Annotated in this window: 55 protein-coding genes (1 of these 55 running past the window's edge); 26 read left to right on the forward strand and 29 right to left on the reverse strand. The window is 45.3% G+C overall.

Going from position 1 to position 57,671, the window contains the following annotated elements; all coding sequences use genetic code 11:
- Positions 1-138: 138 nt before the first annotated feature.
- Positions 139-609: a zinc ribbon-containing protein gene (locus R7Q38_RS17930; RefSeq protein ID WP_005384120.1), complete on the reverse strand. Its 471-nt coding sequence runs from the start codon at positions 607-609 to the stop codon at positions 139-141.
- A gap of 153 nt (positions 610-762) precedes the next feature.
- Here R7Q38_RS17930 and leuS point away from each other — a divergent pair, with 153 nt between their 5' ends.
- The 12 genes from leuS (at position 763) to lipA (ending at position 13,296) form a co-directional block, all read left to right on the forward strand.
- On the forward strand, positions 763-3,336 hold the full coding sequence (gene leuS / locus R7Q38_RS17935; RefSeq protein WP_005384121.1) for a leucine--tRNA ligase: 2,574 nt from the start codon (positions 763-765) through the stop codon (positions 3,334-3,336).
- Between the two features lie 152 nt (positions 3,337-3,488).
- Entirely contained in the window at positions 3,489-4,028 is a 540-nt protein-coding gene (gene lptE / locus R7Q38_RS17940) for an LPS assembly lipoprotein LptE (protein WP_005384122.1), read from the forward strand.
- A gap of 5 nt (positions 4,029-4,033) precedes the next feature.
- On the forward strand, positions 4,034-5,053 hold the full coding sequence (gene holA / locus R7Q38_RS17945) for a DNA polymerase III subunit delta (protein ID WP_239939176.1): 1,020 nt from the start codon (positions 4,034-4,036) through the stop codon (positions 5,051-5,053).
- Positions 5,054-5,141: 88 nt separating this feature from the next.
- Positions 5,142-5,459, forward strand: coding sequence for a ribosome silencing factor (rsfS, locus tag R7Q38_RS17950; protein WP_005373015.1), 318 nt, complete (start codon positions 5,142-5,144; stop codon positions 5,457-5,459).
- A 4-nt stretch (positions 5,460-5,463) separates the two neighbouring features.
- Positions 5,464-5,934, forward strand: a complete 471-nt coding sequence (rlmH, locus tag R7Q38_RS17955) for a 23S rRNA (pseudouridine(1915)-N(3))-methyltransferase RlmH (protein WP_318114308.1) — start codon at positions 5,464-5,466, stop codon at positions 5,932-5,934.
- A gap of 29 nt (positions 5,935-5,963) precedes the next feature.
- Positions 5,964-7,880: a penicillin-binding protein 2 gene (gene mrdA, locus R7Q38_RS17960; protein WP_005384126.1), complete on the forward strand. Its 1,917-nt coding sequence runs from the start codon at positions 5,964-5,966 to the stop codon at positions 7,878-7,880.
- Positions 7,880-9,001 carry a rod shape-determining protein RodA gene (rodA, locus tag R7Q38_RS17965; RefSeq protein WP_005384128.1) on the forward strand — a complete coding sequence of 374 codons (1,122 nt, stop codon included), beginning with the start codon at positions 7,880-7,882 and terminating at the stop codon, positions 8,999-9,001. The genes mrdA and rodA overlap by 1 nt, the downstream gene beginning before the upstream one ends.
- A 2-nt stretch (positions 9,002-9,003) precedes the next feature.
- Complete coding sequence (locus tag R7Q38_RS17970; RefSeq protein WP_005384131.1) at positions 9,004-9,807, forward strand: septal ring lytic transglycosylase RlpA family protein; 804 nt, start codon at positions 9,004-9,006, stop codon at positions 9,805-9,807.
- A gap of 91 nt (positions 9,808-9,898) precedes the next feature.
- Complete coding sequence (locus tag R7Q38_RS17975) at positions 9,899-11,077, forward strand: serine hydrolase (RefSeq protein WP_005384132.1); 1,179 nt, start codon at positions 9,899-9,901, stop codon at positions 11,075-11,077.
- Positions 11,078-11,216: 139 nt separating this feature from the next.
- Entirely contained in the window at positions 11,217-11,495 is a 279-nt protein-coding gene (gene ybeD / locus R7Q38_RS17980) for a DUF493 family protein YbeD (protein ID WP_005384135.1), read from the forward strand.
- Between the two features lie 176 nt (positions 11,496-11,671).
- On the forward strand, positions 11,672-12,334 hold the full coding sequence (lipB, locus tag R7Q38_RS17985; RefSeq protein WP_005384137.1) for a lipoyl(octanoyl) transferase LipB: 663 nt from the start codon (positions 11,672-11,674) through the stop codon (positions 12,332-12,334).
- Entirely contained in the window at positions 12,331-13,296 is a 966-nt protein-coding gene (gene lipA / locus R7Q38_RS17990; RefSeq protein WP_005384139.1) for a lipoyl synthase, read from the forward strand. Before lipB ends, lipA begins: the two co-directional genes overlap by 4 nt.
- 461 nt (positions 13,297-13,757) lie before the next feature.
- On the opposite strand, the gene glyA is transcribed toward lipA, so the two are convergent.
- On the reverse strand, positions 13,758-15,008 hold the full coding sequence (gene glyA, locus R7Q38_RS17995; RefSeq protein WP_005381985.1) for a serine hydroxymethyltransferase: 1,251 nt from the start codon (positions 15,006-15,008) through the stop codon (positions 13,758-13,760).
- 347 nt (positions 15,009-15,355) lie between these two features.
- Here glyA and R7Q38_RS18000 point away from each other — a divergent pair, with 347 nt between their 5' ends.
- The 3 genes from R7Q38_RS18000 (at position 15,356) to R7Q38_RS18010 (ending at position 18,600) form a co-directional block, all read left to right on the forward strand.
- On the forward strand, positions 15,356-15,958 hold the full coding sequence (locus R7Q38_RS18000) for a YitT family protein (protein WP_017635671.1): 603 nt from the start codon (positions 15,356-15,358) through the stop codon (positions 15,956-15,958).
- Positions 15,959-16,048: 90 nt separating this feature from the next.
- A complete protein-coding gene (locus R7Q38_RS18005; protein WP_239938731.1) occupies positions 16,049-17,569 on the forward strand; it encodes a transcriptional regulator in 1,521 nt (506 codons plus the stop codon).
- A 131-nt stretch (positions 17,570-17,700) separates the two neighbouring features.
- Entirely contained in the window at positions 17,701-18,600 is a 900-nt protein-coding gene (locus R7Q38_RS18010) for a hypothetical protein (RefSeq protein ID WP_239938733.1), read from the forward strand.
- 99 nt (positions 18,601-18,699) lie between these two features.
- On the opposite strand, the gene treC is transcribed toward R7Q38_RS18010, so the two are convergent.
- From treC to gmhB, 4 genes are all read right to left on the reverse strand, one after another.
- Positions 18,700-20,385 carry an alpha,alpha-phosphotrehalase gene (gene treC / locus R7Q38_RS18015; protein WP_318114310.1) on the reverse strand — a complete coding sequence of 562 codons (1,686 nt, stop codon included), beginning with the start codon at positions 20,383-20,385 and terminating at the stop codon, positions 18,700-18,702.
- Between the two features lie 87 nt (positions 20,386-20,472).
- Positions 20,473-21,897, reverse strand: coding sequence for a PTS trehalose transporter subunit IIBC (gene treB / locus R7Q38_RS18020; protein ID WP_005383602.1), 1,425 nt, complete (start codon positions 21,895-21,897; stop codon positions 20,473-20,475).
- Positions 21,898-22,073: 176 nt separating this feature from the next.
- Complete coding sequence (treR, locus tag R7Q38_RS18025) at positions 22,074-23,021, reverse strand: trehalose operon repressor TreR (RefSeq protein WP_005381960.1); 948 nt, start codon at positions 23,019-23,021, stop codon at positions 22,074-22,076.
- 74 nt (positions 23,022-23,095) lie between these two features.
- Positions 23,096-23,647, reverse strand: coding sequence for a D-glycero-beta-D-manno-heptose 1,7-bisphosphate 7-phosphatase (gene gmhB, locus R7Q38_RS18030; RefSeq protein ID WP_005383603.1), 552 nt, complete (start codon positions 23,645-23,647; stop codon positions 23,096-23,098).
- A gap of 341 nt (positions 23,648-23,988) precedes the next feature.
- Here gmhB and metN point away from each other — a divergent pair, with 341 nt between their 5' ends.
- The 3 genes from metN to R7Q38_RS18045 are packed head-to-tail and all read left to right on the forward strand — an operon-like array spanning position 23,989 to position 26,532.
- Complete coding sequence (metN, locus tag R7Q38_RS18035; RefSeq protein WP_005381962.1) at positions 23,989-25,023, forward strand: methionine ABC transporter ATP-binding protein MetN; 1,035 nt, start codon at positions 23,989-23,991, stop codon at positions 25,021-25,023.
- Complete coding sequence (locus R7Q38_RS18040; protein WP_005383604.1) at positions 25,013-25,690, forward strand: methionine ABC transporter permease; 678 nt, start codon at positions 25,013-25,015, stop codon at positions 25,688-25,690. The genes metN and R7Q38_RS18040 overlap by 11 nt, the downstream gene beginning before the upstream one ends.
- Positions 25,691-25,722: 32 nt before the next feature.
- A complete protein-coding gene (locus R7Q38_RS18045) occupies positions 25,723-26,532 on the forward strand; it encodes a MetQ/NlpA family lipoprotein (protein WP_005381966.1) in 810 nt (269 codons plus the stop codon).
- Positions 26,533-26,658: 126 nt separating this feature from the next.
- On the opposite strand, the gene R7Q38_RS18050 is transcribed toward R7Q38_RS18045, so the two are convergent.
- Together R7Q38_RS18050 and syd are read right to left on the reverse strand one after the other, a co-directional pair.
- Complete coding sequence (locus R7Q38_RS18050) at positions 26,659-27,435, reverse strand: Zn-ribbon-containing protein (protein ID WP_005383605.1); 777 nt, start codon at positions 27,433-27,435, stop codon at positions 26,659-26,661.
- A 2-nt stretch (positions 27,436-27,437) separates the two neighbouring features.
- On the reverse strand, positions 27,438-27,983 hold the full coding sequence (gene syd, locus R7Q38_RS18055) for a SecY-interacting protein (RefSeq protein ID WP_239932062.1): 546 nt from the start codon (positions 27,981-27,983) through the stop codon (positions 27,438-27,440).
- A 108-nt stretch (positions 27,984-28,091) separates the two neighbouring features.
- Between syd and queF the strand changes: the two genes are divergently transcribed.
- The 5 genes from queF (at position 28,092) to xni (ending at position 35,557) form a co-directional block, all read left to right on the forward strand.
- Entirely contained in the window at positions 28,092-28,937 is an 846-nt protein-coding gene (gene queF, locus R7Q38_RS18060; protein WP_239932061.1) for an NADPH-dependent 7-cyano-7-deazaguanine reductase QueF, read from the forward strand.
- A 164-nt stretch (positions 28,938-29,101) separates the two neighbouring features.
- Positions 29,102-31,384: a tetratricopeptide repeat protein gene (locus tag R7Q38_RS18065; protein ID WP_017635678.1), complete on the forward strand. Its 2,283-nt coding sequence runs from the start codon at positions 29,102-29,104 to the stop codon at positions 31,382-31,384.
- Between the two features lie 98 nt (positions 31,385-31,482).
- Positions 31,483-33,048: a sensor domain-containing diguanylate cyclase gene (locus R7Q38_RS18070; protein ID WP_213901726.1), complete on the forward strand. Its 1,566-nt coding sequence runs from the start codon at positions 31,483-31,485 to the stop codon at positions 33,046-33,048.
- A 291-nt stretch (positions 33,049-33,339) separates the two neighbouring features.
- Positions 33,340-34,716, forward strand: a complete 1,377-nt coding sequence (ppnN, locus tag R7Q38_RS18075; RefSeq protein WP_005383611.1) for a nucleotide 5'-monophosphate nucleosidase PpnN — start codon at positions 33,340-33,342, stop codon at positions 34,714-34,716.
- A 58-nt stretch (positions 34,717-34,774) separates the two neighbouring features.
- Positions 34,775-35,557, forward strand: a complete 783-nt coding sequence (xni, locus tag R7Q38_RS18080) for a flap endonuclease Xni (RefSeq protein ID WP_239938737.1) — start codon at positions 34,775-34,777, stop codon at positions 35,555-35,557.
- 109 nt (positions 35,558-35,666) lie between these two features.
- Here xni and rlmM read toward each other — a convergent pair whose 3' ends face one another.
- The 7 genes from rlmM to pomA all read right to left on the reverse strand — a co-directional run bounded on the left by rlmM (position 35,667) and on the right by pomA (position 42,561).
- Positions 35,667-36,758, reverse strand: coding sequence for a 23S rRNA (cytidine(2498)-2'-O)-methyltransferase RlmM (gene rlmM, locus R7Q38_RS18085; protein ID WP_017820611.1), 1,092 nt, complete (start codon positions 36,756-36,758; stop codon positions 35,667-35,669).
- Positions 36,755-37,153, reverse strand: coding sequence for a DUF423 domain-containing protein (locus R7Q38_RS18090; RefSeq protein WP_154204796.1), 399 nt, complete (start codon positions 37,151-37,153; stop codon positions 36,755-36,757). The genes rlmM and R7Q38_RS18090 overlap by 4 nt, the downstream gene beginning before the upstream one ends.
- Positions 37,143-37,766 (reverse strand): alpha/beta fold hydrolase, encoded by a 624-nt coding sequence (locus tag R7Q38_RS18095; protein WP_239932060.1) that lies wholly within the window; start codon positions 37,764-37,766, stop codon positions 37,143-37,145. Before R7Q38_RS18095 ends, R7Q38_RS18090 begins: the two co-directional genes overlap by 11 nt.
- The gene (locus R7Q38_RS18100; protein ID WP_005383616.1) at positions 37,747-38,667 is read right to left on the reverse strand and encodes a transcriptional regulator GcvA; all 921 of its coding nucleotides are present in this window, start codon (positions 38,665-38,667) and stop codon (positions 37,747-37,749) included. The genes R7Q38_RS18095 and R7Q38_RS18100 overlap by 20 nt, the downstream gene beginning before the upstream one ends.
- A gap of 510 nt (positions 38,668-39,177) precedes the next feature.
- Positions 39,178-40,626, reverse strand: a complete 1,449-nt coding sequence (gene thiI, locus R7Q38_RS18105) for a tRNA uracil 4-sulfurtransferase ThiI (protein WP_005383617.1) — start codon at positions 40,624-40,626, stop codon at positions 39,178-39,180.
- 211 nt (positions 40,627-40,837) lie between these two features.
- Positions 40,838-41,785, reverse strand: a complete 948-nt coding sequence (locus R7Q38_RS18110; protein ID WP_017820608.1) for a flagellar motor protein MotB — start codon at positions 41,783-41,785, stop codon at positions 40,838-40,840.
- A gap of 14 nt (positions 41,786-41,799) precedes the next feature.
- Complete coding sequence (gene pomA, locus R7Q38_RS18115) at positions 41,800-42,561, reverse strand: flagellar motor protein PomA (protein ID WP_005381564.1); 762 nt, start codon at positions 42,559-42,561, stop codon at positions 41,800-41,802.
- Positions 42,562-42,824: 263 nt separating this feature from the next.
- Between pomA and xseB the strand changes: the two genes are divergently transcribed.
- From xseB to dxs, 3 genes are read left to right on the forward strand one after another with little or no spacing between them, the layout of a single operon-like run.
- The gene (gene xseB / locus R7Q38_RS18120; RefSeq protein ID WP_017635682.1) at positions 42,825-43,067 is read left to right on the forward strand and encodes an exodeoxyribonuclease VII small subunit; all 243 of its coding nucleotides are present in this window, start codon (positions 42,825-42,827) and stop codon (positions 43,065-43,067) included.
- Between the two features lie 21 nt (positions 43,068-43,088).
- Complete coding sequence (gene ispA, locus R7Q38_RS18125) at positions 43,089-43,973, forward strand: (2E,6E)-farnesyl diphosphate synthase (RefSeq protein ID WP_005383621.1); 885 nt, start codon at positions 43,089-43,091, stop codon at positions 43,971-43,973.
- Between the two features lie 20 nt (positions 43,974-43,993).
- Entirely contained in the window at positions 43,994-45,859 is a 1,866-nt protein-coding gene (gene dxs / locus R7Q38_RS18130) for a 1-deoxy-D-xylulose-5-phosphate synthase (protein WP_239938739.1), read from the forward strand.
- Positions 45,860-45,906: 47 nt separating this feature from the next.
- Here dxs and pgpA read toward each other — a convergent pair whose 3' ends face one another.
- The 14 genes from pgpA to R7Q38_RS18200 form a co-directional block, all read right to left on the reverse strand.
- Complete coding sequence (gene pgpA / locus R7Q38_RS18135; protein ID WP_053350269.1) at positions 45,907-46,413, reverse strand: phosphatidylglycerophosphatase A; 507 nt, start codon at positions 46,411-46,413, stop codon at positions 45,907-45,909.
- 91 nt (positions 46,414-46,504) lie between these two features.
- On the reverse strand, positions 46,505-47,470 hold the full coding sequence (gene thiL, locus R7Q38_RS18140; protein ID WP_239938741.1) for a thiamine-phosphate kinase: 966 nt from the start codon (positions 47,468-47,470) through the stop codon (positions 46,505-46,507).
- Between the two features lie 78 nt (positions 47,471-47,548).
- The gene (nusB, locus tag R7Q38_RS18145) at positions 47,549-48,016 is read right to left on the reverse strand and encodes a transcription antitermination factor NusB (protein WP_005381571.1); all 468 of its coding nucleotides are present in this window, start codon (positions 48,014-48,016) and stop codon (positions 47,549-47,551) included.
- Positions 48,016-48,486, reverse strand: coding sequence for a 6,7-dimethyl-8-ribityllumazine synthase (ribE, locus tag R7Q38_RS18150; protein ID WP_005381572.1), 471 nt, complete (start codon positions 48,484-48,486; stop codon positions 48,016-48,018). Before ribE ends, nusB begins: the two co-directional genes overlap by 1 nt.
- A gap of 169 nt (positions 48,487-48,655) precedes the next feature.
- The gene (ribBA, locus tag R7Q38_RS18155) at positions 48,656-49,765 is read right to left on the reverse strand and encodes a bifunctional 3,4-dihydroxy-2-butanone-4-phosphate synthase/GTP cyclohydrolase II (RefSeq protein WP_005381573.1); all 1,110 of its coding nucleotides are present in this window, start codon (positions 49,763-49,765) and stop codon (positions 48,656-48,658) included.
- 173 nt (positions 49,766-49,938) lie between these two features.
- Positions 49,939-50,592: a riboflavin synthase gene (locus R7Q38_RS18160; RefSeq protein WP_005381574.1), complete on the reverse strand. Its 654-nt coding sequence runs from the start codon at positions 50,590-50,592 to the stop codon at positions 49,939-49,941.
- A gap of 8 nt (positions 50,593-50,600) precedes the next feature.
- Positions 50,601-51,728 carry a bifunctional diaminohydroxyphosphoribosylaminopyrimidine deaminase/5-amino-6-(5-phosphoribosylamino)uracil reductase RibD gene (gene ribD, locus R7Q38_RS18165; protein ID WP_138940415.1) on the reverse strand — a complete coding sequence of 376 codons (1,128 nt, stop codon included), beginning with the start codon at positions 51,726-51,728 and terminating at the stop codon, positions 50,601-50,603.
- Between the two features lie 7 nt (positions 51,729-51,735).
- Positions 51,736-52,185, reverse strand: a complete 450-nt coding sequence (gene nrdR / locus R7Q38_RS18170; protein WP_005381578.1) for a transcriptional regulator NrdR — start codon at positions 52,183-52,185, stop codon at positions 51,736-51,738.
- A gap of 206 nt (positions 52,186-52,391) precedes the next feature.
- Positions 52,392-53,642 carry a glutamate-5-semialdehyde dehydrogenase gene (locus R7Q38_RS18175; protein ID WP_239938743.1) on the reverse strand — a complete coding sequence of 417 codons (1,251 nt, stop codon included), beginning with the start codon at positions 53,640-53,642 and terminating at the stop codon, positions 52,392-52,394.
- A 17-nt stretch (positions 53,643-53,659) separates the two neighbouring features.
- Positions 53,660-54,799 carry a glutamate 5-kinase gene (proB, locus tag R7Q38_RS18180; protein ID WP_017820604.1) on the reverse strand — a complete coding sequence of 380 codons (1,140 nt, stop codon included), beginning with the start codon at positions 54,797-54,799 and terminating at the stop codon, positions 53,660-53,662.
- A gap of 121 nt (positions 54,800-54,920) precedes the next feature.
- On the reverse strand, positions 54,921-55,310 hold the full coding sequence (gene crl, locus R7Q38_RS18185) for a sigma factor-binding protein Crl (RefSeq protein ID WP_005381584.1): 390 nt from the start codon (positions 55,308-55,310) through the stop codon (positions 54,921-54,923).
- Between the two features lie 115 nt (positions 55,311-55,425).
- On the reverse strand, positions 55,426-56,673 hold the full coding sequence (gene frsA, locus R7Q38_RS18190; protein ID WP_005381586.1) for an esterase FrsA: 1,248 nt from the start codon (positions 56,671-56,673) through the stop codon (positions 55,426-55,428).
- A gap of 91 nt (positions 56,674-56,764) precedes the next feature.
- Positions 56,765-57,229 (reverse strand): oxytetracycline resistance phosphoribosyltransferase domain-containing protein Tet(34), encoded by a 465-nt coding sequence (gene tet(34) / locus R7Q38_RS18195; protein ID WP_005381590.1) that lies wholly within the window; start codon positions 57,227-57,229, stop codon positions 56,765-56,767.
- Between the two features lie 264 nt (positions 57,230-57,493).
- Positions 57,494-57,671, reverse strand: partial view of an NCS2 family permease gene (locus R7Q38_RS18200; protein WP_005381592.1) — the final stretch only. The gene runs 1,112 nt beyond the window's last position; 178 of the gene's 1,290 nt are visible here — the last part of the coding sequence; the start codon falls outside the window, past its right edge — the gene reads right to left on this strand; its stop codon occupies positions 57,494-57,496.

Below are 57,671 nucleotides of genomic sequence, written 5' to 3' on the forward strand. Positions count from 1 at the left end.
TTAGCATGAGTAGTTTTACAGGCAAAGCCGAAACGGATGATAACCACCTACTGAAGTAGGTGGTTTAGGGCTGAAAACAAAAAAGAGGCGACTAAGCCTCTTTTTTATTCATTGCATTATACAGTCGTTACTCGCCATTTATGGCTTTAATGACTGACGAGTAAAGCCTTTGTGACTACACTTAATACACGGAATGATTACTGTTGGGTGGTTATACGTTGTCTTGTGACCACACTCATCACAGACTAAAGTGCCTAAGCCTATCACCTCTCCTGCTTCATATAGCCCTTGATGCTCTAAGTCATCGAACAACTCAACCCACTCAACTTTAGTTCGGTCTGTAATCTCTAACAGCCCTTGCCATATCGAATCCGCAATCGTTAAGTAAAACGGACCGCTTTTGCTATCCTCGTAACTCTCTGAAAACTCTTTTAAGTCTGCTTTAAGGTACGCTTTGATTAAAGCCAATTCATCTTTGGTCAAGTCATTAGCAGCATCCACCACTTTGCCCGACGTCTCAATCGCTTTGTTAACTTCTTCCGGACTGTGCTTCAAGGTTTCAATCACATCCTCGAGCATTTCCTCATAACCTGTTTTACGTTTAGGCATAACTGACCTCCATCTTTCTCCTACCTGCGTCACTTAAGGGCGCATGGGTACAGATTGGCTATTGTTGTGATCCCTAGCTTTAGGTATTCTATGACGATCTATTTAAGTCTGTTCTAACCGAACTCACAAATTCCAAGATAACGGATACCATCGATGCAAGAACAATACAACCCACAAGATATTGAACAAAAAGTTCAAAAGCACTGGGATGACAACAAAACCTTTGTTGTAAGTGAAGACCCAAATAAAGAAAAATTCTACTGTCTGTCCATGTTCCCATACCCAAGTGGTCGACTGCACATGGGTCACGTGCGCAACTACACTATCGGTGATGTAGTATCTCGTTTCCAACGCCTACAAGGTAAAAACGTGATGCAACCAATCGGTTGGGACGCATTCGGTCTACCTGCAGAAAACGCAGCAGTAAAAAACAAAACTGCGCCAGCACCTTGGACTTACGAAAACATCGAATACATGAAGAACCAACTTAAGCTTCTAGGCTTTGGTTACGATTGGAACCGTGAATTCGCAACATGTACACCGGAGTACTACCGCTGGGAACAAGAGTTCTTCACTAAACTTTACGAGAAAGGTTTAGTTTACAAAAAGACTTCTTCTGTTAACTGGTGTCCTAACGACCAAACTGTTCTTGCAAACGAGCAGGTTGAAGACGGTTGTTGCTGGCGTTGTGATACGCCTGTAGAGCAAAAAGAAATCCCTCAATGGTTCATCAAAATCACTGAGTACGCTCAAGAGCTACTAGACGACTTAGACAAGCTTGAAGGTTGGCCTGAAATGGTGAAAACCATGCAGCGCAACTGGATTGGTCGTTCTGAAGGTGTTGAACTGAAGTTTGAAGTTAAGGGTCAACAAGACCTAGAAGTTTACACAACACGTCCAGATACGCTAATGGGTGTGACTTACGTGGGTATCGCAGCCGGCCACCCTCTTGCAGCTCTTGCAGCAGAGAACAATCCAGAGCTTGCAGCGTTTATCGACGAATGTAAGAACAACAAGGTTGCAGAAGCTGAGCTAGCGACAATGGAGAAGAAAGGTATGGCAACTGGCCTTACTGCTATTCATCCATTGAACGGCCGCGAAGTACCAGTATACGTAGCAAACTTCGTTCTGATGGACTACGGTACAGGCGCGGTAATGGCTGTACCTGCGCACGACCAACGTGACTACGAGTTCGCAACGAAGTACGGTCTAGACATCGTGCCAGTTATCAAGCCTGCTGATGGCAGCGAGCTAGACATCTCTGAAGCAGCATACACTGAGAAAGGTGTACTGTTCGATTCAGGTGAATTCGATGGCCTAGAATTCCAAGCGGCATTCGACGCAATCGCAGCGAAGCTAGAAGCAGAGGGCAAAGGCACTAAGACTGTAAACTTCCGTCTACGCGACTGGGGTGTATCTCGTCAACGTTACTGGGGCGCACCAATCCCAATGGTAACGACTGAAGACGGTGAAGTTCACCCAGTACCTGCTGACCAACTACCAGTGATTCTTCCAGAAGACGTGGTAATGGACGGCGTCACTAGCCCAATCAAAGCAGACAAAGAGTGGGCGAAGACAACCTTTAACGGCGAACCTGCTCTACGTGAGACAGATACGTTCGATACGTTCATGGAATCTTCTTGGTACTACGCGCGTTACTGTTCACCACAAGCGGACGACATCCTAGACCCAGAAAAAGCAAACTACTGGCTACCAGTAGATCAATACATCGGTGGTATCGAGCACGCTTGTATGCACCTACTGTACTCACGCTTCTTCCACAAACTACTGCGCGATGCGGGTTACGTAACTTCTGACGAACCGTTCAAGCAACTACTGTGTCAAGGCATGGTACTGGCTGATGCGTTCTACTTCGAGAACGAGAAAGGCGGCAAAGAGTGGGTAGCTCCAACAGACGTAGCCGTTGAACGTGATGGTAAAGGCCGCATTACTTCTGCTAAAGACACTGAAGGTCGTGATGTAACGCACTCAGGCATGATCAAGATGTCTAAGTCTAAGAACAACGGTATCGACCCTCAAGAAATGGTAGACAAGTACGGCGCTGACACAGTACGTCTATTCATGATGTTCGCGTCTCCAGCGGACATGACACTTGAATGGCAAGAGTCTGGCGTAGAAGGGGCGAACCGCTTCCTAAAACGTGTTTGGAAACTAGTGAAAGAGCACACAGCGAAAGGTGCAGCAGAAGCAGTAGATACCTCAGCGCTTTCTGGTGATCAAAAAGCACTTCGCCGCGACGTTCACAAGACTATCGCGAAAGTGACGGACGATATCGCTCGTCGTCAAACATTCAACACCGCGATCGCAGCGATCATGGAGCTGATGAACAAACTAGCGAAAGCGCCTCAAGAATCTGCGCAAGATCGTGCAATCCTTGACGAAGCACTGAAAGCTATTGTTGTCATGCTTTACCCTATCACTCCGCATATCTCATACGAGCTATGGGCAGCACTAGGTGAAACAGACATTGATAACGCGGCATGGCCGACGTTTGACGAAAAAGCGCTAGTTGAAGACGAAAAAACTATCGTTGTTCAAGTTAACGGTAAGCTACGTGCGAAGCTAACAGTCCCAGCTGATATCTCTAAAGACGATATCGAACAGCTTGGTCTAAACGACGAAAACGTGGTTAAGTTCACTGATGGCCTGACTATTCGTAAAGTTATTTACGTTCCAGGTAAACTGCTGAACATCGTTGCAAACTAATCGCAGCTGTCAATTTGTCTCTGTTTAGCGAACTTATTTGTTAACCAAGAGTCATTAAACAGGGTAGTTTTCTACCCTGTTTATTTACCTCAAACCATTCACATGAGTGGTTTAAGGTAAATAACCCCTTCAATTTAGGATGAATACAATCAATGCGCTTTTTCTCTTTGATTAAACTACCAGTGGTATTGGTATTAGCGGGGCTTCTTTCTGCCTGTGGTTTTCACCTTCGCGGCGAGTATTCCGTACCGGAAGAGCTGCACACTATGTCTTTCTCCAGCTACGATGAATACAGTGAATTAACTCGCTATGTTCGCTCTCAACTCGAACTGAACAAAGTTGAACTTGTTCAACCATCATCGACGGTACCCAACCTTCATTTGACGGAAGCGACAATCGATGAGCGTACACTATCGCTTTATCAAAATAGCCGTGCAGCAGAAAAAGAGCTGACATACGTAGTAAAATACCGTGTGACAATTCCTGGCTATGGTTCTAAAAACTTTACGACAACAGTAAACCGCAACTACCTAGACAACCCGTTGACCGCACTTGCAAAATCTGTTGAGCGTGACGTAATTGAAGACGAGATGCGCTTGCAAGCTGCAAAACAGATGATGCGCCAGTTGGGCCGTATTCGTGCCGAATATGAAGCAGGACAAATCTCTGAGCCAGCGAACAAAAACTCTTAGTCACTATGCGAATTTATGCCGATAAGCTAACGGATCATTTAACTAAACAAGTTAAACAGGTTTACTTAATCTTTGGTAATGAGCCGTTACTGATTCAAGAAAGCCGCCAAGCAATCCAAAAGGCAGCGTTTCAGCAAGGTTTTGAGGAAAAACACCGTTTTGCGGTGGATGCTAGCATCGACTGGAACCAAGTTTACGACTGTTTCCAAGCGATGAGCCTGTTTTCAAACCGTCAATTGATTGAGCTTGAAATTCCTGAAAGTGGCGTAACAACCGCCGTCAGCAAAGAGCTGCAAACACTGTGTGATATGCTTCATGATGACATCATGCTCGTCATTGTTGGTAGCAAACTGACCAAAGCCCAAGAAAATGCGAAATGGTTCAAAGCATTAAGCTCAAAAGGCGATTGGGTAAGCTGCTTGTCGCCAGACCTTCAACGCCTACCTATGTTCATTCAGACACGTTGCCGCACGTTGGGACTAAAACCCGATCAGCAATCACTGCAAATGTTGGCTCAATGGCATGAAGGTAACCTATTTGCATTGACACAAAGCTTAGAGAAATTGGCCCTACTCTATCCGGATGGTGAGCTGACCATCATACGTTTAGAGGAAGCCCTAAGTCGCCATAATCACTTCACTACCTTTAACTGGATCGACGCCTTACTGGCAGGTAAAGCAAACCGTGCACAACGTATTCTTCGCCAACTTGAGGCGGAAGGGGTTGAGACCGTGATCTTGATTCGAAGTGTACAAAAAGAGTTGAGCCAACTTTTAAATATGCATCAAGACTTAACTCAAATGGGAATGAACCAGGTATTTGAGAAATATCGAGTTTGGCAAAACAAGCGTCCACACTATAACGCAGCACTGACCCGCTTATCAGCGAGTCGTATTTGTGCATTGCTCTCCTTGTTGGCTCAAGCCGAGATAAAAGCCAAAACTCAGTATGACGAGTCTGTATGGCCAACTATTCATCAGTTGAGCTTAGAAACCTGCTCTCCTGATATTAAGCTGGCAATTTAAAAATCAAAGCGTGATATAGTGCGCGACCTGTTTTGCAAGCAAGAATGTAAAACACTTTAGAGATAAGAGACAAACCGAGGAAAACCGAGTGCTTCGCGAAGAACTGAAAGACTTTTTAGCTGATAAAGCCGACGACATGAAAGCGGAAGACATTATCGTCCTAAATGTGGAAGATAAATCAAGCGTGACAGATTACATGATCATCTGTACTGGTACATCCAAACGCCACGTTTCATCCATCGCTGACCATGTTGCAACAGAAGTGAAAAAAGCCGGTCTTGAGCCACTAGGAATGGAAGGTGAAAACGAAGGTGAATGGGTAGTCCTAGATATGGGCGACGCCATGCTTCACGTGATGCAAGAAGAGCACCGCGAACTCTACCAGCTAGAAAAACTCTGGGGTTAATCTTTTGAAAATTCAACTAATTGCTGTTGGCACAAAAATGCCAAAATGGGTTGAGGAAGGCTTTCAAGAATATCGTCGCCGTTTCCCGCATGATATGCCGTTGGAGTTGATTGAAATCTCTGCTGGTAAGCGTGGTAAGAATGCCGATATCGATCGCATCCTGCAAAAAGAAGGAGAAGCGATGCTCGCGGCGGTACCAAAAGGCAACCGTATCGTCACGTTAGATATCCCAGGTAAAAAATGGGACACTCCTCAACTCGCTGAGCAGTTAGAAGCTTGGAAATTAGATGGCCGTGATGTATCAATATTAATCGGCGGTCCTGAAGGACTCGCTCCTGCATGCAAAGCTGCAGCAGACCAAAGCTGGTCATTGTCTGCCTTAACGCTACCCCACCCTCTAGTGCGTATCGTAATGGCAGAAAGCTTGTACCGAGCGTGGAGCATCACCGCTAACCACCCTTATCATCGCGAATAATCGTTGTTTAACTTTAGAGCCAAGCGTTAATGATTCGTAAACGACGCAGTCAAATCCGAGATTATCAAGCCGAAGCGCGTCTGTTTGCCAGCCGCGCTATTGTTGCTTTTATCGGCATTGTTGTCTTGATGGGAGCTCTGGTTGCCAACATGTACAACATTCAGGTGAACCAGTTTCAAGACTATCAAACCCGCTCGAACGATAACCGCATCAAAGTGGTGCCTATCGCGCCTAACCGAGGTCTAATTTATGACCGAAATGGCGTTTTACTGGCAGAGAACCGTCCCGTCTTTAACTTAGAACTGACCCCAGAAAAAATTAAAGACATTGATGCAACCATCCAAGAATTACAAACTATTCTGGAAATTACACCAGACCAGATTGAACGTTTCCACCACGAGCGTAAACGGACTCGTCGATTTAAATCGGTCCCACTGCTGACCCAACTGAACGAAAAACAAGTAGCGGTATTCTCCGTCAATCAGTACCGCTTTCCAGGTGTGGAAATAAGTGCGACCTTAAAGCGCTACTACCCTTTCAGCGAAGTCTTAACCCACGTGATTGGTTACGTTTCTCGAATCAATGATCGCGACATGCAGCGCCTGATCCGAGAAGAAAAAGACGCAAACTATCAAGCCACTCGCGACATTGGTAAGCTGGGTATTGAAAAATACTACGAAGACCTCTTACACGGTACAGCCGGATATCAAGAAGTCGAGGTAAACAGCCGCGGCCGAGTAATTCGTACCTTAAAGTACGTTCCACCTGTACCCGGAAAAGACATCGTTTTAAACCTTGATATCAACTTGCAGTTGTACGTACACCAATTATTGGACGGCCGCCGAGGCAGTGCTGTAGTAATCGATCCTAGAGACAACGGCGTACTGGCTATGGTTTCGAGCCCTAGCTACGATCCTAACTCGTTCGTGCACGGAATCTCAGGTAAAGACTATCGCGCCCTTTTGAACGATAAAAACCGTCCTTTGGTCAACCGCACTACACTTGGCATTTACCCTCCTGCGTCTACCATCAAACCATTTATGGCGGTAGCCGCGCTGCAAGAAGGTGTCGTCACACCTAACACCACACGAAATGACCCTGGTTATTGGCGCATACCAAACTCCAACACACGCCCGTTTCGTGACTGGTTGCGTTGGGGGCACGGGCGCGTCGATATCATTAAGTCGATCGAAGAGTCTGTTGATACCTTCTACTATCAAATCGCTTATGACATGGGTATTGACCGTATTTCGAATTGGATGATGATGTTCGGTTTTGGTGATTACACTGGCATTGATATCTACGAAGAAAGTAAGGCGAATATGCCGACTCGTGACTGGAAAATGTCTCGCCATAAAACCCCATGGTATAAAGGTGATACGATCCCTGTAGGTATCGGCCAAGGATATTGGACAGCAACACCAATGCAAATCGCCAAAGCAACCTCCGTATTAGTAAACGAGGGAGAAGTGATCGCACCTCACTTGCTCAAAGCGACGATAGAAAATGGTAACGACTTCGAAGAGCAGCAAACGACAGAATACGTGACTTACCCACCAATCAAGAATGTGCCTAAAAAGTACTGGGATATGGCGAAAGAAGGCATGCGTCGGGTAAACCATGGCACGCGCGGAACAGCTCGTCGCTCATTCTACAAAATGAATTATGAAACAGCGGGTAAATCAGGTACTGCACAGGTCTTCGGTCTGGGTGAAAACGAAGAGTACAACGCCGATGAGATCGCCGAGCACTTACGTGACCATGCGTTATTTACTGGCTTTGCACCATTTGATGATCCTAAAGTGGTCGTCACTGTAGTACTAGAAAATGCCGGTGGTGGTTCTAGTAACGGTGCCCCAGTAGTAAGGAAAATTTTTGACCGAGTCGTTCTTGGTCCAGAAGAAATTGAGCCTGAAAACAATGCGAAGAAAGAGGTAAAACAGTAATGAAGATGGATCCCTCTACAGGTAAAAATCGCGCCCTGTTTGAACGCTTCCATATCGACTTACCACTCCTACTTGGCATACTGGCCCTGATGGGGTTTGGCCTGGTGATCATGTACAGCGCCAGTGGCCAAAGTTTACTGATGATGGATCGCCAAGCCATGCGAATGGTGCTTTCACTCGTTGTGATGCTCGTCCTTGCACAGCTTTCTCCACGAACTTACGAAAGCTTGGCACCTTTGATGTTCGTTGGTGGCGTTATACTGCTTTTCGGCGTGCTGTTTTTCGGTGAAGCATCGAAAGGCGCGCAGCGTTGGCTTAACCTCGGTTTTGTGCGCTTTCAACCGTCAGAGCTATTGAAGCTCGCGGTGCCATTAATGGTAGCTCGCTATGTTGGTAGACAGCCCCTCCCACCAACGCTAAGAACACTCATTGTTGCACTGATTATGGTCTGCTTACCAACCATTCTCATTGCAAAACAGCCTGACTTAGGTACCTCAATCCTGATCGCGGCTTCCGGTATTTTTGTTATCTTCCTCGCCGGCATTAGCTGGAAAATAATTGCTGGTGCTGCGATTGCATTAGGTGGTTTCATTCCAATTCTGTGGTTTTTCTTGATGCGAGAGTATCAAAAAGTGCGAGTTCGTACTCTATTTAACCCGGAGTCTGATCCGCTAGGAGCGGGCTACCACATTATTCAGAGTAAAATTGCGATTGGCTCCGGCGGTATTTCCGGCAAAGGTTGGTTGCAAGGTACGCAGTCACAACTAGAATTTCTTCCTGAACGACACACTGACTTTATCTTTGCAGTAATTGCTGAAGAATGGGGTATGATTGGCTTCCTTTGCCTTTTAGCCATCTATCTATTTATTATTGGACGAGGTTTATATCTCGCCAGCCAAGCGCAAACCGCATTTGGACGAATGATGGCAGGCAGTATTGTACTCAGCTTCTTCGTGTATATTTTTGTAAATATTGGCATGGTAAGTGGCATCCTACCTGTAGTAGGTGTACCGTTGCCACTCATCAGTTATGGCGGCACATCAATGGTAACCTTGATGGCTGGTTTTGGTATTCTGATGTCGATTCATACGCACCGAAAAGCATTCTCTAAGGCGACCTAGACATGCAAAAACGCGCTTTATATTCCTTGGTTTTCTCTGCTCTTATTTTGGCAGGCTGTTCATCAACTAGCCAAAAAGAACAAGAAGGCCGTTACGAACTCGAATCCGATGTTGCACCGGATACACCGCTTTCAGTCGAACACATCGAGGATGCGCATCCTAAATATGAACCGTACAGCCTAGGTGGGAACAAAGATTACCACTTGCGTGGCAAAGACTACAAAATAGTTCGCAATGCGAAAGGCTTTAAAGAAAAAGGCCGCGCATCTTGGTATGGGAAAAAATTCCAAGGTCATTTGACTTCTAATGGCGAAATCTATGACATGTACTCAATGACGGCAGCGCATAAAACGCTACCGTTACCAAGTTACGTAAAAGTTACCAATACTGACAACGGCAAAACCACCGTAGTACGAGTTAATGACCGAGGTCCTTTTCACGATGGTCGTATCATTGATTTAAGCTATGCCGCCGCGCACAAGTTAGATGTCATAAAAACAGGCACCGCGAACGTGGAAATTGAAGTGATCAGTATCAATCAGCCCACGGACAAAAAGTCATTAGAAGCGCACCCTAGGTACGTTATTCAAGTGGCATCATCAAAAAATGAAGAACGCGCGCGAACTTTAGGTACCGAGCTTGGTCAAAAGTTGGATACAGAAACTTTCCTAGAGAGTGCGAAAGAGTCTTATCGCTTGTTGTTAGGGCCATTTACTGACTATTCCCTGACGCAAGCCACATTAGATAAAGTAAAGTTGCTCGGCTATTCGTCTGCATTTATTAAAAAACACAACACTGCCAAATGACCTCGTGTCATGAATTTCTCTTTGATCCCCCTCTTACATAACTAGGGATTCTGATAAGATGTCTGCAGTTAACCCAAAAATTTGAATTACCATGAATAAAAATAAGTTTGTGAAATCTATTCTCGTTTCTTCGGTTGCCCTTTCTGCAACTTTCGCTCAATCTGCTCTTGCATCACCTATCGTTGTTCCAGATGCCCCTCAAATCGCGGCGAAGGGCTACGTGCTGATGGATTACCATTCAGGTAAAGTACTGGCAGAGAAAGAGATGAACACAAAATTGTCTCCAGCTAGTCTGACTAAGATGATGACCAGCTATGTAATCGGCCAAGAGCTAGCGCGTGGTAATATCTCAGAAGATGATGATGTCACCATCAGTAAAAATGCGTGGGCGAAAAACTTCCCTGATTCATCAAAGATGTTCATTGAAGTAGGCACAACAGTTAAAGTACGTGACCTGAACCGAGGTATCATCGTCCAGTCAGGTAACGATGCCTGTGTTGCGATGGCAGAACATATTGCAGGTTCAGAAGATGCGTTTGTTGACCTAATGAACGCTTGGGCCAACACATTGGGTATGACTAACTCGCACTTTGCCAACGTTCATGGCTTAGATAACGCAGAATTGTACTCAACACCATACGACATGGCACTGCTAGGTAAAGCACTTATCCGTGACGTACCAAATGAGTACCGAGTATACTCAGAGAAGAAATTTACTTACAACGGCATCACCCAATACAACCGTAACGGTCTACTTTGGGATAAGAGCATGAACGTTGACGGCATCAAAACGGGTCACACAAGTAATGCGGGTTACAGCCTAGTAAGTTCAGCAACTGAAGGTCAAATGCGCTTGGTTGCGGTCGTTATGGGTACTAAAGATGCCAATGCTCGTAAGTCAGAAAGCAAAAAGCTGCTAAGCTACGGCTTCCGTTTCTTCGAAACAGTGGCACCGCACAAAGCAGGTGAAACGTTCGTAGAAGAAAAAGTGTGGATGGGTAACAAAGACACCGTAGCACTGGGTCTTGACCAAGATACTTACGTAACACTACCGCGTGGTGAAGCGAAAAACTTAAAAGCAAGCTTCGTCCTTGAAAAAGAGCTAGAAGCCCCAATTAATAAAGGTGATGTAGTTGGTAAGCTATACTATCAGATCGATGGTGAAGATATTGCCGAGTACCCACTAATGGCACTAGAAACCGTAGAGCAAGGTAGTCTATTTAGCCGCATGTGGGATTACATCGTATTGTTATTCAAGAGCTTCTTCTAAAAAGAACGTTAGAGTAGCAAACTTATTCGCAAAGCCGCCTGAATGGGCGGCTTTTTAAGTTTGAGCTCCTCGTCTTGAGTTCCCCCTAATTTGACTGTACTATTTCGCACCGCAACGAATATCTACTGGAGTTATCGATATGCTAACCATCAACTCTGATGCAAAATTAAAAGACCTGCTTGAGTTCCCTTGTTCATTTACTTACAAGGTAATGGGTCATGCAAAGCCTGAACTTCCAGAGCTTGTTCTTGAAGTTATTCAGCGCCATGCTCCAGGTGACTACAGCCCGACCGTTAAACCAAGTGCTAAGGGCAACTACCACTCTGTGTCAATCAACATTACTGCAACCTCTATCGAGCAGGTTGAGACACTGTACAAAGAGTTAGGTGAAATTGACATCGTACGCATGGTTCTATAATTTTTTGATATATTAAATTTTTTTTGAAAGCAGCCTTGGCTGCTTTCTTTTTATTTATCAAAGAGATAACGAGGCTTTACATCGCTTTCAGTTAAAAATCTGTTACGCAGCGGTAGAGCATCAGGGTTATCCGGTTTATAATCCAAAAACTTTATATATTAGCAACAGGAATTCCCATGCAACACCAACTTGTTGTAAAACGACTTGGCCGCCAAGACTATGAGCCTGTATGGAAGGCGATGCATGAGTTCACCGACCAACGCACAGAAGAAACCCGTGATGAAGTCTGGTTGGTAGAACATAACCCAGTATTTACGCAAGGACAGGCAGGTAAAGCTGAGCACTTGATTAACACTGGCGATATTCCTGTTGTACAAAGTGATCGCGGAGGCCAGGTTACGTATCATGGCCCTGGTCAGTTGGTCGCCTACTTCTTGATCAACCTACGCCGTAAAAAATTAGGTGTACGAGATCTCGTTACCACAATCGAGAACCTCGTGATCAATACGCTAAAAGCATACAATATTGACTCAGCCGCGCGACCTGACGCACCAGGTGTCTACGTTGCCGGTAAGAAAATATGCTCTCTCGGTTTACGCATTCGTAAAGGATGCTCGTTTCATGGCTTAGCCTTGAACGTAAATATGGATTTAACACCGTTTCTGCGTATTAACCCTTGTGGTTATGAAGGTATGGAAATGGTTCAGGTCAGCCAATTTGGCGGCCCAGACAATGTAGAAGCCGTAGAAAAACAATTAATAGAAGAACTCGTTACTTTGCTCGATTATGAGCAAGTAGAATTCAGCACAGAAGCACCTTCTCAAGGTAATAAAGCATGAGCAAACCAATCCAGATGGAAAAAGGCGTTAAATATCGTGACGCCGATAAAATGGCATTGATTCCCGTAAAGAACATGCCTACAGAGCAGAAAGAAGTGCTACGTAAGCCTGATTGGATGAAGATCAAGCTACCAGCCGACAGCCAACGAATTCAAGACATCAAAGCGGCGATGCGTAAGAATAAACTTCACTCCGTATGTGAAGAAGCATCTTGCCCGAACCTAGCGGAATGTTTTAACCACGGTACAGCAACCTTCATGATCTTAGGTGCTATTTGTACTCGTCGTTGTCCTTTCTGTGACGTTGCTCATGGCCGCCCATTACCACCGGAAGCAGAAGAGCCTCAAAAACTGGCGAAAACCATCGCCGATATGAAGCTGAAATACGTAGTAATCACTTCTGTCGACCGTGACGATCTGCGTGACGGCGGTGCACAACACTTTGCCGATTGTAACCGCGAGATCCGTGCGTTAAACCCGCATATTAAGATTGAAACTCTGGTTCCTGACTTCCGTGGTCGTATGGACGTAGCGCTTGATCTAATGAAAGATAACCCGCCAGATGTCTTCAACCACAACCTAGAAACAGCGCCACGTCTTTACCGTAAAGCTCGCCCAGGTGCAAACTACAAGTGGTCGCTGGAGCTTCTTAAGAAGTTCAAAGAGCAGCATCCAAATGTACCGACCAAATCTGGTTTGATGATGGGTCTTGGTGAAACCAAAGAAGAAATCATCGAAGTACTGAAAGATCTACGCGCACACGGCGTAACGATGCTGACTCTAGGTCAGTACTTAGCGCCAAGCCGTCACCACTTGCCAGTAGAACGTTACGTTCCGCCATCAGAGTTTGACGAGCTAAAAGAAGTTGCACTAGAGCTTGGCTTCACGCACGCAGCGTGTGGTCCATTTGTTCGCTCTTCTTACCATGCCGATATGCAAGCTCAAGGTATCGAGATTAAATAAGCTCTCGCTTGTTTTGAAAAGCTTGTTTTGAAGAGAAAAGGTTGGCTCAGTGCCAACCTTTTTTGTATCTGTCAAATGATGATAAAAAGCCATTCTACCACCGTCATTCTGAACAGCGAGGAACGAGCGTGATTGAGAATCAGTTTCCAACGTACTGATGATTTTTTGGGAAACGCTGAGTAAAAGAGTGTGCCTCAACAAGATTCCTGCTCTCGCCTAGGCTCGTCGGAATGACGCGGTTTGGATATATTGAAAGGGACAGTGTTGGTAGCCATCTCCTTATCACACACTCTTCGCTATATCTCATTCCAAACGCCAGACAAACAAAAAGGCCCTCAATTGAGGACCTTTAGTATATCAATGTTCAAAATAGATGAGTCGAGTTCTAGGAGAACACACGGAGTTTGCGCGAGCAAGTGAGTATGTTCGACACCGAAATTGACTCATTCTATGAAGAATAGTTAGGCGTAAACCGGTAGACGCTTACAAATTTCGAGCACTTTCTGTTTAGTCGCTTCGATAACTTCTTCGTTGCCGATGTTATCTAGAACGTCACACATCCAGTTTGCTAGCTCTTTTGCATCTTCTTCAGTGAAGCCACGGCGAGTGATCGCTGGCGTACCTACACGGATACCAGACGTTACGAATGGGCTGCGTGGGTCATTTGGTACTGAGTTCTTGTTTACAGTGATGTTTGCTGCACCTAGTGCCGCGTCTGCGTCTTTACCAGTGATATCTTTGTCGATTAGGTCAACAAGGAACAAGTGGTTTTCTGTACCGTTAGATACGATTTTGTAGCCACGCTCTTGGAACTGACCAACCATTGCTTTTGCGTTTTTCACTACGCGAGCTTGATAAGCTTTGAACTCTGGCTCCATCGCTTCTTTGAACGCTACTGCTTTACCAGCGATAACGTGCATTAGAGGGCCACCTTGACCACCAGGGAACACTGCTGAGTTCAATTTCTTGTACATATCTTCGCCAGCATTTGACAAGATAAGACCACCGCGAGGACCTGCTAGTGTTTTGTGCGTCGTTGTTGTTACCACGTGAGCATGCGGTACTGGTGTTGGGTATTCACCGGCGGCGATAAGACCAGCTACGTGCGCCATATCAACAAATAAGTAAGCACCTGCTTTGTCAGCGATTTCACGCATGCGTTTCCAATCAACGATTTGCGAGTAAGCAGAGAAACCACCGATGATCATCTTAGGTTTGTGTTCAAGTGCTAGCTGTTCCATCTCGTCGTAGTTGATTTGACCAGCTTCATCGATACCGTAAGGGATAACGTTGTAGTGCTTACCCGAGAAGTTTACTGGTGAACCGTGAGTTAGGTGACCACCGTGTGCTAGGCTCATGCCTAAAACTGTATCGCCAGGGTTAAGAAGCGCCATGTAAACTGCGCTGTTTGCTTGAGAACCTGAGTGAGGCTGTACGTTAGCGTACTCACAGCCAAATAGTTGGCATGCACGCTCAATTGCTAGTGCTTCAGCTTTATCTACGTACTCACAACCGCCGTAGTAACGCTTACCTGGGTAGCCTTCAGCGTATTTGTTCGTTAGCTGAGAACCTTGCGCTTCCATTACACGTGGGCTTGTGTAGTTTTCAGAAGCGATAAGTTCAATGTGTTCTTCCTGGCGAAGAGTTTCTTCCTGGATAGCTGCGAACAGTTCCGCATCGTAATCTGCGATGTTCATATCACGCTTAAGCATCTGTATCTCCTGACTCAGATTAGTACTGAAAGTTGCAAAAAAACTGTTGAATGACCCGACGCAAACGTTTTCGTCACCCTAATGGCGCGCATTCTACATAATTTGATTTAGGTCATAAAGAGAAATTTACAATTTTTCTCATGCAGTTTTTTCATGATGACAAGCAATGTTTACCATGCCAACATTGCAATCGCATAACGACAATCTATTGCCTGTCAAATTTGTGCTTTACACCCTGTAAAACAGCAATTACATAGGTTTACCGTAAATTTTACCCTCTAGCTACCGAAAAGATCATCTTTTTACTACTATGCACGCCTTATTTATCACTAATGACTGCAACATTGATGGAAAAACACTCATTAAAAGAAGACTGGATAGCGATTCTCACGGGTACCTTTTTAGTAGCTCAAGGCGTTTTCTTTCTCCAATCCGCTAACCTTCTAACGGGAGGCACGACTGGATTGGCTCTGCTTATTAGCCAATTTACACCTTTTACCTTTGGTGTGCTGTACTTTTTAGCAAACAGTCCTTTTTACTTACTAGCATGGAAACGCTTCGGCCGTCATTTCGCCATTAATAGTGCCATTTCTGGCGCGTTGGTTTCTATCTTTGCCGATCATCTTTATTTGCTAATCTCGCTCGAATCGGTAAATGAAGTTTATTGCGCCGTCGCAGGCGGGCTTTTAATGGGGCTCGGTATGCTGATCCTATTCCGACATCGCTCCAGCTTGGGTGGCTTTAACGTGCTGTGTTTGTTTATCCAAGACAAATTTGGCATTTCAGTTGGCAAAAGCCAAATGGCAATCGATGCATGTATCCTGTTTGCTTCATTCTTCTTTGTCACACCAGAAGTGATTGGCCTTTCAATTTTGGGGGCGTTTGCACTCAATCTCGTGTTAGCGATGAACCACAAACCGCACCGCTATTCCGTGACCTACGGTTCATAAATTTTTGATAATGATTGAAGCGCGATTTATAAGATTTCGCGCTCCAATCGCTATATAATACTTCGCGATTTCCAAATAGATCGGTACGGTATGCGCGACTTTCTGCAACAAGCTAAACAGACTCACAGTTGTATTGCGATTGGAGAGCTGATCTATAACCCGAAGACACAGACCCTTCATCAAGATGCTATCGCGATTGATCTTGAACCTCGCACCATTGAATTATTAGAACTGCTGCTAACAAGCGTGGGACATCCGCTCTCTGCCGATACCATTATCGAAACCATTTGGCAGAGCAAATTCATCTCTAAGAATGTACTCACTAACCGCATTAGCACCTTACGTGCGCTGCTACAACAGCATCTCCCCGAGTACGATGCGACTAAGCTCTTGGTCACTTATCCTCGCAAAGGTTACTTTCTAAACCCAGCGAATATCCGTTTAGTGCCACCAGAGAAAAACCATCGACGTGCTATTACAGCTCAAGTTGCGAACCGTAAGAACTTCAAGCTAATTTTTGCTTATAGCTTGTGTGCCATACTTGCAGTTTGTAGCGTGACGCTCGCAAGCTTGTTATGGCAACGCCAAGAAATCTCAACACAACAAACACGTCATCAACTACTGATTCCCAAAGTCGAGCTACTACTCAAACGTGTCGATTCAATCGGCTCTCAGGCGCGAAAGTACCGCATACTGGTCAAAGCCATCTTGCTGCAACAACAGGTCGAATATCCATACACCGACATCGCCAACCAAGATGCTCCCAGTTACTTTCTTGATCCTATCGGTCATACGCCATATTTCCCTGGCGCACGAAACATGCAGACCAGCGACTACGAGCTCAATATCGAGTTAAAAGACGGCACAAAACAGGGCATCTTGAAAGCGCAGATGAACCTTATTTATCCTGCGACGGGCAAGCTAGCGTTTCGCAATGAGTACACACTGCGTTTATCTGACTTACAATCGGATATTTTCCAAATGCACTCGGATGTCGCGCAATACTTCAATCTGCCTGCACCTTCGGCAAGTACGTGGCAGCTTTCGGATATTCACAAAAAAATGTTATTCGAGAATGCCTTTTCTAGCCAACCTCTCCGACAATCTGATGAGTTTGCGGCTATAACAACGGCAAGACATCTCGCCTTATACGAGCACGAACATCAAAAGCTGGAAGCGTATTTAACTCAAGTACAATCGTCGTTTGATGTTTTGCCAGATGAGCTGAGCCTCTGGTTAGGTCTATTGCATTTCAAATTAGGTAACTTAGACAGGGCAAAAGCTCTGTTAACGACACCAGATGGCGACTCACGTATCCAAAACGCACTGATTTATACCTTTGTGTCTCACATTGCTTATAAGCAGAACAAACTTGAACAGTTCCGTCTCAACTACATGGAATCACTGGTGGCGCTGCTGCGCGTTTTACCTTCCGAAACCTTGTTTGAGCGTCTTTCTCAATCTGAATCAAAAGAGACTTGCCTCCAACCGTGGAAAACGTTGCATGTTAGTGTGACCGATCAAGAAATCATAAGCCGATGGAAAGCGCTCATTAACGAGTATTGCACTAACGTAGCCAACGAAATAACCCCAAATAAAACAAAGACCTAAATATAAAATTAAGCTTTCATTAACCCCTGTTATCTTTTGTTTTTTGCCCTTTTTCTCTCACTGAACTTAGCATGCTCGCATTCAAGCAACGGCCCAACATGAAGCGGCCTTATCAATCAGGAATGTAAACCATGCTAAACAAAATGACGCTTATCGCAGCAGCAACTCTGGCTCTTTACGGCTGTGGAGGAGGTTCGTCTTCTGGCAGTGCGAATCCAAACAAAGTGCCTCAAGAAAGTTTCGACGTCTCGATTCACAACTCAATCTTCGCTCCTGTACCAAACACACAATTGAGCTATTCGTTTAGCTTGGATGGCCAACCAGAGGGCGACATGAAACTGAGCTTCCAAGCGATGGATAGCGAGCAAATATTGGCAGCATTGGCACAAATCCCAAACAGCGAGGCAATGGTCCAATTGGTTAATGACTTGGTGAACTACGGCGCCGAACAGTTCTACTATTCAGACGAGCAGTACAACGACGACGAAGAGAGCAATACGCTTTACTTTGCAGGATCAGATGGTGCACTCCATGAAATCACTGACGCTTATTTCATTGGTCATCAGTTTATTGCCATGCTTATGCACAGCGGTCCGATTTTCCGCCTAAACGGTGACGACGTAAAAGAGAAAAGCCCGAATATTGACATCGGTGAAGAAACTATGTCTCTGCAAACCACTCTTACAGGCTACGCAGTTCACAACCTTCTAGACCGTTTTGAAGAGCATGAGTGGGTACAAAGCCTTCCTATGACAGCATCTTGCCAAGTGGTTTGGCAACAGCAAATCCGAGAAACTGGCGTGCGTAAAGCGTTCTCGATCTCAGGCAAGAAAATTGAAGCGGCATACCTGATGGAAGAGAACATCTACAACCTAAACTGTGATGATATGGACTCAATGGAGTTCGCCACTTCGGCAGAACGTTGGTTTAATCCAAGCTTAGGTCTGATAGAACAAATTGAACTGCTGAAAGTACAACAAGTACAAATCAACGAAGAGAAAGTGCAGCTAACAGCGATTGAAACAAAATAAGCTCGCATTTTTTATAGATATCTCAATAAAAGAAGGCTTTGGGGAGCACACCAAAGCCTTCATCTCGAACATCAATCTTAGGGGTGATGACACCCGAGTTTATTCTTCTATCAATAAAATACGAGTTTCGTAAGGTCGTAACACTTGATGGTTTGACGCGACTGCGATCGCTGAGTTTTGATAGTTAGATAGCAAGTTTTTCGCCTTACTCATATCAAAACGTTTTGGCAGAACGCATTCCACCTCTTCAGCGTAGTAGTTATTGATACACAGCAGCGTTTGCTTATCGTTCTGACGAGCGTAAGCGAAAATACGTTTGTGCTCTGGCAGCAGGTCCTCGTAACGACCATCGGTGATCACTGGAACCTGTTTACGCAGTTCAATCAGACGCTTGTAAAAGTAGAACACCGAGTTTAAATCGGCAACCGCAGCTTCAGCATTGATTTCAGAGTAATTCTGCGCCACTTCAAGCCAAGGCTTGCCCTCAGTAAAGCCCGCGTGTTTTGCACTGTTCCATTGCATTGGTGTACGTGAATTATCACGCGACTTTTGCGCCAAGATCGCCATCATGTCGTCATGAGATACACCATCACGGTTGACCATGATGTCGTACATGTTAGTACTTTCAACATCACGATATTGGCTGATTTCGGTATAATCCGGGTTGGTCATGCCGATCTCTTCCCCCTGGTAAACATAAGGTGTGCCTTGCATCATGTGCACTGATGCCGCAAGCATCTTGGCAGATTCAACACGGTATTGCTCGTCGTTACCTAATCGGCTCACAACGCGTGGCTGGTCGTGGTTACACCAGAACAGCGCCCCCCACCCTTTGCCATTTAAGCCCGTTTGCCAATGATTGAAGATCTGTTTTAACTGAATGAAATCAAACGGCGCTTTGGTCCATTTTTCACCATTTGGATAATCGACTTTCAGATGATGGAAGTTGAACACCATGGATAGCTCTTTGCCGTCTAGCGAAGAATATTGCTGGCAGTGCTCTAGCGTAGTGGAAGACATTTCACCCACCGTCACGCTGCCGTATTTTTGAAACACAGATTCGCTAATCTCTTGAAGGTATTCGTGCACACGTGGGCCGTCGGTGTAGAAGCGGCGACCATCACCAATATCATCACTTGGAAAATCTTGCTGCTTGGAAATCAGGTTGATAACGTCGAGACGGAAACCATCCACTCCTTTTTCTGCCCAGAAGCTGATGACTTCTTTCACTTCTTCACGCACTACTGGGTTTTCCCAGTTTAAGTCCGCTTGCTCTTTAGCAAAAAGGTGCAAATAGTACTGGCCTGTTTTTTCATCCAGCGCCCAAGCGTTGCCACCAAACTTTGATTGCCAGTTGTTTGGTTCAGCACCATCTACCGGATCTTTCCAGATGTAGTAATCACGGTATGGGCTGTTTTTATCACCCAGTGCGGATTGGAACCACTTGTGTTCTGTCGACGTGTGGTTCACTACAATGTCCATGATGATACGAATGCCCAACTGATGCGCTTCTGCTAGCAAAGTATCGAAATCTTCCATAGTGCCGAACTGTGGATTGATCGAGTAGTAATCGGAGATGTCATAACCGTTGTCGATCATTGGCGATTGGTAAACCGGCGTCAGCCAAATCGCATCCACACCAAGATGCTTAAGATAATCCAGCTTAGAAATGATCCCTTTGATGTCGCCCGTGCCTTTACTGCCACTGTCACAAAAGCTTTTTGGGTAAATTTGATAGATGGTTGCGGTTTTCCACCAGCTCTCATCATGCTTGGTCATAGCCATTTCTAACACTCACTTACCAGTAATCGGAAACTTAAAATTTGAAAAGAAAAATAGGAGGAGGCAGCCAAGTCACTGCCTCAAATAGAATTACGCGTTTGCAGGCTCAAGCTCACCTTTGGCTTGTGCACGCTTATAAAGAATTAACGTTAATGCAGCAGGTACCAGCATTGCGACTAACATAGCCAAAGCAAAAATGCCCCAGAACTGCGGTTGGATAGACAAGATGCCCGGCAAACCGCCCACACCGATACCGTTCGCCATTACGCCCGCACTACCGCAAATAGCAGCAGCACACGCACTACCGATCATCGCGCTCAGCATTGGGAACTTGTATTTCAAGTTGATGCCGTACATCGCCGGTTCAGTCACGCCAAGGTAAGCAGAGATAGCCGCAGGCACTGAGATATCACGCTCGCCGTGTTTTTTACTGATGATAATGATGCCGACGACCGCAGACGCTTGAGCAATGTTTGAAAGTGCAATCAGAGGCCAAATTGGCGTACCGCCTAGCTCTTGCATCAGTTGAAGGTCTACCGCGTTGGTGGTGTGGTGAATACCAGTTATGACCAATGGCGCGTATAGGAAGCCGAAGATGGTTGAGCCAATCATTGCGAAGTCACCCGTCATGGCTGCTTTTGCTGCGAAAGCAACGCCGTCACCCAACATACGACCGAATGGACCAATGATAGAGTGCGCAAGAATCACAGACACAATGATTGAGACAAACGGCACGACCACTAGGTAAAGGTAAGACGGAATGATGCGTTTTAAGTTGGTTTCAATAAACGCCAGAGCCATACCAGCAAGCATTGCTGGAATTACTTGCGCTTGGTAGCCCACTTTCTCGATGGCGAATAAGCCAAAGTCCCACACTTCGGGTACTTGCTTACCAATCAGGTAGGCGTTCATCAACTGCGGAGAAACCAATGTCACACCAAGCGTGATACCCAGAATCGGAGTACCGCCGAGCTTTTTCACTGTCGACCAACACACGCCAACTGGTAGGAAGAAGAAGATCGCCTCACCAATCAGCCATAAGAAAGAGTGTACCGTTGCCCAAAACTGGCTGATTTCCGTTAGCGTTTGACCATCAAACATCTTGATGTCGCCAATCACGTTACGGAAACCAAGGATCAGACCACCGGTGATGATCGCTGGTAGCAGTGGTACAAAGATTTCTGCAAGGTGGGAAATACCACGCTCAACGATATTCATGTTTTGACGAGCAGCGTTCTTCGCTTCGTCTTTGCTGGCTTCACTTTTACCCGTCAGTCCGATCAGCACCTTGTAAACTTCATCCACTTCAGTACCGATAACCACTTGGAACTGGCCTGCGTTGGTAAAACAGCCCTTCACCATCGGTAATGTTTCTAACTGTTTCGTATCTGCTTTGTCCGTATCATTTAGAACAAAACGCAAGCGAGTTAAACAGTGACTTACACTGGCAATATTGTCCGGCCCCCCGACCAGCTCAATAAGACGCTCCACGTCTTTACGCGCAATCTTACTCATAACTTTGTCCACCCTGTATTGGATACATTCGATTCATCATTTTGTTTTTATAAATGGGAACATTCCCATTTCTTAATTTTAATATTGCCATTCGAAGACAAAAAACAAAATGGGAACAGTCCCATTAATTGAGAATGATCACAGTATAATTTTAGAGCAGATCGTTTTAGTGTGGATTAACAAACGATAGGCTGTTGAGTAAAGTGAACCACTTCCTCATCGCCATTTAATTGATTGATCAGCATGTTAGCGGACTTCTCACCTGCAAGGGTATAACCTGGGTCGACACTAAATACTTTAGGGAAAAGGAAAGAGAGCAATTCATTACCACCAACACCTGTCACAACCACGTCTTCACGTCCTAACTCTTGAAGACGCTTAATCACGCCCAACGCGATAGTGTCACTGGCGCACACGATGGCCTGAGTATCAGATTGAAGGACTTTGTCTACCAACTGATAAGCACTTTCATGGCTCAACTTACCCGTTTGGAAACAAGGTGCAATTTGCTTGCGTTGACACCAAGCTTTATAAGCATTTAGACGAGCTAAGCCAGTGGTTTTGTCTTCAGGATCAACACCAATATAAGCAATGCGAGATAAAGATTGCTGCTCAAGGTGAGACAAAGCCATGTCTATCACACCTTGGTTATCGTAGTTGATCGAAGAAACCATTTGCGTGTCCATCGCGATCACGACGATACGATTACCCCACTCCGCCAATGCTCGCTCATCACATCCAGTAAAACCAAACACGATCACCCCATCGACGTTGCGACGTTTAAGCACATCCAAATGCTCATTGGTTTTATCGCGATCGAATTGGCTTTCCATGATCACCGCATCATAACCAGCGGAATACAAAGCATTGAGCATGGTACCAACGGCGCGATTTTCTGATGGTGAATCTAAACGGGAGATGATAACCCCAATAACTTTTTGGCTGCCGCCACGCATTGATTGCGCAGATTTGGACGGCACATAACCAGATTCACGAATAATTTGCTCAACCTTCTCTCGCGTTTGGGGTTTCACTTTTGGATCGTTAGTAAGCACACGGCTTACTGTCGATTTGCCCACGCCTGCCAATTTTGCGATATCAAGAATGGTGAGTTTTTTGCTCATAAGTGTTCAGACTAAAAGAAGGAATCAAACAAAAGGGAAGCAGTGGCTTCCCTTATCTCAGTCAGTAATGAAGATTACTTGTTTAAGTACGCAGGCACATCTGCAATGCTATCTAATACTACCGTTGCAATGGCTTCGCCCTGTTCCGTTACTGGCTTACCAGTGCGAACCAAAATCTTAGTGCCAACGCCTGCCGCTTCTGCTGCCATCATGTCTTCAGCTTTATCGCCGATCATCACAGATTTCTCCATGTCGATCTTCAAGAAGTCACGCGCAGAAATGAACATGCCTGGTTTTGGCTTACGGCACGCACAATCTTGCTTGTACTCGCCAATGCCATGTTCTGGATGATGTGGACAGTAATAGATACCATCGAACTCAACACCATTATCAGCAAAGTTCCAATCCATCCATTGAGTCAGAGACAAGAAACGGTCTTCACTGAATTTACCGCGTGCGATGCCCGATTGATTCGTCACTAACACTAGAAGGTAGCCTTTATCTTTTAGCGCTTTCGTCGCTTCAAATACACCATCAATGTACTCAAAATCATGTTCGTCATGAACGTAGCCGTGGTCAACGTTTATCACGCCATCACGATCGATAAAAACAGCAGGTTTTGCCAAAACGTATTTCTCTATTAACTCGGTTTAATCAGATTATTACATACCTTATAAACTTCAACACTATCTAATTCATTCTAGGCCTCGACAAAACGGTTGATTTGTTGGGCAAGAATCGGTAAATCTGAGGGTGCCCCGCCGTCTACCTCCTGCTTGTTATCTATACATCTTCGCTTCAAAACAGAACATCCATACATTTAGACGTCTAGACGTAAAAATATCTATTGACTTCATTCTGCTTAACCCATAGCATCAACTGAAAATTGAGATAAAGCTCAACATTAAGTTCTGTCAAAGGCCGTTTTTGACAGCGAAGTTCCCCGTATCTTTGGGCAGGTTGAAACATGATAGAAATAAAAAACGTCAATAAAGTGTTCTACCAAGGCAGTAAGGAAATCCTTGCCCTGAAAGACATTAACCTACACATCGACAAAGGCACTATCTTTGGTGTTATCGGTTCATCAGGTGCTGGTAAAAGTACGCTGATCCGCTGTGTCAACATGCTAGAAGCACCGACCTCTGGTTCCATCATCGTTGATGGTGTGGATCTAACCAAACTCAGTAAAAAACAACTAGTCGAAACACGCCGTAACATTGGCATGATCTTCCAGCACTTTAACCTGCTTTCGTCTCGTACTGTGTTTGATAATGTGGCATTACCCCTAGAACTGGCAGGTAAAGACAAATCGCAAATCACAACAAAAGTAACTGAGTTGCTAAAGCTTGTAGGCTTAGCCGACAAACACGAGAGCTACCCATCTAACTTAAGTGGCGGACAAAAACAGCGTGTGGCAATTGCTCGTGCATTGGCATCCGATCCTAGCGTGCTACTTTGTGATGAGGCCACTAGCGCACTAGATCCAGCAACAACTCAATCTATCCTTGAGTTATTGAAAGAGATCAACCGCAAACTCAACATCACGATTTTACTTATCACTCACGAAATGGAAGTCGTAAAAAGCATCTGTCACGAAGTAGCAATCATCGGTGGTGGTGAGCTGGTGGAAAAAGGCACCGTTGGCGATATTTTTGCGCACCCTAAGACAGAGCTAGCGCACCAATTCATTCGCTCAACGCTGGATCTTTCCATTCCTGAAGATTACCAAGCACGTCTGCAAGCAGAGCGTGTTGATGGCAGCTACCCGTTGGTTCGCTTAGAGTTTACTGGCGCAACCGTTGATGCACCGTTAATGTCGCAAATTTCTCGTAAATACAATATTGATGTGAGTATTTTGAGTTCCGACCTTGATTACGCTGGTGGCGTGAAATTCGGCATGATGGTCGCAGAGCTATTTGGTAACGAAGAAGATGACAACGCAGCTCTTGAATACCTGCGTAAGCACAACGTAAAAGTAGAGGTACTTGGTTATGTCCTTTAATACGATTTCTGAATGGCTGAGTTTAAACAGCAAACTACTTTTAGGTGCAACGTGGGAAACGCTTTACATGGTTGCGGTTGCCGGATTAGTCGGCTTTGCTGTGGGTATTCCATTAGGCGTAATCCTCCATATTACTAAGAAAGGCGGCCTACTTGAAAACACCAAACTAAATAGCGGCTTAGGCGCTATCGTTAACATTGGTCGTTCTGTGCCATTCCTCGTACTGATGGTTGCGATTATTCCAGTGACAAAAATGCTGGTTGGAACCTTTATCGGTACAACCGCAGCAATCGTCCCACTGACTATTGGCGCCATTCCTTTTGTCGCTCGTCTTATTGAAGGTGCTTTATTAGAAGTACCGACAGGCTTGGTGGAAGCAGCGCAGTCAATGGGGGCGACTCCAACACAGATCATCACAAAAGTTCTACTACCTGAAGCAATGCCGACTATTGTTAACTCAGTAACGATTACCTTGGTCACTCTCGTTAGCTACTCAGCTATGGCGGGTACGGTAGGCGGCGGCGGCCTAGGTGACGTAGCCATTCGTTACGGTTTCCACCGCTACGATGTAACTATCATGGCCGTGACTGTCGTGATGTTGATTGTTCTAGTACAGATTATTCAGTCTATCGGTGACGCAGTGGTGCGCCGTGTAGACCACAGATAAGCATCAAAAATACAAATTATAAGGAGATAAAGATGAAATTTAGCCTTAAAGGTCTTTTGACTGTAGCAACGGCCGCCTCTGCTCTTGCTCTAGCGGGTTGCGGCGACAAAGAAGTAGACGTAAACAAAGTAAAAGTTGGCGTTATTGCTGGTGCTGAAGCACAAGTAGCCGAAGTTGCCGCTAAAGTAGCAAAAGAGAAATACAACCTAGATGTTGAGCTAGTAACATTTACCGATTACGTAACACCAAACGCCGCTCTGGATGATGGTTCAGTAGACGCGAATGCGTTCCAGCACAAACCATACCTAGACCAACAAGTGAAAGACCGCGGCTACAAACTGGCTATCGCGGGTAACTCATTCGTTTACCCTATTGCTGGTTACTCAAAGCAAGTAAAATCAATTGATGAAATTCAAGATGGCGCACGCATCGCAGTACCAAACGACCCAACTAACCTAGGTCGCTCACTACTGCTTCTTGAGCAACAAGGTTTGATTACGCTACGTGATGGCGTTGGTCTACTCGCTACAGTACGTGACATCGTAGGCAACCCTAAAAATATCGAAATCATTGAACTAGAAGCTCCACAGCTTCCGCGTTCATTGGATGACGTAACGCTATCTATCATCAACACCACTTACGCAAGCTCTATCGACCTATCGCCAGAGCGTGACGGCGTGTTCGTTGAAGATAAAGACTCACCATACGTAAACCTAATTGTCGCTCGCGAAGAAAATGTTAATGCGCAAAACGTACAAAACTTCGTAAAAGCTTACCAAACGGAAGAAGTTTACGAAGCGGCAAAAGAACTGTTCAAAGGCGGTGTTGTGAAAGGTTGGTAATCCCACTTTTCAAAACATGACTGAAAACAACGTTCTAAACATAAACGTTCTAAACACAAAAGGGCTGATGTGAAAACATCAGCCCTTTCTATTTGTCTATCTACCCATTTAAGTAGCTTCAATTCGCTACTTAAGATGGTCCCAAGAGATATTCGACACGATTCGGCAGTCATCACACTTAAAATGAAATATGTCATGTAGTGGCTCATCGAGTAGCCACTCGCCATCGCATTTTGGACACTTGCGCGCTTTCTCGCTCTCCAGCGACTGACCACCGACACGATACTGGTAATAGTACGTAGGGATCTTCGTGATGTATTCGATACGGCCACGTAAGTCCCAACCTCGGCGAAACAGCACACTATCCACATCGCAAATTTCGTGGAGCGCCGCATGTTCCGCTCGGCAGCCCCCTGCCATTTGGATTTCATCACACGCTTGCCACTCAGTCTGCCACTTAATGACGGCTTTATGGTCTCCATTAAGTGTTGGCTCATTACGATACAAAGGAATTGGCAACAGGGTTTCACCACTTCGCAAAGGCGAACACGTATGAACATAAGTCGTGTACAACACTTGCCAGCTAGGTGTCTCTTCTTCGGCTGCTTGTTCTGAATTCAAATCACGCCCCAGCATACGCATTTTCGGAGCAAGCAAAGACGCATCCGACAAACGGTTCATGCACACTTTGACGAAATCTGAGTGATAACGTGGATGCAAGCTGTCTTGTTCTGGGCAAACAACACGAACGAAAAATTCACCTTCTCCCATCACTATCGGAAATTCACGACCCAATACTTGGCCGTTGTAACGCAGAGCATCCATCAAGCCATTAATGGCTTTGTCTACCGCGCTGACGGTGGTGTTATCAAAACACTCAAACTGCAACTCAACAACATACATACTTAGACGGCAGCCTCTAACTTATTCAAGAACTCAACCAATGAATCTGCCAATACATCACGTTTAGAGGTGCCCAAACGCTCTAGAATCACATTGCCAGTGAGGTTACAAATAGAAATCACATCCATTTCCTCATCTGTCGCTGCGATAAATACTGTTGGTTTAAGTTTCAAGCGGCGCTGCGTCACCAAATGACCAAGAATATTTTCTTGTAGGCGCACGAAATCGTCATCGCTCCACACTTGCAGCAGCGTCAACGAATTACCTTGCCAAGTTGCCTCCATATCAGAGCAGTATTGAGAACCATAAAAGGCTTTAACATCATCTTGCAGTGACAACTCAATCGCATTTTCCACATTGGTGAAATCGGCCATTTCATCACGTGCGACCGCTTTCCAAAGCACCTTTCCATCACGCTTCTCTTCGACACAAGGAGAAACAAGCTCTGCAAGCTCTTCACTGCTTGGCAACTCATTGTGCTTAGCTTGCCAAGCTTGTTGGTAGCGCAGGCTGAACTCTTGTAGCGCCTGAGTAACGTTTTGGGTCATGAAGGTCTCCTCATTCCTTATTTATCAGATAGCCGTACTTGCCGGATGGCAATTGACCAGCGGATTCAGTAAAATTCTCGCCATTCTAATCGAAAACGACCACAAAGTATGAGCAAATATTCTGACGCTAAAGAGCTTGCTGGCTTAACACTAGGTAAAACGACCGAGTATGCGAACCAGTATGACCCAAGCTTGCTGCAACCAGTCCCTCGCAGCCTGAACCGAGATGACCTCCAGTTAGGCGATACTCTGCCTTTCATGGGGCACGACATTTGGACGCTGTACGAACTGTCTTGGTTAAATAGTAAAGGTTTACCACAAGTGGCCGTTGGCGAAGTATACATTCCAGCCACCAGCGCAAACTTGATTGAATCGAAGTCTTTCAAACTGTACTTAAACAGCTATAACCAAACCCGCTTTGCAAGCTGGGAAGAAGTGACTGAGCGTTTAACACAAGACCTGTCTGAATGCGCAGGTGAAAAGGTGCTGGTTGAGGTGAATCCAGTGACCCACTATACCAATCAACCTATCGTAACAATGGACGGTGAATGTATTGATGACCAAGACATTAACATCACCAGTTACGATTTCGATGCCGATTTGCTTGAAGGTGCGGCAGGTGAAATACAAGTTGAAGAGGTGCTACATAGCCACCTATTGAAATCAAACTGTTTGATCACTAACCAACCCGACTGGGGCAGTGTAGAAATTCGCTACCAAGGCGCAAAAATAGATCGTGAGAAGCTGTTACGTTACTTAGTGTCTTTCCGCGAGCACAATGAGTTCCACGAACAGTGTGTAGAGCGTATTTTTACGGATCTAATGAAATACTGCCAACCAAGCAAACTGACCGTATTTGCCCGCTATACGCGCCGTGGAGGCTTGGATATCAACCCTTACCGCTCAACGGAACAAGATAAGCCAGCTCACAATCACCGTATGGCTCGTCAGTAAGCGCATAGGCAACAGAAATAAGTTCGGCAATCTAAAGGGTTGCCGGACGTTTTTATTGTCCAAGCATGTTACTATATCAAATGGCTTCAACCCGCATTTAAACGGCTAATTGAGGCTTTTCGCCGTTATCGCCATATCTAAAAACAGTTCGAGGGAACGAAAGGATGTTTTGGGACAGTTCGCGTCTATTCAAATTGATTGGCTTTCTTTGCTTGCTGTTTGTACAGCCACTTCATGCAACCATTTTATCGTCCGCGTTACTCAACGAAGCACAACAATTGGCGGAAATAGAGCCATCACAAGCAAAACAAGCGGCAACCAACTATTTGTCACAGCGTGAGCTAACAGAACGCAAAGAAAGTGACAGCCCTTCAGCCATGTCTCGCGACGAAACAGATCGTAGCGTTCGCACACCAAGCAGCACCATCGAAGCGCACAAGATTATCGCTCAGGCAGATTACGCCATGGGTAATGTTCGTTCGGCTATCGAGCACCTAAATAAAGCGGAACGCTTAGCGCAAGAATATCAATTGCCGTACATGGACTTAGATCTCCAGCTGATGCGCAACCAAATGATTTGGATGTACGACGAAAACTACTCAAAAGCGGAAGACACGCTTAACCAAATTGAACAACAGCTCGATGAAGCCGATGCCGTATTACAACGCACCGACAGCGTTCGCTACCGACTAGTGATGCAAAGAGCACTCCTCGCTTCACATAGTGGCGATATCATTAAAGCGGAAAACTTGTACTCTGAAGCAAAGACCATGCTTGACGATAGCCGCTCTGAGTTAGCCTTGATCGACTACTACACTGCCGTCGGCGAGTTTTACCTCAATAGCAAGAAGTACAATTTGGCTTTGTCAGAACTGCTATACGGTTATTGGCAATCTATTGAAAGTAACAGTGGTGCAAGATTAGCAAAAGTGAATCGCCTTTTGGCTAGGCTCTTCCAGGAGCGACGAGTGTACGACAAAGCGATCGAATACTTATCTCAAGCCGCAGATTTTTATGACTCTTACCCTAGCTCTCCGATCCTAGCGGACGTCCTAGAGCAAATGGGCGACATCTACTTTTATCAGGGTAAGTTTAACCTTGCGTTAGTGCATTACTTCAACGTGCTTGACCATGAAAGTACCAGTAAGAACATCAATAGAATCATTAAAATTCGCTTAAGCTTGGCGGCTACCTACCTACAACTCTATAACTACGCGCTAGCAGAGCAGTACTTAGACCGCTCTAAAGAGCTTTTAGAATACACCAATATTCCTAAGCTTGAAGCAAAGGCTGCCCTGCTTCAGTCAGGTCTGGCTTATCATCAAAATGACAGTAAAGACGTCATTACTAATGCAAAGCTGGCGTTAGCGCTCGCTGAAAAGTCACCTGAAAATAACAACTTCATTAAGCAGCAGTCATACCGTTTACTTGGGTTGGGTTACGAGCAGGCAGGCGAATACAAACTTTCTCTGCAAGCTTATAAAAAATACACCAACCTCGTTCGTCTAGAACAAAAGCAGCTTAACCAAATCAGTGAGGATGCGTTCCGTCAGCAAAAAGAATTTGCCGAACAAACCATCCATTACATCGGTCAATCAGAACGCTTAGAGCAAGTGGAAAGAGAGCATCGTAAATTCCAGAAAATCTCATTTGCATTGTTTATTACTGTATTGGTCATGTTTTTGTTCATTATGCGCCGTGGTGTCATTATGCAGCGCCAAGCAAGTGAAATCGAAAAACTGCGTAACGACCTCTTCACCCACTCTCGCTCTCGTTTACGTAACTTGCGTATGCTGAATGTTAAGCTTTCTCGCTCATTGAAAAAGTCGAGCGAAACTTTCGAGCAATGGCAAATGGGTGAATTGATCCACGAACCACTTAATGATCGCCTACGCTTTGTTATGATCGATTTGCCATTCTTACGAAGCATGTACGTCCATAACGGCTATAAGGCAGGTCTAGAACTAGAACGTGCATTTGGCGACTTCCTTGCGGAAAAAATAGAAAAACCGTCGCGTCTTTACCATTTCTCAGATGCGAACTTACTCTACATTGAACCGAACGCTGACCGTGATGCTTCTGCCGAAGTCATGTTCGAAAAATTCCAGACTTGGGTGGATGAGTTCGCTCAGCAGCACAACGTCAATCGTATTATTCGTATGGGCATCAGCGATTATCCGTTCTTACCCCGAGCCTACACTGCAATTAACGATGAGGAATTACTCGATCTGTTATTGCTTGCTACTCACATCGCACGAGAAGTCAGCTTGAAGGATAAGCAAAGCCACTGGGTGTTCTTAAAAGCCATCGATAATGCGCCTGCTGCTAGCTTTGCAACAGGTAACATAAGAACTGCCTGTCAACATGCCATTAGCCAAGGCCTGATCAAGATCCATTCGTCCTACAAGAATGAGGACGACATCAAGAAAATATTAAAAAATGGATAATTAAACGCCTGTTGAACGTAATAACTAATGACGCTATAAAGTTTTTTGTTATTATCAGATAATTGTCAGTAGTACATGAACTTAACCGTAGTCACTTCATGGGAATCTTGGAATCCGATATTCAGTCGCAGCTGCATCAGCTGAGTTGTCAACTTGACCAACTCAGACTGACTCATCGTGATACTTCACTCAAATTCAAACGTGAACAACAAGTTCTTAAACGCGTTGTGGCATCATTGTCTTCAGCTTGCCAGGGTTCGAACACTCAGGTATCCAACTACCTATTTGAAATCCAACAAGAGCTGCAACATCAAAAAGATATCAGCACTCTTATCCCGCGTTTAGCGGTATTAGAGAGGATGCTCAAACAGCAGTCGAAGACGATGGATAAACAGAACGGTTACCTTGACGAACAAATCAAGCACAGTGGTGAAACACTGCAACGTGTCACGGGCTTACCTGCGCAGTTAAAACGTGAACTACGGAACCTGATGAGTTTCTCTGAAGTTCACGCCAGCAATAAAGCTGATCAAGCCACTAAGCTACTGAGTATTTACGAACGCGCTCTGAAAATCATCACGTCTAATTCACGTCTACATCTTAGTGAATTTGAAAACAATCCCGATAGATCTCAGCTTGAGTGCTTAGCCAGCGACCTCCAACATACTATTACAGAGCTGGATTTCGAGGGAGAATCAGGCGATAGATTGCTGGATATTCGTGCTAAGTTGCTCCTTGGCGTGAGTGCCGAGTCTCTCATTGAGCTTACGCTTTCAACGCTGAAATTGGTTGTCGAAGCAACAAAGTTCGAGCGCGAGGCGTCTAGCCAATTCCTTGATCAGCTGAACACTTCTCTCGCAAGTAACCTAAAAACCGTTCATCAGAACGTCGACCAGCATCATACCTACTTTGAACACCGCCAAGAGCTCAACACAGAAATGAACAGCTTGGTTGAATTAAGCCAAAAGTCACTTAATCAAGCTCAAGATATCGCGGTTGTGAAAAAAGAAATCACGCCTCTTCTCGAACAAATGGCGTCGCTGACAGAGCGACTGAAAATGACGGAAGAGCGAGAGCAAGCGCTGCAAGAGCGGTTAAGTTACAGTAAGAACCAACTCGAAGCGGTATTTGAAACTACGCAAGATTATCGTCGACGCTTAGATGACCAAGCTCAGCGTATGTTGCTCGACCCGCTGACTAAAGTTTATAACCGCACTGCATTTAACGATCGACTAGAGCTAGAGTATCGCCGTTGGATTCGCTCTCAGCAAAACCTTCGTGTTGTGCTATTTGATGTAGACAACTTCAAAGCGGTGAATGATAGCTATGGTTATACGGCTGGCGATAAAGCGCTGAAGATCATCGCTCGTACTATTAACAAGCGCGTATCAGAAACGGAAACAGTGGCTCGCTTTGGTGGCGAGGAGTTCATTCTACTCGTCCCGGAACAATCTGAAGAATACACACTGGATCTGATTAAGCATATCCAGCGTGATATTAGCCAATTACCCTTTAAGTTCCGTGAGCAAAATATCATGATTACCTTAGCTGCTGTATCGACGTCTTTCAAAGAGTCCGATACGCCAGAGTATGTGCTCGATCGTCTTGGCAAGATGCTTGCGGACGCTAAAAAACGTGGAACAAACCAGCTTAACTGGAGCTAGAATTCGTACAAAAAGCGAGCAAACAAACCAAATTTGGTGCAATCTACGCTTTATAACCACCCATTTTCAACGAGTTATCACATTTCTTCCCTTTTAGTCTGCTAAGCTGTAAAAACCCAAGTCACTTCAAGATGATGTATTTATAAAAGGCAAATGTATCATCTTGAGGTTGCTTGGGAGTTGATAACCATAAAACCAAATCGGCCAACTACCTTTCATCAAACCATACGTATAACACCAAAAAGGTAAGTTGGTACTTTCCCTCAAATTAATGCAACACAAGGAGGCGTTATGATTACCCATATAAGCCCCGCTGGTAGCATGGACTTGCTATCTCAACTAGAAGTAGAGCGCTTAAAGAACACAGCCTCGAGTGAACTTTATCAGCTGTACCGTAATTGCACATTAGCGGTGTTGAACTCCGGTAGCCATACCGATAACTCGAAAGAACTGCTCGATAAATACCAATCGTTTGATGTCAACGTCGTGCGTCGTGAGCGTGGTATTAAGCTTGAGCTGACTAATCCGCCAGAGCACGCTTTTGTTGACGGCGAAATAATTAAAGGTATCCAAGAGCATCTGTTCTCCGTATTGCGTGATATCGTTTACGTAAACATGCATTTGGCAGACGCCCAACGGCTCAACCTTACTAACCCAATTCACATTACGAACCTCGTATTCGGCATTCTTCGTAATGCAAGAGCATTAACTCCAGGTATCGCACCGAATCTTGTCGTATGTTGGGGTGGTCACTCTATCAATGGAGTGGAGTATCAGTACACACGTGAAGTGGGTAACGAACTGGGCCTGCGTGAACTTAACATCTGTACAGGTTGCGGCCCTGGCGCAATGGAAGGGCCGATGAAAGGTGCAGCGATTGGGCACGCAAAGCAACGTTATACTCAGCAACGTTATCTTGGTTTAACCGAGCCCTCGATTATTGCGGCCGAGCCACCAAACCCAATAGTAAATGAACTGGTCATCATGCCCGACATCGAAAAGCGCTTGGAAGCCTTCGTCCGTATGGCTCATGGTATCGTTATTTTCCCAGGTGGCCCGGGCACAGCGGAAGAGCTACTGTACATTCTTGGCATCATGATGCACCCGGATAACGCCGATCAGCCAATGCCTATCGTATTAACAGGACCAAAAGAGAGTGAAGAGTACTTCCGCTCTATTGATGAGTTCATTCGCGACACACTTGGTGAGGAAGGGCAAAAGCACTACGAGATCATCATTGACGACCCGGCAGAAGTCGCTCGTATTATGAAACGCTCCATGGACTCGGTACGCCTTCACCGAAAAGAGAAAGGCGATGCGTACAGCTTTAACTGGTCATTGAAAATTGAGCCAAACTTCCAACTGCCATTCGAGCCTACTCATGAGTCGATGGAACAATTGGATTTAAGCCTAGATCAAGAACCGCAAGTTTTAGCGGCCAACTTGCGTCAAGCCTTCTCTGGCATAGTGGCAGGTAACGTAAAGGCTGAAGGCATTCGAGAAATAGAACGTAGAGGGCCTTTCACCATTCATGGCGACGCAGTCCTCATGAAAAAACTCGATAAGTTGCTAAAAGACTTTGTCGAACAGCACCGAATGAAATTACCTGGCGGTTCAGACTACGAACCGTGTTATCGAATCGCTCACCCGGAAATTGGTGGTCGATAGTCAGGCTAGCATTCGTTACACTAGGGGCATTACGCCCCTTTTTTATTGCTAAGTCATTATGTCTATTCATCTTGTTATCATTGATGCCCTAAACCTGATCCGCCGAGTGCACTCAGCACAACCAGATCCAACCGACATAGCAAGAACCATAACCACAACGCAAAGAACCCTCACTCGCATTCTGTCAGAGGCCAACCCGACACACATCATCGCAGTTTTTGATCACCACGAACAAGACAGAGGTTGGCGCGCTGAAATTCTCCCTGACTATAAGCAAAACCGAAAACCAATGCCTCAGCCACTACTGCAAGGGTTAGATGCGATTCAACAAGCGTGGTGGGAGCAAGGTATTGATTCATTGCTTTCTGAAGGCGATGAAGCAGATGATTTGGTTGCTACACTCGCAACGAAAGTGGCCAGCCATGGTGAAAAAGTCACCATCGTTTCCACAGACAAAGGTTACTGCCAGCTACTTTCCCCTACCCTACAAATCCGTGATTATTTCCAACACCGTTGGTTAGATGAACCATTTATCGAAAAAGAGTTCGGCGTAAAACCAAATCAACTAGCGGACTACTGGGGATTGACAGGGATAAGCTCTAGCCAAGTTCCGGGCGTACCTGGAATTGGCCCGAAAGCAGCGAAAGAGATTCTCACTCAGTTTGAGAGTATTGAAGCTGCCTACGCTAGTGAAGATCTCGTACCGAAATACCGTAAAAAATTGGATGAGCACATTGAGTCTGCTCGTTTATGTAAACGCGTCGCCGCTTTAAAGTGCGATATCGAACTAGGCTTTAACTTGCAAGATATTCGCTTTGTAGGGCCAAACAAAGCAGAGTAGTGCCCGATGGTAGTTTCACACCATGAAATCCGGCAGATATTAAAAAGCGCCATTTGAAGGCGCTTTTTCTATTCTAATCACTATTCCCAAAAGACTCGGGGGAATAAAGTTAGTAAGGTGAAATATTCGACAGACATTGGATATGAATCGTGATCTCTTCACGATCATGATACAAATGTTTAGCTTGTAGCTTGAACTTTACCTTATTATCAATGAGGAACTGCTTCAGATTTTCAAGGTCTTGCAGCACTTCGTCATAACGCCCTTTCATTGGCAGCTTAAGGTTAAAGATAGCCTCTTTTGCCCAACCTTTTAACAGCCACTGTCCCATCAGGTGAGCAACACGAGCTGGCTTTTCCACCATGTCACAAACAATCCATGTTACGTTCTTGCGGTCTGGTTCGAACTTAAAGCCATCCACCATATGGTGCTTGATCTGGCCAGTTTCCATCAAACTATCTGCCATCATGCCGTTATCAACGCAGTGAACGAACATTGAACGCTTCACTAATTGGTACGTCCAACCGCCTGGACATGCACCTAAATCCACACCCCACATACCTGGTGCCAAACGCTCATCCCACTCTTCACGTGGAATAAAGACATGAAATGCTTCTTCCAGTTTAAGTGTTGAACGACTTGGAGCGTCTGCTGGGAATTTAAGGCGAGGGATACCCATGAAGAACTGTGAGTTGTTGTCAGTGTAAGAGTAACCAACGTAACAGTGGCCAGGCTCAACAAAGCAAATGTGCAGTACTGGTTTTTTCGCGTTATCTTTGTTCAGCATTAAGCCTTTGCCGCGCAACGCTTGACGCATTGGGACGGTAAACTTACGGCAGAATTTCAGTAGCTCTTTCGCTTCATTTGTATCTGGCGTTTCAATTCTCAAATCACCACAACGAGGGAATGCTTCGATGTCTGCTAGTTCATTCAAAATTGGACTAATGCGGTCATCGCTTGGCAACGATTGAAACTCAGCTGCTACCGCAAACATTTGTCGAGCAAAAATTAAAGACTTAAAGTCTAAACCTCTCGCAAGTTTGTCGGCATCTCCATCTTGGTAACACTCGAAGACAACATAACCTGAGTTTCTCTTCACACGAGGGAAGCCATACACTTCCAACTGTGTCGCTTTGTCCTGAATTTCACCAGCACACTCTTTCTCAAAGCCAGAACGGCAATAGAGCATTAGTTGTTTCACTTGGAGACCTCTTTGATATTGAACGCAGCAAAAAAGAACAGACACCAACCAATCATGAACAGTAATCCTCCCACAGGAGTAATTGGCCCAAACCACTTAATGCCCGTCAGCGCCAGCGCGTAAAGACTGCCGCTAAAACAAAAGATGCCGATAATAAAGCAAATCGCCGCAATGAAAAAATATTTTTGTGCTTTTTGTCCCAAATTGAGCAGAAGCAGAATGGCACAAAACACAATCGCCAACGTGTGAATAAATTGATACAGAACTCCGGTCTCAAATACACCGAGCAAATAAGGGGCCAGTGTCGCTTTTAGCCCATGAGCAGCAAATGCTCCAAGAGCGACCGAAAGCAGCCCAGAAAAACCAGAGAATGAGAGTAACCACTTACTTTTCACTGTACACCTCTTTTATAAACGCCGCTAACTGCTCTATCACGAGTGCAATGTTACCCACTTCAGTATGACCTGAGATCTTGCGCGGTTTGAAGCTGTGGTCACCATCAGGTAAAAAGCTCACCGTTACTTGTGACGAAAGGACGAAATCATCGAATTCCTCACGCTTACCAAAGGTGTCTCGTTCCCCTTGCAGAATCAGCGTAGGTTTCTCAATGGTTGCTAAGTGCTCGCCTTTGTATTTCTCTGGCTTTCCCGGCGGGTGAAATGGAAACCCTAAACAGGCAATGCCCGCCACCAGCTCATTTTCAGCCAACAAGCTCGACATACGACCGCCCATTGACTTACCACCAATAACCACGGGAGAAGAAGTAAAGTGAGCGATCACTTCGCTGTATGCTTCGAGCAACTTTGGCGCTCGATCGGGCGGACGCTTTTTGCCATCTTCCGAACGTTTCACCATGTAAGGGAAATTAAAACGCACTACACGAATACCTTGCTCCACTAATCCTGTGGCGACCGCTGTCATGAAGTCATGCTCCATCCCCGCACCTGCGCCGTGAGCAAAAATAAACAGCGGTCCGTTTTCAGGTCCCTCAGCTATCCAGTGATTCATCCAATACTTCCTCTTGTTCTTTTCTCGCGGTTGCTAACATCCAATCTCTAAACGTTGCGATTCGGCCCATATCTGCCTGCTGTTCATGACACACCACATAGAATGCATTCTTAGATATCAACACCTCGTCGAATGGTGCAATGAGTCGCCCGGCTTCCATTTCAGGTTTGGCGAGTACGTTGTTACCGAGCGCGACCCCCTGACCGTGCGCAGCAGCCTGTAGCACCATCGTTGAGTGACTAAAAATAGGACCGTGGTTTACGTTGATGCCTTCAATGTTGTAATGACGAGCAAACTGCTTCCAGTCTTTACGCGAAGTATCGTGTAACAAAGTATGTAATTTGAGGTCACTTAAAGATTCTAATGGTTTGTTACCCAAAAGTAATGAAGGTGAACAAAGTGGGATCAAAAACTCTTGGTACAATTTATCTGCTCGCAAACCTGGCCAGTTCCCACGGCCATAGTAGATCGCCACATCAACATCATCAGTCAGTGAGCCTTCATCCATATCTACGGCTTTAATACGAACATCGATATCGGGCTCTTGAGCATTAAAATCGGCCAAACGAGGTACAAGCCATTGGATAGCAAAACTCGGCGGTAGGCTAATCGTCAATGCCCCTTTTTCGCTACGTTCCAACACCTTATCTGTCGCTTCCGCAATCGAGGTGAAAATATCTTTGATATCGAGAAAGTAACTTTGGCCTTCTTCTGTTAACAACAAAGAACGATTACGTCGACGGAAGAGCTTCAATGATAAGAACTCTTCAAGCGCTTTAATCTGGTGACTGACCGCGGCTTGAGTAACAAATAACTCTTCTGCTGCTCGTGTAAAACTGAGATGACGAGCAGCCGCTTCGAAGACTCGAAGCGAATTTAATGGAGGCAATCTGCGAGACATATGGGACCTCTAATAGGATTAGTTTTTTTAATCTGAAACATTATAAAATGTCCGTTGTCGAACAGCCAGATAAATTCTATATTTCACCCCGCAACACGGGCCTGAACGGCTTGATTTCTTTGGAAATCAATTGGCTTCGTTGTTGCGATGTTGTGTTTGCAAACTCGTATTTCGAGTTAGGTAGATTTCTACCATAATGTTTTGTCCACACTCCCTGTGACAAAACATATACTTCCTGTATTTATTTTTGACCTGTCTGTCAAATTTGTTACACCGCCTAAATTAGGCGGTGTTTTTTTATCTATCAAAAATCTCATCCGCATATCTGGCAGCAATATCACTTTATTACTCTTCTTTCGGATTAATTATCGTTATATCAACACAAAGTGTATGGCTTTGCGATAAGCCTCAACATTATGCTAAGTAATGGTTGTCTGTAACGCGATCAAAAACAAAAAAGGCGCAAATTGATGTCTCAATTTGCGCCTTTTAACGTATTTTATCAGTCAGCTATGGACGGTAAACTTTTACGTTGCTGAAGCCTTGCTCTTGCAAGTAAAGCGCTTGCAGACGGCTCATCACACCGCGGTCACAGTAAAGTAAGTATGTCTTAGACTGGTCTAAGTCACCAAACTGTGTACCCAGCTTGTAGAAAGGGATATGTTTCACATCCACACCTTCGATTTCAAGTGGGTTATCGTCTTCCTCTTCAGGACTACGAATATCTAGCACAACCGCGTGCTCTTCTACCGCTTGAACTTGCTCTACTTCTGGTGCGGCTTGCTCAGACTCTTTCGCGATATCACGAATGTCCATCATGCGAGCTTCTTGAACCACTTGCTCAAGGATACTAAAGTCGAATTTCTCTTCTTCAGCTTCTAGCTTGCCTTTCACCGCTTTCACGGTTGGCTTCTTAGAGATAACACCACAGTATTCTGGCATTGTCTTGGCGAAATCTTCTGTGCCGATTTCACGTGCTAGATTGATGATGTCTTCTTTATCCCAGTTGATAAGTGGACGCAGAATCAGCGTGTCAGTTACGTTATCGATGTGGCGTAGATTGGTTAGCGTTTGGCTCGATACTTGACCTAGTGCTTCACCTGTTACCAATGCTTCGATCTTCATCTTCTGAGCGATCATGCCTGCTGCACGCATAAACATACGCTTCAAGATCACGCCCATTTGGCCGTCATCGACTTTCTCTAGGATTTCCGCAACCACAGGCTCGAAATCAACTGAGATAAAACGTACTTTTGCTGAAGAACCGTATTTGTTCCATAGGTAGTGAGAAACCTGCTTAACGCCGATTTCGTGTGCTGGACCACCTAAGTTAAAGAAGCAGTAATGTACTTTTGAACCACGCTTGATATGAAGATAGCTTGAAACACCAGAATCGAAACCACCCGAGATCAGGCTTAACACGTCTTCTTGCGTACCCAGAGGGAAACCACCTAGGCCTTTATGACGAGACAATACTTGGTTTAGCTTGTCGTTCGAGACTTCTACCTTGATCGTCACGTCTGGGTTTCGTAGCTTAACACTAGCGCTTTCAATCGCTTGATTTAAACCACCGCCTACATAACGCTCTAGTTCAATGGAGGTAAAGTCATGCTTGCCACGACGCTTCGCACGTACAACAAAGGTTTTATTTTCGAGTGCAGCACGGTTGAGTTCTAGCACTTGCTCGAAGATATCGTGCAAGTCTTTAAATTCAGTTTGCTTCACTTCCAGTACGTGGTGAATGCCTGGTGTATGAGTCAAAACCTCAAGAACTTCAGCGTGGAATTCGTTACTCTCAGAGGTCACTTCAATGTGATCACGACGGTTAAATACCGCGACAGACTCCGTGCGGCTCTTAATGATGTTACGAATGTTGCACTCTAAAATCTTTGTGAAGCGCTTACGCACAGATTCACTTTTTACAAAAATTTCTGGATGGGGCTTTACAATAAATTTCATAGTCTAATTCGCAGGTTAGTTTCGCAATCAACAAAGAGTGACACTCAACTTCAATACTTCATACGCAGTAAAACCGCGTTTCAGTCACAAAAAGTAGTCTGAGCTCACTTTTAAGGCGCAAGATTATACACCCAAGCGGATTGGAAAAACAAAAAAAGCGAGCAATCTGCTCGCTTTCTTATCTCTTTACTGACTTAAAACTAAAGCCTAGTTATTGAATTACCGGCACTTCTTCACTGTAGAGAGGCTCGCCTTGCATAATGCTGATTTCAACCCGTCGGTTAAGCGCGCGATTTTCATCAGAATCATTCGGTAACAAGGGTTCCGTATCCGCCATGCCTCGTACTCTTAAACGTTGATGAGAGAAGCCTCTCACTTTCTCCATCTCTTGCGCGACTGATACTGCGCGCTGAGAAGAGAGATCCCAGTTAGAACGATAAAGTTCCGAGTCTAGCGGTCGATTGTCTGTATGGCCAGATACTCGAACAATGCCTGGCACGTCTTTTACTAGCTCTGCAATCTGACGAACTAAAGGACGAAACTTAGGCTGCAAGAAGGCCGATCCTTCAGGGAATGCACCTTTTTCACGCATACGTATAACAATCTGCTGACCGAGGTTTTCAACTTCAATGGCGCCTTGCTCAATCTCTCGCTCTAAGGCTTTCTTGATGCTTTCCATCAAGGTTTCCATCTCTTGCGACATCTCTTTAGATTGCTGTTGTTGCATGTCCGCTTCGGCAGACTCATTGTTTTGAGTTGACGTTTCTGGCGATTGCCCACCCGTTAACTTGCCTTCATCACGTTTTGTGCCACCAGCTCGCTCAGACTCCCCTTCATGAAATTCGAGCGTCTGCTGAGTGATGTCCATGGTTTGCTGCATGATGACATCAATCGGAGTTGGTTCCGGCCGACCCGGTCGAAACTCTTGGGCAATAATGCTAGTACCTTTGGGAATGTCTTTCACTTCAAGCTGATTTTGCACACCGAAGGCAAATTTCATTGATCCTGCAATTTGTTTGAACTTCAGTACATCCATCTCAGAAAACGAGAGCAGAAGAACAAAGAAACACATCAGTAGCGACATCAAATCTGCAAATGTCCCCATCCATAACGGGAGGCCAGGTGGCGGACAATCGCATTTGTTATCTTCATCATCCATCACGACTCTCCAAGTTACTCGTCAATCTCAAGGGCACGTTTACCTTCATTGAGGTAGTTCTTCAAGTAACTATCGATCACTCGCGGGTTTTGGCCATCTTGAATCGCTAATACGCCATCCATGATCAAACGGCGATTTAGCGTTTCTTGGTCACGACGAAGAGAAAGCTTATCCGCAATAGGGAAAAACACCATATTGGACAGGATCGCGCCATACAATGTGGTCAAGAGTGCAACGGCCATTGCTGGTCCAATCGCTTTAGGATCATCCATGTTTGAAAGCATCGCAACAAGACCAACCAAGGTGCCAATCATTCCCATCGCAGGAGCAACGTCGCCAAAGGCGCGAAATACACCAGTACCTTGCGTATGTCGTTCATCTGTAAGCGCGATGTCTTTTTTGAGTGCCGCTCTCACAACGTCGGCATCATGGCCATCAACCAGTAGATCAATGCCTTTCTGCATGAATGTGTTGTTTATTTCCATCTCTTCAAGAGCAAGAAAACCACCTTTACGCGCCGCATCGGCCATTTCCACAATTTTTGCGATCAGGTCTTCGGGTTCATCCGCTTTAAACATGAAGGCTTTGCCAGCAATCTTTGTCGCACCAAAAAACTGTCCCATTGTGAACTTCATCAACACGACGAATATTGAGCCACCAACGACAATAAGGATCGACGTGACATCGACAAACATGCCGATGCTGCCACCAAGCACCATCGCCATAATGACGAATGCAAAACCACCAATCAAACCTAATAGGGTTGCTAAATCCACAAAGCACTCCTCACGCTATACTCAAATACTGCCATTGGGCGGATTATTACCTGTATCGACAACTCGCGCAGAATTTTTAGAAAAATCTTAGCTAATGGATCACAAATTACACCTAACAACCTCAACCAAAATATGGGGTTTCACCGCTTAGACTCGTTGAACGCTAATTTTGTGACAATTATATAAGGTTAAATTTGACCAAGTTACTAGGCTAAGGTAACTTTCGTGCATCTTACCCGAGGCTTGATTAAGGCAGAAAAAAGATGGCGGTCAAGAAACCAGAAAACATGACCTTTGAAGCAACCATTGAAGAGCTTGATAGCTTGGTTGATCAATTAGAAAATGGCGATCTTGCTCTAGATGATGCCCTGCGTAAGTTTGAACGAGGCATTGCCTTAGCTCGTGCAGGCCAAACTAAATTAAGCGACGCCGAACAGCGCGTGAGCATTCTTCTTAATGAAGATGATGAAGCACCACTGAGTGACTTCAAACCAGATTCAGAATAACAATCAGTAGTGAGCAATGTGATGCAACAGACATTGACGTCTTTTCAACAAAGAAACAATCAGCAATTGAATTTGTGGCTCGATCAGCTTCCATATCAAGAGCAGCCATTGATTCAAGCAATGAAATACGGCCTTTTGCTAGGTGGAAAACGCGTTCGCCCTTTTCTTGTTTACATCACAGGTCAAATGCTCGGCTGTAAACCTGAAGACTTAGACACCCCCGCCGCTGCTATCGAATGTATACATGCCTACTCACTCATTCATGATGATCTGCCAGCCATGGACGATGATGAACTGCGTCGAGGTCAACCAACTTGTCATATTAAGTTTGATGAAGCAACCGCAATACTGACAGGTGACGCACTACAAACTCTTGCCTTCACTATTATTGCTGATGGTCAATTAAGCCCGGCGGCTGAAGCTCAACGCATCAACATGATCAAAGCCTTAGCGCATTCCTCTGGTGCCAGCGGCATGTGTGTAGGGCAAGCCTTAGATTTAGGCGCGGAAAATCGCCAAGTTTCTCTTGAAGAAATGGAAGAGATACACCGTAAAAAAACCGGAGCTCTGATTGATTGTGCGGTAAAATTAGGTGCATTAGCTGCTGGTGAGAAAGGTATCGAGGTTCTACCTCACTTGGAGCGCTACTCAAAAGCAATTGGTTTGGCGTTTCAGGTTCAAGACGATATTCTTGATATCATCAGTGACACAGAAACACTGGGTAAGCCTCAAGGTTCCGACCAAGGTCTGAATAAGAGCACTTATCCTTCCCTGCTGGGTTTAGAGGGAGCCATAGAGAAAGCTCACACTCTGTTACAGGAAGCACTTCAAGCATTGGAAGCTATCCCATACAATACTCAGTTACTCGAAGAGTTCGCCCGATATGTCATCGAGCGCAAAAATTAACACTATAAGCGCGCATTTATATGACTCTTGATATTTCAAAGTACCCAACACTGGCGTTAGCAAATACACCGGAAGAATTACGTCTTCTTCCGAAAGAAACATTACCAAATCTGTGTGATGAACTGCGAACGTATCTGCTAAATTCAGTGAGCCAATCTAGCGGACACTTAGCGTCTGGCTTAGGCACCGTAGAGCTAACTGTCGCTCTGCATTATGTTTACAACACCCCTATCGACAAATTGATTTGGGATGTTGGTCATCAGGCTTACCCGCACAAAATCCTCACCGGACGTCGCGATAAAATGCCAACAATTCGCCAAAAGGATGGTCTACACCCTTTCCCCTGGCGTGAAGAAAGTGAATATGACACCTTATCTGTCGGCCACTCTTCAACATCGATTAGTGCAGGTCTTGGCATGGCCATCAGCGCACAAAAAGAAGGTAAAGGCCGTAAAATTGTCAGTGTGATTGGCGATGGCGCAATTACAGCAGGCATGGCATTCGAAGCTATGAACCACGCTGGCGACGTTCATCCTGATATGTTGGTGATTTTGAACGACAACGAAATGTCGATTTCAGAAAACGTCGGCGCCCTGAATAACCACCTTGCGAAGGTACTTTCTGGTAGCTTGTACACTTCTATCCGTGAAGGCGGCAAGAAAGTGCTGTCTGGTGTTCCACCTATTAAAGAGTTGGTTCGCCGTACGGAAGAGCACCTAAAAGGCATGGTAGTGCCTGGTACTCTGTTCGAAGAGTTCGGCTTTAATTACATTGGCCCGATTGATGGGCACGACGTCAATGAACTCGTCAAAACGCTGAAAAATATGCGTGAGCTCAAAGGTCCTCAATTCCTACACATCATGACCAAGAAAGGCAAAGGTTATGAGCCTGCCGAGAAAGATCCTATCGGCTACCATGGTGTTCCTAAATTCGATCCAACGCATAATTGTCTGCCGAAGAGCAGTGGCGGTAAGCCAACTTACTCAAAGATCTTCGGTGACTTTTTATGTGACATGGCGGCCCAAGATCCTAAACTAATGGCAATTACGCCAGCAATGCGCGAAGGATCAGGTATGGTGCGTTTCTCAAAAGAGTACCCAGACCAATACTTTGATGTGGCGATTGCTGAGCAGCACGCAGTGACACTGGCAACAGGCATGGCAATTGCGGGCGATCATCCAATCGTTGCTATCTATTCGACTTTCTTGCAACGTGGTTATGACCAATTGATCCACGACATCGCGATCATGGACTTACCAGTGATGTTTGCGATCGACCGCGCAGGTCTCGTTGGCGCAGATGGTCAAACTCACCAAGGTGCGTTCGATTTGAGCTTTATGCGCTGTATTCCGAACATGGTGATCATGGCGCCAAGCGACGAAAACGAGTGCCGACAAATGCTTTACACTGGCCATAAGCATTCTGGCCCGAGTGCGGTTCGATACCCTCGTGGTAGCGGAATGGGCGTAGAAATCGAAACTGAGTTTACGGCTTTAGAAATCGGTAAAGGACGCATGGTTCGCCAAGGTGAAAAAGTTGCTATTCTGAACTTTGGTACTTTCTTGGGTAACGCGCTAGAAGCGGCAGAATACCTTAACGCCACTGTTGCTGATATGCGCTTTGTGAAGCCGCTCGATGAGGCATTGATTCGTCAACTAGCCGCAGATCATGACGTGCTCGTGACGTTAGAAGAAAATGTTATCGCGGGTGGTGCTGGTGCTGGTGTCGTTGAGTTCATGATGAAAGATAAAATCATTAAACCTGTGTTGAACCTAGGTTTACCAGATGAGTTTATTCATCAGGGAACACAAGATGAACTGCATGAAGAGCTTGGTCTCGATGCAAAAGGACTTGAAAAATCCATCTTGGATTATTTAGCAAAATAGAATTAAAAAGGGATGCTCATAGCATCCCTTTTTTTTACGGTCAACGTTTAATTCATCCAGCCCGCATATTTTGCGACTAGAAACAGGGCAACACCGGCCATAACTCCCGCCACGATATCATCAACCATAATACCCAGCCCACCGTGAACTCGCTTATCTAGCCACCCAATTGGCCAAGGTTTTACCATATCGAAAAAACGAAACAAGATGAAGCCAGTGATCAACCACTTCCATTCAGTGAGTGGAATATTCAGTGCAGGTACAATGCTCATCGTAATCCAAAAGCCCGCAAACTCATCCCATACGATTGAACCATGATCATGTACTTTCATGTCTGCAGAGGTCACTTGGCATATTTGAATGCCGATCACACACGAAATCAGAACAACAATGACATACGCCGTAAATGGTAATTGTGCCAACAACAAAAATAAAGGCACGGCCGCCAGTGTGCCCATTGTTCCAGGGATAAACGGGGATAATCCACTGCCAAAACCCGTCGCCAATAGATGCCACGGGTTCTTTAATGAAATCAGAGAAAGAGGGTTGGTCATATCCTTAAACCTATACTGCTAGTTTGGTTTCAATCGTCATGCCTGCGAGTTACTCAATAGTAACAGGCTCTTGGCTAGAGCTTAGCTCAGATCATTTAAAGTGGTCGAAGCCACTTAAGTCCCAATCAAGTGGTTGATTGTTATCATGCAGCTCGAAGGTTCCATTTGGTCGGATTTGACCAATACATGTGACCTTACAGCCAGTATGAGATAAAGCGCTTTGTAACGAGCCTCGATTTTGCTCCGGCACGGTAAAACACAACTCGTATTCTTCGCCACTTGCTAAAGCATACTGCTGCGCGCTGATCTTATCATCTAAAAACTGGACTAATTCTGAAGAGATCGGTAGCTGAGAGACATCAATACTCACCCCAACCTGAGATCGCTGTAAAATGTGCTTAATATCAGAGATTAAACCATCTGAAATATCTATCGCCGACGAGGCTAAGCCAACAAGAGCTTGTCCAGCAAGCACACGCGGAGAACTAAGGTAATGAGCTCGCTCTAGTGCTTCCGCGCCGGCTCTGCTGCGCAGAGAGTCATCTAGAATCACATCCAAGCCAGCTTTTGCATCGCCAAGGTTTCCCGTTACATATACCCAATCCCCAGGCTTGGCTCCGGATCGCGTGAGCGCTTTGTCTTCAGGTACAAAACCTTGCACCGTGAGTGTCAGACACAATGGCCCTTTGGTGGTATCACCGCCTATTAACTGAATACCATAGTAATCAGCCAGTTCGAAAAATTCATCACAGAAAGGAGCAAGCCATTCTTCATCTGGCTCAGGCATCGTTAATGCAAAGCTCACCCACGCAGGCGTTGCGCCCATCGCCGCCAAATCACTGATGTTAGAAGCCAATGCTTTGTGTGCGACCCATGCTGGGTTCGCGTCGGCTAAGAAATGCGTTCCAGCTACCAATGTATCCGTGCTAATCGCAATCTGAACATTAGCTGGCGCTTTGACCAAAGCACAATCATCACCAGCGGCTAGATGGACATCTTTACGTTGGCTCTGACGACCGACGAAGTACTTGTCTATCAGATTAAATTCACCAGACATAATTCACTTACTTTTTGATGTAAAAGCTTTTGATACAAAAAAGGTCAGCATGTGCTGACCTTTTCATTGAAGAAATCGTTATTTCTTACGAATGTGAGGTGCTGCTTTATCAAGTACACCATTCACAAACTTGTGGCTATCTTCTGCTGCGAAAACTTTTGCAAGTTCAATCGCTTCATTGATAACAACTTTGTAAGGAACATCTTCGCGACGAGTCATCTCGTACATAGCAAGGCGAAGAAGAGCAAGTTCCATCATATCTAAATCCTGCATAGGACGAGAGATGTATGGACGAATTTTGCTATCTAGCTCAGCGTGGCTAAGTACAACACCGCTTAATAGTTCACGGAAGTAAGCTACGTCTGTCTCTGGAGCAGCAAGCGCTGGCTCAGATGCATGAAGTTCTTCTTCATCGTATTTGTCGCCAGACAAAAACTGTTCTTCAATCTTGGCAACATTCTCTTTAGTAATTTGCCATGAGTAGATCGCCTGTAGAGCGAATTGACGTGCGTTACGACGTGCGGCTGGTTTCACACTGGCCCCCATTAGGAATCAATTTCAGATAGTACATTAATCATTTCAAGTGCGCTTAGTGCAGCCTCTGCACCTTTATTACCAGCCTTGGTTCCTGCGCGTTCAATCGCTTGATCGATCGTATCAACAGTCAAAACACCAAATGCTACTGGAATGCTGAATTCCATAGACACTTGTGCTAGACCTTTGTTCATTTCACTACAAACATAGTCAAAGTGAGGCGTTCCACCGCGAATAACAGACCCTAGAGAAACAATAGCGTCGAATTTGCCAGTTTTAGCAACACGCTGAGCTACTAGAGGTAGTTCTACGGCACCTGGACAACGCACAACCGTGATGTTGTCTTCGCTTACTTGTCCGTGACGCTTTAGTGTATCGATCGCACCAGAAAGTAGGCTTTCGTTAATAAAACTGTTGAAACGAGAAATAACGATAGCAATTTTTGCATTTGGCGCTGGGAAGCCACCCTCGATCACTTTCATAAGCTTTCCTTTAACTCTATTTATAAGTGAAATATGTTCATCAAGTGAGAATCGCCGGATTCTAGCACAAATTTGTGAGCAATATCTAATGGAAATTGGAGGCAAATCACCGGTTCCTAGCCATTGACGAGTTAAGCACGTCAAAGACTAGGAACTTATTGTTCGGTTGTTACTCGCAGACGTACTCAACAACGTTCAGACCAAAACCACCTAACGCGTGGTACTTTTTGTTGGTCGATGACAGAAGACGCATATCATGTACACCGAGATCCGCAAGAATCTGTGAACCAACGCCAACACGGCGAGACGTGCCTTGTTTTTTAGCAAGCGTTGGTGCTTCACCTTTGTCTTGCGCTTCGAACATCTTCACGCGATGAATAAGTAGATCAGTCGATTCTTCATGGCCAAGAACAACCAACACACCGCCCTCTTCACCAATGCGTTTCATTGCCTTATCTAGTGTCCAGCTGCGCTCTGCATTACGATCGCTACGTAGTAAGTCGGTAAAAACGTCTTGAAGATGAACGCGAACCAGTGGCGCTTTTTCTTTCAAATCGCCCTTGCACATTGCGTAGTGCACTTGGTTATCAATGGTGTCTTTGTACGTGACTAACGTGAACTCGCCAAACTCTGTCGGTAACTTACACTCTGCCACACGTTCAATCGTTGTCTCAGTGTTATTGCGGTACTCAATTAGGTCGGCAATAGTGCCCAATTTAATACCGTGCTTCTCTGCAAAGATCTCTAGATCTGGGCGACGAGCCATGGTGCCGTCGTCATTTAAGATCTCAACAATCACCGATGCTGGCTCTAAACCAGCAAGACGAGCCAAATCACAGCCAGCTTCAGTGTGACCTGCGCGAGTCAGTACACCGCCGTCTTGAGCTGCGAGAGGGAAGATGTGACCAGGCTGCACCAAATCCGCAGCTTTAGCGTTTGGCGCGACTGCTGCTTGAACGGTACGTGCGCGATCTGCGGCTGAAATACCAGTCGTTACCCCTTCTGCTGCCTCAATCGAAACAGTAAAGTTGGTGGTGTATTGCGCATTATTGTCTTGCACCATTGGTGGCAGACCTAGACTTTCGCAACGATCTTTGGTCATGGTTAAACAAATCAGGCCACGGCCATAGGTTGCCATAAAGTTGATGGCTTCCGGCGTAATATGCTCGGCAGCCATGATCAAGTCACCTTCATTCTCGCGGTCTTCATCATCCATTAGGATGACCATTTTGCCTGCGCGAATATCATCAATAATTTCTTGTGGCGTACTGATTGGCATAGTCTGTTATCCCGTTATTCTAAATTTGTTATTGCGACAGCAATGAAAAATTACGTTGCAGTGAATGCTAGTTAGGTCAATAGTTTGAGCTTTGCATTAAGCAAGTCAATGAATCTCGCGGTGTTCTGTGAGTCTGCTCTTTATCGCATGCCTCACGCAGCCACTCCCAAGACTTATGCAAAACCGTTTTGCTGTAAAAAGTCCATCGTGATACGAGACTCGGCCTTATCTTCTTGTTGTCCTTGCAGTAAACGCTCCATATAACGCGCAAGTACATCAACTTCTAAGTTGACTTTGCGCCCCACTTGAAACTGGTCAATCGTAGTTTCTTCACTCGTATGAGGAACGATCGTCAGCTTAAAAGCATTCTTACGTAAGTCGTTGACGGTTAGGCTAATACCATCAACAGTAATCGAGCCTTTCTCTGCAACGTACTTGCTAATTTCAGCAGGCATTGCAACCCAAAACTCTATCGCACGGCCAACTGAATTGCGTTCGACAATTTCACCAACCCCATCGACATGGCCAGAAACGATATGTCCACCCAATCGCGTTGTTGGCAACATGGCTTTTTCTAGATTCACCTTATCGCCTACTTGGTATTCAGCAAACCCAGTTTTCTTCAAGGTTTCTAATGACAGATCAGCACTGTAATAGTGGCTTCCGAAGTCAACTACCGTTAAGCAAACACCATTGGTCGCAATGCTATCGCCTAACTTAACGTCTGACATATCAAGCGTACCCGTTTCAACCGTGACGGTGATGTCTTCGCCTTTCGGCGTAATCGCAGCTAACTTGCCAACTGCTTCTACTATTCCTGTAAACATACTATTTCTTATCTAATTTCATTACGTTTTATGGTGGCGGTGATGCGAATGTCTACCCCAACCATACGAACGTCTGTAATGTTTAAATCTATGACGTCAGCCATAGCGCTTAACCCTAAAGCACCGATAAGCCCCCGACCATCGCTGCCCATGAGTTTTGGCGCAAGGTAAACAATGAGCTCATCTACAAGATTAGCCTTTATCATCGCACTCGCTAGCGTAGCTCCAGCTTCAACCCATAAGTGATTGATATGGTGCTCATCAGAGATACGTTTTAATGTCGTTGATAAGTCAATTTGGTCAGCGCTGTCCAATAGAGGGATACAGTCTCCATCAGAGCGAACAATAACTCGCTCTCCATCGGTATGGAACAGCTTGAGCGCATCAGTTAAATGGTTCTGACGATCTAAGATTACACGTACTGGTTGACGAAGCTCTTCTTGTAAATACTGCGCTTGAACACTATTAGGTAAGTCATCCCAGCGCACGTTGAGTGATGCATTATCATCAATCACCGTTTTGCTAGTAGAAAGAATGCCACCACTCATTGCTCGATAACGCTGCACATCTTGGCGGGCCGCTGGGGAGGTGATCCATTGGCTCTGACCATTATTGAGTGCGCTTTGCCCATCCAAACTGGCTGCCATTTTTAATTGAACAAACGGCATGCCTGTACGCATGTACTTTATAAAACCAGGGTTAAGGGCAAAGGCATCTTGCTCTAACAAGCCGATTTGTACTTCAATTCCGGCATCACGTAACATCTGGATGCCGCGACCTGCAACTTTCGGGTTTGGGTCTACCATGGCGCAAACCACACGTGCCACTTTGGCTTTAATCAGCCCTTCGGCACATGGCGGTGTACGGCCGTAATGAGAGCAAGGTTCTAGCGTCACATAAGCGGTTGCACCAACTGCTTTTTCACCCGCCATGCGCATCGCGTGCACTTCGGCATGCGGCTCACCAGCACGATGGTGATAGCCTTCACCGACAATTTCTTCATCACGAACGATGACACACCCTACATTTGGATTAGGGGCGGTGGTATAAATGCCACGTTTCGCTAACTTAATAGCTCGTGACATCATGGCGAAATCTAAATCAGAAAACGCTCTTTCAGGAGTGTGTTGAGTCATGAGCTACTCAGTCTTCTAGGCGGGCAATCTCTTCGCCAAACTCGCGAATATCTTCAAAGCTGCGGTAAACGGAAGCGAAACGAATGTAAGCCACCTTATCGAGCTCTTTGAGCTGGTCCATGACTAAATTACCAATCATTTCACTCGGAACCTCTCGCTCACCCGTCGCACGCAGTTGTGATTTGATCATACTGATCGCTAACTCTATAGAATCGGCACTCACTGGGCGTTTCTCTAAAGCGCGTTGAATACCGCCAACCATTTTATCTTCATCAAATGGTTCACGGTTGCCATTCGATTTGATCACTTTAGGCATCACTAACTCTGCGCTTTCAAACGTAGTGAAACGCTCGCTACACGCCAAGCACTGACGGCGACGTCGAACTTGATGGCCATCAGCCACTAAGCGGGAATCAATAACTTTGGTATCGTTCTCGGAACAAAAAGGACAATGCATATCACCTCCATATCTATACCAAAATAACCTCATGAGCAATCACGGATAACCACGCGTTCATGGTTATACGGACTCTATTAAAGCTATTTGGGTATAACGCTTTCAAACCGAAATAAAAGCTCATGTAGTGTAGCGGAATTGGTATGTTAGACAAAACAAAAAGGGGCGCAAAGGCCCCTTTTTCACTCAAGATCTCGTCGAATGTGTTAACTGCGTGCTAAGTAGTTCGCTTTACCAACCCACTTGTAGCTAGTTAGCTCTTCTAAGCCCATCGGACCGCGTGCATGTAGCTTTTGCGTAGATACTGCGACTTCTGCGCCAAGGCCAAATTGCGCACCGTCTGTAAAGCGCGTTGAAGCATTCACATAAACCGCCGCCGAACCGACAGAATTGATGAACAGTTCTGAGTTTTCCAAACTATTGGTCATGATCGCATCTGAGTGGCTCGCGTTATGGACACGCATATGATCAATGGCATCTTTCACATCAGACACAACTTTTACACCAAGAGTGTAGCTCAACCATTCCGTATCAAAGTCACCTTCAACAGCATCGCGAATTTGTGTTGCTTGAGGCATCAGTGCTTTTGCCTTAGGCTCTATCACGAAGGTCACTTTATCGTTCATGCGCTCTACGATCATTGGTAGGAATTGCGCTGCAATTTTTTCATGCACGAGCAGCGTATCTAATGAGTTACACGCAGATGGACGTTGAACTTTAGAGTTCTCAACCACATTCAGGGATTTCTCTAGATCAGCGGATTCGTCGACAAAGATATGGCTGATACCAAAGCCACCAATAATCACCGGAATCGTGCTGTTTTCTTTACACATTTTGTGTAGGCCAGCACCACCGCGTGGAATGATCATGTCGACGTAATCGTCCAACTTAAGCAATTGAGAAACAAGCTCACGATCTGGTTTTTCAATGTACTGCACAGAAGCGGCTGGAAGGTTCGCCTTTGCGAGCGCAGACTGAATAACCTTCACTAATTCCATATTCGAGAAAAATGTCTCTTTGCCACCACGTAAAATACTTGCGTTGCCGGTTTTCAAGCACAACGCTGCAATATCAATGGTTACGTTTGGACGCGCTTCATAAATTACGCCCACGACACCAAGCGGCACACGACGACGAGACAGTGACATCCCATTTTCCAGTACCTTACTGTCTATTTCGCTGCCTACAGGATCGTTCAAGCTAATGACGTTGCGAACATCATTCGCAATTGCAGTCAATCGTTCTTCATTAAGCAAAAGGCGATCGAGCAGCGCATCGGTTAAACCCGCTTCACGGCCAAGTTCGATGTCTTTAGCGTTTGCCGCCAAAATAGCAGCAGAGTTTGCTTCTAGCTCATCAGCGATGATGGCTAATGCTTGGTTCTTTTGCGCAGTTGACGCTGTCGCTAATTCGAAAGCTGCATCTTTAGCAGCTTTACCCATATTCGTTAAATCCACTTTGCTTCCCTCTAATTCTATTCCTGAATGACGACCAAATCATCGCGGTGAATCACCTCAGAGCCATAATCATGACCCAAAATAGAGATGATATCTTTACTGTGCTTACCCGTAATTTTAGTTAGGTCATCACTTGAGTAGGCGCTGATGCCACGAGCCACCAACTTACCGTGAGCGTTTGTTACACGCGCCACTTCGCCTCGTGCGAAGTCACCACTAACTTTGATGACCCCTTTAGCAAGTAGGCTACTGCCCTTGCCGACCACAGCATTGACTGCACCATCATCAATAATGATGTCGCCCGATGCCGCAGGTCCCGCTAGAATCCAGCGTTTACGGTTCTCTAAGGCTTCAGCGCAAGGTAGGAAGCGCGTGCCCTGAGGTTCAGCACTTAAAGAGTCAAAGATAACATTCGGCGCACTACCAGCAGCAATAATAACCTCTATACCTGCGCGGCGAGCGATGTCTGCGGCTTGCAGCTTCGTTGCCATACCACCAGTACCCAATGTTGTACCGCTTCCACCTGCGATTTTACGCAGCGTATCGTCGATGGTTTTTACTTCCTTGATAAGCTCTGCGTTCGGATCTCTACGAGGGTCAGCAGTAAACAGACCTTTTTGGTCCGTTAAAAGCAAGAGCTTATCTGCACCACATAAAATGCCTACCAAAGCGGAAAGGTTGTCGTTATCGCCAACTTTAATCTCGCTAGTCGCAACGGCATCATTTTCGTTTACGATAGGAACAATATCGTTCGCAACGAGCGCATTAATAGTGTCGCGCGCGTTAAGGAATCGCTCACGATCTTCTAAATCGGCACGGGTTAGTAGCATTTGGCCGATCTTGATACCATAAATACCAAACAAAGACTCCCATGTTTGAATCAAGCGACTCTGCCCCACCGCGGCAAGTAACTGCTTACTCGCCATCTCGTTGGGCAATGCGGGGTAACCAAGATGCTCACGGCCTGCTGCAATCGCACCAGACGAAACCATTACGATTGAATGGCCTTGTTTTTTAAGCTCAGCACACTGGCGTGCTAACTCAACCATGTGTGCACGGTCGAGTGCCAGAGTGCCGCCTGTCAGCACACTTGTACCCAGTTTCACAACGACAGTTTGTGGTTGTGAAACAACTGCATTTTGTTGATTCGTTGTCATGATGTCTTCTGAAGTGAAAAACAAATAAAGAGAGGATGTTTTAACAATCAAATAGGGAATTAACAAGAGAAAAGGTGCGTTTTCGCACCTTTTTGTTTGGTATTAAATGAAAACAACCAAATTAAGCGAAATCGAAAGACTCCGTGTGATATTCGACTTCTAATTTGAAGTGTTCTTCTAAAGTATCAACCAGCTTTTGATGGAATGTGCTCTGCGTGAGATACACTTCCTCTACTACTTTTTTGGGAAGGGCTTCAGATACCCATTGCCCTTCTTTGTTGTACTTGCCAATATGATATTTAGCAGTAAAGCCTCCCTCGATGGATTCCAAATCCATCCACCAGCCCCAAAATTCACGCTTCTCAGGCGATTTTTTGTCGTCTACACATACAGATAAACAATCAAAATAATAGCGCCCTTCTTGCGATTGTGGTTCGCGCAGGTAAGGCCCTATCGCCTTCAACTTTGACATCAAGCGAAAGTGAGTCGGGCCCTGAGTCGTCTCTGACATATGAATCTCCGTTTTCATAGTTAAAAGTAAACACCCAAGAATGATTATTATTTTTAATTATCATGAGCTTATTTTTTGCTCAGATATATCACTCTTAACTAATTTAGGAGAATTGTCACCCTAATAATTCATCTTCTAGCCACTTTATGGCTAAATCGAGGGATTGCTCATATCCTTTTGTAATTGTTTTGGAACTGATTTTTTTCGCTCTACCATACTGGCTAAATAGAGCAACAAGTTGATTATCACTGTGTGGCGACACTGGATCGCCCTCAAGACTCAAAGCCAAAATAGGCACTTTGGTTTTTCGACTGCTCAGGAAGCCCTGAACCTTCAATGACCACGCCATCATCTGACCAGCCATGCTATTAATATCAACCGCATTTTTCCCCAAACGGGAAGCCAAAAGGTCTAAATACATCTTCGGCATTTTTTGTAACTTCTGAGGGGAAGTAAAAATATCATGTACGGGTGCGCCTAGAGCGACACAAGCTTTGATCTTTTCCTGCTCGACAAAAGAGAGTCTGATCATTGCATTACCACCAAAACGAAACCCAACTAACCCCACTTTGTGATGATCAACCCAAGGTAGCGAGTAAAGCTCATTCAATACCGCTTGATGTAGGCAACTTGAATTCTCGGTCAAGGGCCAATGAGAGCTATGCCCTACCGAAGGCATGTCTACGGTTAACATCGCAATATCTCGCGGTGCAAGACGATTACGGAACAAACGCCACATGTCGGTTTGTAGAGTATCCAAACCAGCGCTCACCATGACCACAGGCAACTGTTTATCCGTTCTTGGTAAATGGAGGTTCGCGATGATTTTGCGATTTTGGTAAGGCACTTCAATTTGCTTGATGGTGTACTTAGTTTTTTCTGCGCCGTCAGAATACGCTTTGTTTGCCAGTACTTGAGCCTGCGATGCCAAGTTGTCATTTTTTAAATGTGGGTAGCCGGCAATACTAAAACACAAAGAAGCAGTGAAGAGTTCATCCGCTGCCTCTTCTCCTTGCATTTCATTTGCTCGCTTCTGATGATCCATACCAAGCTTGATCCACTCAAATGTCCAGTTACCACTGTGATAACCCATTACAGTGTCTAACCAATCATCATTGGTTCGCGAGTGAGATGATGAAGCAATTTTGGACAGTACGCCTTCCATTTCGATCGGAGACAATCCTTGCCAAGCCCATTGCAAGCGACGCAAATGACGATACCAAGCACGATCACCCTGCGCTTCTCGTTCATCAAGTATTTTTTTACTGGTCGGCATGTACTGGGTAAGCGCGGAGGTTTCTTTTGCTTGCTTATGTTTCACGAACAAAGTTTCGGAAAGATTTTTACTGACGTCTTCAGACATAGGAAGAACCCTAGGCTATTAGCATGATTTAATATCATAATAAAAAAAATGCCCCTATAAAGGGGCATTTCTCAATATTCTTTAACCGCGCTTATTTTTGCTTGCGGTTTACTGGCTCAGCATACTGGATTGACATATCCCAAGGCTGCTCGATCCAAGTGTCTTGAGCAATATCTACAACGTAATCATCCAGCAGCTCTTTGCCTGATGGTTTCGCACACACAGCGATCATTTTCGCTTTTGGATACATCTCACGTAGTTTGCGCGCTGTATCACCACTGTCTACTAGGTCTTCAACGATTAGGTAACCTTCGCCATCACCTTCAGGTGCTTTTAGTACCGTCATATCGCGCTGATGATCATGGTCGTAGCTTGAAATACAGATTGTATCAACGTAACGAATACCCAGTTCACGAGCCAAAATAGCGCCAGGAACCAAACCGCCGCGGCTTACCGCCCAAATTCCTTTCCATTGCTCAGCTGGCATTTGTTTCTCAGCCAGTTCACGGCAGTAAGTCTGCATTGCATCCCAAGTGATAATGAATTTTTTACTCATTGTAATAACCTAATAATTTGAAAATATGCATCCTCAAAATCTAGCGAAGTCACTCAAAAGCGGAATGCTCACTAACTTCTCCAAAATGTTTGGAGACGAGGATTTCAAGCTGCGCAAACGATTATTCTACCGAAACACACCGCTAATACCAACGGTGATATCAAAATTCTCTGCCTATTCCGCAGAAAAACCGTCTTCTGTGAACAACGTAAAAAAAGAAAAAGCCAGCGTGAATAAATCCACACTGGCTTTTTGCTCGAGAAATTAACCGACGAGGTATTTAACGATGAAGATGGCTGACATCACCCATACACTCATCGACACTTCACGGCCCTTACCGCTGAATAACTTGATCGCCGCGTATGCGATAAAGCCTAACGTGATACCTTCTGCAATCGAGAATGTTAGCGGCATAACTAAACAAGTCACAACAACTGGGGAC

The sequence above is a fragment of the Vibrio sp. Vb0598 genome (assembly GCF_033338935.1).
Classification (GTDB): domain Bacteria; phylum Pseudomonadota; class Gammaproteobacteria; order Enterobacterales; family Vibrionaceae; genus Vibrio; species Vibrio alginolyticus.

Excerpts from the sequence above, each read along its gene's own strand:
- R7Q38_RS17930 (WP_005384120.1), bottom strand. The coding sequence starts at position 609 with ATGCCTAAACGTAAAACAGGTTATGAGGAAATGCTCGAGGATGTGATT.
- leuS (WP_005384121.1), top strand. The coding sequence starts at position 763 with ATGCAAGAACAATACAACCCACAAGATATTGAACAAAAAGTTCAAAAG.
- lptE (WP_005384122.1), top strand. The coding sequence starts at position 3,489 with ATGCGCTTTTTCTCTTTGATTAAACTACCAGTGGTATTGGTATTAGCG.
- holA (WP_239939176.1), top strand. The coding sequence starts at position 4,034 with ATGCGAATTTATGCCGATAAGCTAACGGATCATTTAACTAAACAAGTT.
- mrdA (WP_005384126.1), top strand. The coding sequence starts at position 5,964 with ATGATTCGTAAACGACGCAGTCAAATCCGAGATTATCAAGCCGAAGCG.
- rodA (WP_005384128.1), top strand. The coding sequence starts at position 7,880 with ATGAAGATGGATCCCTCTACAGGTAAAAATCGCGCCCTGTTTGAACGC.
- R7Q38_RS17970 (WP_005384131.1), top strand. The coding sequence starts at position 9,004 with ATGCAAAAACGCGCTTTATATTCCTTGGTTTTCTCTGCTCTTATTTTG.
- R7Q38_RS17975 (WP_005384132.1), top strand. The coding sequence starts at position 9,899 with ATGAATAAAAATAAGTTTGTGAAATCTATTCTCGTTTCTTCGGTTGCC.
- ybeD (WP_005384135.1), top strand. The coding sequence starts at position 11,217 with ATGCTAACCATCAACTCTGATGCAAAATTAAAAGACCTGCTTGAGTTC.
- lipB (WP_005384137.1), top strand. The coding sequence starts at position 11,672 with ATGCAACACCAACTTGTTGTAAAACGACTTGGCCGCCAAGACTATGAG.
- lipA (WP_005384139.1), top strand. The coding sequence starts at position 12,331 with ATGAGCAAACCAATCCAGATGGAAAAAGGCGTTAAATATCGTGACGCC.
- glyA (WP_005381985.1), bottom strand. The coding sequence starts at position 15,008 with ATGCTTAAGCGTGATATGAACATCGCAGATTACGATGCGGAACTGTTC.
- R7Q38_RS18000 (WP_017635671.1), top strand. The coding sequence starts at position 15,356 with ATGGAAAAACACTCATTAAAAGAAGACTGGATAGCGATTCTCACGGGT.
- R7Q38_RS18005 (WP_239938731.1), top strand. The coding sequence starts at position 16,049 with ATGCGCGACTTTCTGCAACAAGCTAAACAGACTCACAGTTGTATTGCG.
- R7Q38_RS18010 (WP_239938733.1), top strand. The coding sequence starts at position 17,701 with ATGCTAAACAAAATGACGCTTATCGCAGCAGCAACTCTGGCTCTTTAC.
- treC (WP_318114310.1), bottom strand. The coding sequence starts at position 20,385 with ATGGCTATGACCAAGCATGATGAGAGCTGGTGGAAAACCGCAACCATC.
- treB (WP_005383602.1), bottom strand. The coding sequence starts at position 21,897 with ATGAGTAAGATTGCGCGTAAAGACGTGGAGCGTCTTATTGAGCTGGTC.
- treR (WP_005381960.1), bottom strand. The coding sequence starts at position 23,021 with ATGAGCAAAAAACTCACCATTCTTGATATCGCAAAATTGGCAGGCGTG.
- metN (WP_005381962.1), top strand. The coding sequence starts at position 23,989 with ATGATAGAAATAAAAAACGTCAATAAAGTGTTCTACCAAGGCAGTAAG.
- R7Q38_RS18040 (WP_005383604.1), top strand. The coding sequence starts at position 25,013 with ATGTCCTTTAATACGATTTCTGAATGGCTGAGTTTAAACAGCAAACTA.
- R7Q38_RS18045 (WP_005381966.1), top strand. The coding sequence starts at position 25,723 with ATGAAATTTAGCCTTAAAGGTCTTTTGACTGTAGCAACGGCCGCCTCT.
- R7Q38_RS18050 (WP_005383605.1), bottom strand. The coding sequence starts at position 27,435 with ATGTATGTTGTTGAGTTGCAGTTTGAGTGTTTTGATAACACCACCGTC.
- syd (WP_239932062.1), bottom strand. The coding sequence starts at position 27,983 with ATGACCCAAAACGTTACTCAGGCGCTACAAGAGTTCAGCCTGCGCTAC.
- queF (WP_239932061.1), top strand. The coding sequence starts at position 28,092 with ATGAGCAAATATTCTGACGCTAAAGAGCTTGCTGGCTTAACACTAGGT.
- R7Q38_RS18065 (WP_017635678.1), top strand. The coding sequence starts at position 29,102 with ATGTTTTGGGACAGTTCGCGTCTATTCAAATTGATTGGCTTTCTTTGC.
- R7Q38_RS18070 (WP_213901726.1), top strand. The coding sequence starts at position 31,483 with ATGGGAATCTTGGAATCCGATATTCAGTCGCAGCTGCATCAGCTGAGT.
- ppnN (WP_005383611.1), top strand. The coding sequence starts at position 33,340 with ATGATTACCCATATAAGCCCCGCTGGTAGCATGGACTTGCTATCTCAA.
- xni (WP_239938737.1), top strand. The coding sequence starts at position 34,775 with ATGTCTATTCATCTTGTTATCATTGATGCCCTAAACCTGATCCGCCGA.
- R7Q38_RS18095 (WP_239932060.1), bottom strand. The coding sequence starts at position 37,766 with ATGAATCACTGGATAGCTGAGGGACCTGAAAACGGACCGCTGTTTATT.
- R7Q38_RS18100 (WP_005383616.1), bottom strand. The coding sequence starts at position 38,667 with ATGTCTCGCAGATTGCCTCCATTAAATTCGCTTCGAGTCTTCGAAGCG.
- thiI (WP_005383617.1), bottom strand. The coding sequence starts at position 40,626 with ATGAAATTTATTGTAAAGCCCCATCCAGAAATTTTTGTAAAAAGTGAA.
- R7Q38_RS18110 (WP_017820608.1), bottom strand. The coding sequence starts at position 41,785 with ATGGATGATGAAGATAACAAATGCGATTGTCCGCCACCTGGCCTCCCG.
- xseB (WP_017635682.1), top strand. The coding sequence starts at position 42,825 with ATGGCGGTCAAGAAACCAGAAAACATGACCTTTGAAGCAACCATTGAA.
- ispA (WP_005383621.1), top strand. The coding sequence starts at position 43,089 with ATGCAACAGACATTGACGTCTTTTCAACAAAGAAACAATCAGCAATTG.
- dxs (WP_239938739.1), top strand. The coding sequence starts at position 43,994 with ATGACTCTTGATATTTCAAAGTACCCAACACTGGCGTTAGCAAATACA.
- pgpA (WP_053350269.1), bottom strand. The coding sequence starts at position 46,413 with ATGACCAACCCTCTTTCTCTGATTTCATTAAAGAACCCGTGGCATCTA.
- thiL (WP_239938741.1), bottom strand. The coding sequence starts at position 47,470 with ATGTCTGGTGAATTTAATCTGATAGACAAGTACTTCGTCGGTCGTCAG.
- nusB (WP_005381571.1), bottom strand. The coding sequence starts at position 48,016 with ATGGGGGCCAGTGTGAAACCAGCCGCACGTCGTAACGCACGTCAATTC.
- ribE (WP_005381572.1), bottom strand. The coding sequence starts at position 48,486 with ATGAAAGTGATCGAGGGTGGCTTCCCAGCGCCAAATGCAAAAATTGCT.
- ribBA (WP_005381573.1), bottom strand. The coding sequence starts at position 49,765 with ATGCCAATCAGTACGCCACAAGAAATTATTGATGATATTCGCGCAGGC.
- R7Q38_RS18160 (WP_005381574.1), bottom strand. The coding sequence starts at position 50,592 with ATGTTTACAGGAATAGTAGAAGCAGTTGGCAAGTTAGCTGCGATTACG.
- ribD (WP_138940415.1), bottom strand. The coding sequence starts at position 51,728 with ATGACTCAACACACTCCTGAAAGAGCGTTTTCTGATTTAGATTTCGCC.
- nrdR (WP_005381578.1), bottom strand. The coding sequence starts at position 52,185 with ATGCATTGTCCTTTTTGTTCCGAGAACGATACCAAAGTTATTGATTCC.
- proB (WP_017820604.1), bottom strand. The coding sequence starts at position 54,799 with ATGACAACGAATCAACAAAATGCAGTTGTTTCACAACCACAAACTGTC.
- crl (WP_005381584.1), bottom strand. The coding sequence starts at position 55,310 with ATGTCAGAGACGACTCAGGGCCCGACTCACTTTCGCTTGATGTCAAAG.
- frsA (WP_005381586.1), bottom strand. The coding sequence starts at position 56,673 with ATGTCTGAAGACGTCAGTAAAAATCTTTCCGAAACTTTGTTCGTGAAA.